The organism is Nocardia niwae NBRC 108934 = DSM 45340 (genome assembly GCF_001613465.1).
In the GTDB taxonomy this organism is placed as follows: domain Bacteria; phylum Actinomycetota; class Actinomycetes; order Mycobacteriales; family Mycobacteriaceae; genus Nocardia; species Nocardia niwae.
In genome coordinates, this window is sequence record NZ_BDCK01000015.1 from 1 (window position 1) to 56,709 (window position 56,709).

Consider the following 56,709-nt stretch of genomic DNA (forward strand, 5'->3'; position numbering starts at 1 on the left):
AGGGCGGCGCGGCTCCGCGCGCCTCCGGACCCGCGGGCGCGGCCGGGGTAGCGTCCGGAGCGGCCAGGACCGCCGGCCGGATCGGCGCGGCGCGCGCCGCGAGCGGCGGGCTGAACCGGGCCGACCAAGCCATGGGTGACGTCGCGGGCGACCGCTGGACGAACCGTTCACCCGACCTCGGGAGGAGCACCATTCCGCGATGACACTCACCGACACCTACGAGCGACGCTCGTACGGGTTATGGCAGAAGCCGCGCAGCGCAGGTCTTTTCGGCCTGCGCTGGGAGGAAACCGTGCTCGGCTTCGCGGTCGTGATCACGGCGTTGATCACCGCGATGGTGGGCGGCTTCCAGTGGGGTGCGATCGTCGGCGGCGTCGGTGTCGTCGTGATGGTCCCGCTGGTATGGCGGACCGGAGGTCGTTCGGGCTACGAGACGGGATTGATGATGTTCAACTGGATGCGCTCGCGCAGTCGTGGCGAGCACGTGTACCGCGGTGGCCGCTTCTCCCGGATTCCCGGCGGCGTGACCCGCCTGCCCGGGTTGCTCGCGCCCTCCAAGCTGTACGAGGGCATCGATGCGGGTGGCTACAGCTTCGGCATGATCCACCTGCCCCAGTTCGCCCAGTACACCGTGGTGCTGCGCGCCTGGCCGCAAGGCCACGAGGCGGTGGACCAGCCGGTGATCGATCGGTGGGTCTCGGCGTGGGGGACCTTCCTCGCCTCGGTCGGCCAGACCAGTGACATCGTGGCCGTGGTGCCGGTGATCGACACCGTGCCGGAGACCGGAAACCGCTTGCTCACCGAAGTTTCCACGATCACCAGGCCGGAGGCGCCGGAGCTGGCCCAGCAGGTGATGTACGAGCTGGCCACCGAGCTGCCGCAGGAGCGGGTGCAGTTGCTGCCGCGGGTGGCGATCACGTTCAAGGCCACCACCGCCGAACGTCGCAAGAACCCGGCGGAAGAGGCCGTCGAGATCGGCCGTCGCCTGCCGGGCATCTGCGCCGCGCTGGCCGAAGCCGGGGTGCGCGCCCAGCCGATGTCGGCCGACGAGGTGATCGCGTTCATCCGCCGCAGTTACGATCCCGCCTCGCAGGCCGACCTGGAAGTGGCCGCTGGCGAACCCGAGGGGCACGGCCTGGACTGGGCGGACGCGGGCCCGGTATCCCACGACGAGAAGTGGGATCACCTGGTGCACGACGGCGGCCGGTCGGTGACCTGGGAGATGGATGCCGCTCCGGAGGGCGCGGTCGACGAGCGGGTGCTGCAGCGGCTGCTCGCGCCGAATCCCGAAGTACCGCGCAAACGTATCGCGATCGTGTACCGTCCGCACTCAGCCGCCGACGCCGCCGAAATCGTCGACGACGATTTCAAGAACGCGTTGGTGGCTCAACAGAGCGAACGCGGGGTCGTGTCCGCGGCGGCGACGCTGCGAGTGGGCGCGACTCAGCAGGCCCGCGAGGAGCAGGCCAGGGGTCACGGTGTGACCCGCTTCGGGGCGCTGGTGACCATCACCGAGCCCCTGCGCGGTGACCTGCCGCGTATCGAAGCCATCACGCGCGACCTGTCGACGCAGGCGCGCCTGAAGATTCGGCGGTGCTACCGCTACCAGGCGGCGGCCTTCGCGGCCTCCCTCGGTTGCGGGGTGATCCTGCCGGAACACGCGACTATTCCGAAGGCACTGGCGGGGTGAGCGATTCATGGCACGGGACTACGAGCCACCCGTACGGGAACGGGACGAGGACGCGCGCCGCAGGCGGCTCGAGCAGTCCGGCCGGGACGAGTGGGGGCAGCGGCCGGAGCGCCGCCGCCCCGCACGGGATTCGGCGCGGGTGAACAGCGACGACCGGCACGGCGTCGACACGCCCGACCGGCGCGCGGCCGAGCGGCGTGGGCGACCGGGCGGGGGCCGGTCCGACAGCGTGCGCGCCGACCGTGGGCACGCCGAACGCCCCCGCGGCGAGCGGAACCCGCGCATGTCCCGGGACGCGGTCACCGAGCGCATCGCCGCGCGGCCGGATCGCAACGGCGCCAAGAACGGTCGCGTGGCCCGGCCCGCGAAGGTCGATTACACCGCCGACCGCGCGATGGGTGCCCCGTACACGGACAAGGCGGCCCGCCGCGCGAAGGCGAAAGCGGATCGGCGCAAGCAGTCCGGGCCGTCCCTGCTCGACGACGCCACCCGCGCCAAGCTGGAGATGATCGCCCGCGAGGGCAGTGGCCTGCGGGCGGCGTTCGCGCAGTTCCGGGTCCGCACCGACGACATCCGCCGCCGCAACTACGCGGCGCGTGCGGAGCAGACGATCGAGGACGGATTCGACCGCAGTACAGCGCAACTCACCGACCGTGGCTACGCGGGGCCCGGTGGCGGCCGGATGAACGTGGTCGGCCGCCCGGTCGAGTACCGTGCCACCACCGCCCAGGTCGCCGGCCTGTGGCCTTGGTCGGTCGGCGCGGGCGCGCCGCTGATCGGCACGCCCCTCGGTTCGCACCTGCACACCGGTGCGCCGGTCTGCTTCGACCCGATGAACTGGTTCATGCGCGGCAGTTTCATCACCGCGCCCAGCCTGTTCGTGCTCGGCCTCAACGGTTTCGGCAAGTCCTCACTGGTCCGCCGGATCGTGCTGGGCGGTATCGCGCAGGGGATCACGCCGTTGATCCTGGCCGACGTCAAGCCCGACTACCGGAAGATGGTCGAGCTGGTCGGCGGCCAGGTGATCGACCTGGGGTACGGGCACGGCAAGCTCAACCCGCTCGCGGCGGGCGTGCTCGGCGCAGTGGTCCCGCGGCTGGAGGAGTTCCCGGCCTTGCAACTGCAGGTGCTGCAGGACTTGCGAGCCCGGCAGGTGACTCTGATCGCGGGCCTGGTCGAACTGGTGCGCGGCGACCGGGTGCGCGACTACGAGGAGACGCTGATCTCCACCGCGCTGCGCATCCTGTACCGGCCGGGCAGCGGATACACGCCGGACAAACCGCCGATCATGGAGAACCTGCTCGAAGTGATCGTCGGCGGTGGCGAGGAATTGATGCTGGACGCCGGGGCGGACGACATCACGGAATACCAGGAGGCGATCAAGGGGCTGCGCCGCTCCCTACGCGCGCTCACCCAGGGCCCGTTCGGCGCGGTCTTCAACGGTCAGACCACGGTGCCGATCGACACCAGCGCGGTCGCGGTGTGCATGGACGTCTCGCACATCCCGACCGGCGACAAGAAGCTCAAGGCAGCGGTCATGCTGGCCTGCTGGGCCGACGGTTCGCCTCGGTCGAGGCCGCGCACGTGCTCGCCGACGCGAAGCTGGGCCCGCAGCGTTATTTCCAGGTGGTGATGGACGAGCTGTGGCAGGTGCTCGGCCTCGGTGATTTCATGGTCGACCGCGTCGACGAACTCACCCGGTTGCAGCGCGGCATCGCGACCGCGCTGATCATGATCAGCCACACCATCAAGGACCTGCAGGCGCTCGGATCGGAAGCCGCCATCGCGAAGGCGCTCGGTTTCCTCGAGCGGGCGCGCGCCAAGATCTTCGGCGCGCTCCCGGCCGAGGAGATCAAACGGCTGGACAGCACGGTTCCGTTCACATCGGCCGAGGAGGAGATGGTGACCGGATGGTCCGCACCGCAAGCGCTGACCGGTGAGGCGCTCAAGCCGGGACAGCAGCGGCCGTCACCGCCGGGCACCGGCAAGTTCCTGCTGAAGATCGGTGAGGATCGCCGCCCCGGCATCCCGTTCCACATGGAATTCACCCTGTCGGAGAAGGAAAGCGGGATCCACGACACCAACCAGCGGTTCAGCGAGTTCACCGAATCGACGTCGCGCGGAACGGATTCACCGGGGAGCGCCGCATGATGCCGCACCGGTCCTACCGCCGCGTCTCTCCGGAGGTGCGCCAAGCGGCGGTCGAACAGGTCATCGCGCTGACCGGCAAGCTGCGCAGTGAATCGGAGGCCTGCCGCGTGGTCGCCGAGCAGATCGGTGTGCACACGAACTCGGTGCGGAATTGGGTGCGCGCGGCCGAAGGCCCCGGGCTGGAGCGGATGGACGCGACCGCGTTGCGGCGCAAAGTCGCACTGCTGCAGCAGCAATTGGCGGCCGCCGCCGAGATGAACCGCACATTGGCCGACACCCTCAACGAAGCCCGGCGCCGGACGTGAAGCACGGCTGCGCGCGGCACGATGCCGGAGTGCGGCGATGAGCGGCAAATCGGTGTTGTGGACGGCGCTGGGCGCGGTGCTCGGCCTGATGACCATCGTGCTGGTCATCGTCATGCCCGCCGTGGACGACGCCTGCGAGGGCGGGTCCGTACTCGGTTCGCAGTCCGTGCTCCCGCCGCTGGGCGGCTACCCGCCGGGTGATCGGCGCGCTGCCGCGACCGCCGGTCCCAGCGCGACCCAGTCCAACCCGGCCGCCACCGCCACCCCTTCGCTCGCCGCGGGAGCCGGCCCGCTGCGCCGTACCTTGCCGATGGCCACCGGAACCTTCACCGTGTCGGACACCTTCGGCGCGCGAGGCGGCGCGCACAGGGGCGTCGACCTGGCCGCACCCGACGGCACACCCATCTTCTCGGTATCCGACGGCCGCGTGGTCGCCGCCGGTCCGGCGTCCGGCTTCGGCAACTGGATCGTCGTCGATTCCGTGGACACCAACGGTCGTTCGTACTCGGCGGTCTACGGCCACATGTGGGACTCCGGCGTGCTCGTCCGCGCGGGCGACACGGTGACCGCGGGCCAGCACATCGGCGCGGTCGGTTCGGCCGGGGAATCCAGCGGCCCCCATCTGCATTTCGAGATCGTCCCGGGCGGCCGGTTCACCGGTGGGCGCCAGATCGACCCGCTGCCGTGGCTGGACGGCGCCCCGACCCCGGACGTCGGCGGTGCGCGCGCCTACTCGGGCGATCCGCGCTGCAGCCTCGGTTTCGGCACCGCCGGTGGCGCGCTGGCCGCGGGCAAGGTGCCGCAGGAACTGGAGATCTGGTATCGCCGCGCGGGTTCCATCTGCCCGCAGATCACGCCCTCGCTGCTGGCCGCGCAGGGCAGGCAGGAATCCGGATTCCGGCGCGGTGCGACCTCCCCGGCCGGGGCGCAGGGCCTGGCACAGTTCCTGCCCACCACGGCGGTGAGCATCAATCCCGACGACGGTCGTCCCTACGTGATCGACGCCGACGGCAACGGCGTCGCCAGCGTGTGGGACGACGGCGACGCGATCATCGGTCAAGGACGCTATATGTGCGCGATCGCGCACAAGATTCAGCGGTGGCAGACCGAAGGCAGGGTGCAGGGCGACATCGTCGCGCTGACACTCGCGGCCTACAACGCGGGTGAGGGCGCGGTGCTGGCCTCCGGCGGCATGCCGAACCAGGTTGCCGCGCACTACGCCGAGACCCAGCCGTACGTGCGCAACATCCTGACGATGGAAGCGCAGTACCGGGCGCCGGGTTCGGTCGGCCGGTTCACCCCGGGGCAGGGGACCGCGGGCGATCAGATCGTCGAAGCCGCGCACGAATGGCTCGGCACACCCTACGTCTGGGGCGGTGGCGGCCCGCAGGGCCCGAGCGGCGGCGGGCTGGACGGACCGGGCCTGACCGCGGCGGCGGTGTTCGCCGCGTCCTCCGGCGAGGTGACGTTGCCGCGCACGGCCGAACAGCAGTGGGAGGCGGGCGCGGAAGTACCGATGCGCAAGGCGCAACCGGGTGATCTGGTGTTCAGCTCGTTCGGTCCGCGTGGACCCGCGCAGGTCGGCGTCTACGCGGGCAACGGGCGGATGATCCAGTCCGTGCCCGGAGCGGATGCCCGATCCGCCGGTGGCGTTTCGGAAGTCGCGGTTCCGGGGGATGGACGTGCGAGGAGGGTGCTGTGAGTGGTGAGGGGCCCGAACACGCGGCGGCGGGACTGCCGCGACGCCCCCGTGTGCGGTTAGCCTGGATGGATAGAGCGAATGCACGGGCGAAACTGGTGGTGATGCTGGTGGTGAGCGTCGCGGTGCTCGGTGCGGCCTGCGGCCGTGCGGACCGCGCGGACGCAGGATCCGATGCGGCGCACCCGGCTACGTCCACACCCCGTTTGCTGGAGGGCGTGCCCGCTCCCGACCCGGTGACGCCCGACGGCGTCGCGGTCGCGGCGCTGCGCGAGATCTACAGCTGGCAACCGGCCTCCGAGACGCAGGGTGCTTCCCTGAGCCGAGCGCGAAAGTTTCTCGGCCCCAGCTTGATTCGTATGCTGGATGCGGCGCCGACCGCGGAGGAGACACCGAAGTCGACGCTGCAGTGGGCGGATTGGGCAAGGGAGGGGGCGCGCGTGGAAGCGTTCACGTTCGCGTCCGGGGAGAAAGCTCCGCCCCTCAGCGACCCGAACGTCCAGCAGTTCAAGATCGGGATCGAGCAGACCGTCGTCTATCCGAACGGACGCAAGGAGCCGCTGCCGCCCGCGACGGTGATCGCCACCGTCGTGCGCACACCCGACGGCTGGCGGCTCGACGCATTCCGCTGACCACCCGCTTTCCGTACCGGACGGCCGACCCAGGAGGCACACATGGCGAAGAAGAAAAAGGTGACGGATCCGGCCATACCCGGACCCGACGTCAGCCTGTTACTGACCTACGCCGGCTTCGCGATCTTCGGAACCCTCTGGCTCGCGCTGCATCTGGGCAACATGCTCGAGGGCAGCCCGCAGAACGTCCCGTTCAATCCGATCGCCATCGCGGCGGATCTGGCGCGGGGCAAGCTGCGCTGGCCCGGCGCGGCCACGGCGATCGTCTTGCTGGTCGTCCTGAGCGTGGTCGCGTATCTGGTGATCCGCAAGGAGTTGCAGAAGCGCCGGAGCAAGGGGAGGTTGCCGGTCGACGACAAAGCCGACGTGATGGGCAACGGCGGCGCGATCTCGATGCTCACCGAGGCAGGTGTCCGGGAGAAGGCCGAGCAGTTGGGCGTCAGACTCGGCTACGACGACGCGCCCGGCGTACCGATCGGCGTCGGTGTGGCCGACGGGGTGATGCTCTACGGGTCGTACGAGGATCTGCACCTGGACATCTGGGGCCCGCGCCAGGGTAAATCGACCTCGCGGGTGATCCCGGCGATCCTCACCGCGATCGGCCCGGTGCTGGCCACCTCGAACAAGCGCGATGTGGTTGACGCGACCCGGGACGTGCGGGAGTCCAAGGGAAGTCCCACCTTCGTCTTCGATCCGCAGGGCGTCGCGGGTGAAGAGCCGACCTGGTTCTGGGATCCGCTGTCCTGGGTGGACGCCAAACGTGAAGGTTGCGAGATGCGCGCGGCGCGGCTGGCGGGACATTTCGCCGACGGCGACGACGGCCGCGACAGCAAGTCCGACGCGTTCTTCGATCCCGAAGCCGAGGACCTGCTGGCCGGGTTGTTCCTCGCCGCCGCCGTCGGCGACCGCAACGGCAGCAGGCCGATCGTGCAGGTGTGGGAGTGGGTGACCAACCCGCAGGACACCGAGCCCATCGAGTTGCTGCGCGCCGCCCGTCACCACTACACGGCCTCGGGCCTGTCTTCGCAGTACAACACCGATCCGCGCACGCGCAGCGGCATCTTCGGCACCGCGAAGAAGATGATCCGGTGCTTGAAACTGTCGAATGTGCATCCGTGGATCACCCGCGGCGGCGACCGCAGGGAGTTCGACGAGCTGGAATTCCTGGAGAACAACGGAACGCTCTACAGCCTGTCGCTGGAAGGCCGCGGATCGGCCGCGCCGCTGGTGAGCGCGCTCACCGAGGCGGTGGTGGACGTGGCGATGCGCAAGGCGTCGCAGTCGGCCGGTGGGCGTCTGGCGATCCCGATGCTCGCGGTGCTCGACGAAGCCGCCAACGTGGTGCGCTGGAAGGATCTGCCCAAGCAGTACAGCCACTTCGGCTCGCGGGGCATCGTCGTGATGACGGTGCTGCAGTCCTGGGCCCAGGGCGCCCGCTGCTGGGGTGAGAGCGGTATGAACGCGTTGTGGTCGGCCGCGAACATCAAAGTGCTGGGCAGCGGCGTGGACGACACCAAGTTCCTGCAAGAGCGTTCGGACGTGCTCGGTGAGTACGACGCGATCTCGCAGTCGGTCTCGGAATCCAAGGGCGGCAAGAGCTATTCGCGCTCCCTCGGCTCGTCCAAGACGTTCTCGGTCAACGGTTTGGCGACGCTGCCCCGGGGGCGGGCCATCCTGTTCCCGTCCGGTGCGCCGCCGGTGCTCATCCGAACCGTGCCGTGGTGGGAGGGTGAGTACGCTGCCGATGTGAAGAAGTCCATCTCGCGTCACGACCCGCAGCGCAAGACGGAGATCACCGACCTGATCGGCGCGCCCTCGCTCAGCAAGTCGACGCCGCCGCCGGAGTACGGACAAGTCGAGGAGGTTCGTCCGCTGTGACCGAGCAGCAGCAACAACCGATGATCTACGCGAGCGTGGTGGAGTTCGTCGAGAACTACCTCAGCTTGGTCTACCGGCGGCAGGTCACCGACCTCAGCGACACCGTGTGGTGCCCGGAGTGGTGGCAGCACGCCGAGGCCGTCGCCCGGCTGGACGCGCTGTGGCGGGCTTGGGAGCACTACCGGCTGGACGGGCGAACCGGACTGAGCGTCTGGTTCCTCGATCACGCGGACCCGCACATGGCAAAGCTGTTCGACCCCAAGGGGCCGTTCAAATATTGCAGTGTGCGCAACGGCCACAAGGACATGCTCAGCCCGCTGCCGTTGAAATCGCCGCAGCACGGTATGTTCGGCGATCCCACGGTGGGCGACTTCCGCACGTAACAGAGTGCGCCGCAGCGGTTCTCGCGATGGCACCGCGACGACGAACGCCCGCCGGAATCCGGCGGGCGTTCGTTCGTTCGGCTACCTCGTGCGTTCCAGGCCGCGGGATTCCTGCTCCCTGGCCCTGGTGACCGACGGCGCCTGGTCGGGGCGGGAGCGTACGGCCTCGCCCGGCGGTTGCGCCTGCCCCACTTCGATCAGCATCCGCACCGCGGCGAGCTCCGGCGCCACACCCATTTTCGCGAGATGGGCCGCGATCGCCATGCGCCGTTCCTGGGAGTCGTATTGCAGAGCGGGCTTGGCGGCGGCGTTGGCCGCCATGCGGGATGCCTCGGCCTGCGCGGAGAAGCGGTCTTTCTCCAGCGACACACCCTTTTCCGGGATCGGCTTCTCGATCAGCCGGGCCAGCTCGGTGTTGCGCGGATCCTTGGCCTTCGCGTCGCGCGCCTCCCGCAACTGCAATTCCTTGGCCTCTTTGATCCGGGCCTCGGTGAGCTTGACGCGCGCTTCGGCTTCCTTCTGACCACGCTCGCGGGTCCGCAAGGCGACGAGCGTCGCAAGCTGCAACATTGTCCTCATCATGGCCGCAGTTTCCCGGCCGATGTCGTCCAGTTCCTCGGACATGGCTGCTCCCCGATGCTGCAGTGATCACTATGGATGATGGTGGTGCTTCGTTACGGACGCCGCCACGCGAACTGTAGTCCCGTGCAGCGGGTCCCGCCTGCAAACGTGGACACCCGGAGAACTTGTGGCGGGGCACTTCCTGTCCGGGGGATCGCCCGGTCGAGGCCGCGCTACGCTGCAAGAACTCCTTGTTTCGAGGTTACCTGACAAAGGCTGGCACAATCGAACGAGCGTGCTGCTTTATCAGCATATATCGCACATTTCCGGCGTGTCTCCGGGCGCGCCGGATGATCTTCGGGCCGAGGGCATCCTAACCGAAGAAAGGGTCGGCTAGCCTCACTTCGGCCGTACGGGGGTAGACATGGCTCGGGCCCGCTGCCGACAGGTCGGCAGCGGGCCCGAGCGCGCGCGTCAGCGGTCGATACGCACCGATTGGATCGTGACCGGCTGCTTGGGCTTGCCGTCACCTGGGCCGTTGGAGTCGTCCTGACCCAGTGCGGCGATCTTGTCGAGCGTGGCGAGGCTGTTGTCGTCCACCGTGCCGAAGATCGTGTACTGCGGCGGGAGCTGCGAATCCGAGTAGACGATGAAGAATTGGCTGCCGTTGGTGCCGGGGCCCGCGTTGGCCATGGCCAGCACGCCGCGCTTGTATGCGACCGGCTCGGACGACGCCGCGGGGTCGTTCGGAGCATACTGATCGGTCGGATATTCGTTGTCGAATTCGTAACCCGGCCCACCCATTCCGGTGCCGGTGGGGTCACCGCACTGCAGGACCTTCAGGCCCTCACCCGCGGTCATGCGGTGGCAGCTGGTGCCGTCGAAGTAGTTCTGTGCCGCCAGGCTGACGAAGCTGTTCACCGTGCACGGCGACTCGGCGTTGTTCAGGGTGAGCCCGATGGGGCCCTGGCTGGTCTCCATGCTGACGCTGACCTCGGCGTCGACGCCGGTGGTGGGAATGCCGTCGGCCTTCGGCTTGCTCGCAGGCTTGTCCGCGGGCTTGGCGCTGTCACGGTAGGTGCAGTCGACCGTCGCGGGCTTGGCCTTGGCGGAGGGCGGCGCGGCCGCGGCGGGCGTGCTGGACAGCGAAGCGTCGGCGGCGTCGGAGCTGCTGTTGTCGTCGCCGCGAGTCAAGAAGTACACCCCGGTCACCGCGGCGACCACCACGACGACACCGAGTACCGATCCGGCGATGGTGAGTTGCTTGCGCTTGCGCGCTCGCTCGGCCCGGTTGGCGAGCTGACGTTCCAGCTTGCGTTTCGCCGCTGCTCGTCGCTGTTCGTTGCTCGGCACTACCACGTTCCTCCCGTATCCGGTTACATCGGGATAAGAGTGTGCCATTTCTACCTGAGACTGCTCCGCAACCTTCCTGAGAGGCGGTTCGGCGAACCGGTTGGACTTGCGGGGCCGTAGTGGTGGAAACTGGAGCATCGTGACCAAGACCAGCAGCTTCTCCGCCCCGAAGGGGGTACCGGACTATGTGCCGCCCGGCTCGGCCGAGTTCGTCGCGGTGCGCGACGGCCTGCTCCGCGCCGCCCGACTGGCCGGGTACGGGCATATCGAGCTGCCGGTCTTCGAGGACACGGGCCTGTTCGCCCGTGGTGTCGGCGAGTCCACCGACGTCGTCACCAAGGAGATGTACACCTTCCCCGACCGCGGCGATCGCAGCGTCACGCTGCGTCCGGAGGGCACCGCGGGGGTGATGCGCGCGGTCATCGAGCACGGCCTCGACCGCGGCCAGCTTCCGGTGAAGTTGTCCTACGCCGGTCCCTTCTTCCGGTACGAACGGCCGCAGGCCGGACGGTACCGGCAGTTGCAGCAGGTGGGCATCGAGGCGATCGGCGTCGACGATCCGGCGTTGGACGCCGAGGTCATCGCGATCGCCGATGCCGGATTCCGCGGGCTGGGCCTGGATGGTTTCCGGCTCGAAGTCACTTCCCTGGGTGACGAGACGTGCCGTCCGCAGTACCGCGAGCTGCTGCAGGATTTCCTGTTCGGGCTGCCGCTGGACGAGGAGACGAAGCGGCGCGCCGAGCTCAACCCGCTGCGTGTGCTGGACGACAAGCGGCCTCAGGTGCGCGAGATGACCGCGAACGCGCCCCTGATGATCGATCACCTCTCGGAGTCGGCCAAGGCGCACTTCGAGCAGGTGCTCGGTCACCTGGACGCGCTGGGCGTGCCGTATGTGGTGAACCCGCGCATGGTGCGCGGCCTGGACTACTACACCAAGACCACGTTCGAGTTCGTGCACGACGGTCTCGGCGCGCAGTCCGGCATCGGCGGCGGCGGCCGCTACGACGGTCTCATGGCCGAACTCGGAGGCCAGCCGCTGTCGGGTATCGGGTTCGGCCTCGGGGTCGACCGCACCATGTTGGCGTTGGCGGCCGAGGGCAAGTCGGCGGGTGACGAGGCGCGCTGCGAAGTCTTCGGCGTGCCGCTGGGCGATGCCGCCAAGCAACGGCTGGTGGTGGTGGCCGCGCAGTTGCGCGCGGCAGGCATCCGGGTCGATCTGGCCTACGGCGGGCGCGGTGTGAAGGGCGCGATGAAGGCGGCTGACCGCTCCGGGGCGAAGTTCACCCTCGTTCTCGGCGACCGCGACATGGCGGAGAACACCATCGGACTCAAGGACATGGCGACCGGCGACCAGCGGCAGATTCCCCTGCCCGAGGTGGTCGGCGTGATCCGGGAGTCGCTGGCCGGGTAGCGAGGTGGCGGGGCGCCCGGCGGCGTCGGGTTTCCCGACGCAACCGCCGGGCGCGCGGTACTGTGCGTCGAACCCGTCGCCGTCCGAGCGGCGGGGGCGGTTACGTGACCGGCGCGCACAGCACCGCAGCCGGAGTCGCGAGAGGGCGGAGTAGTGTCCACGAATTCTGATGACCAGCAGTCGCTCGCGCCGGTCGGGCTCGATCTGGTCGCGCCGGAACTGTACGCGCCGATGCTGCGCCGCCTCGCGCTGGCCGCGTCGGGCATCGGCCTCGGCGCCGCGCTGCTGGCCGCGACCGTGGTGAGCTGGCCGATCGCGGCGGCCATCGGCGTCGTCGTCGGCGCGCCGACGGTCCTGTACGCCGTCGCGCTGCGACGACGGCGAATGTGGATGACGGGCAACATGATCCATGCCCGGAGGCTGTTCGGGGAACGACAAGTGCAGCTGTCGGCGGCGACGGGGGTCGAGATCCTCGTGTTCCCGGCCCGGTTGAGCCGGATCGCCCTTCGGGTCACCGCGGGGGAGGTCTCCCAGATGATTCCGCTGGCCATGTACACCGATGCGGGCAGCGGTCGCGAATTGCACCTGCTCGGGTTGCGCAGGCTCGCGGATGCGCTCGCGGCCAGTCGATTGGCCGCGGCTGTAGCGGTTTCCGAGGTGCTGGTGCATCAGTTGCGGGCCGAGGCGCGTGATGCCGGGCTCGAGGAACGGCCGCTGTATCGCGCCGTGCGGCTCGCGCGGGCGAAGGACGTGGTGTCGCCGATCGTGCTGACCGACACCGAGGTCGCCACTCTCGCCTGACCCGGCGCTCCCACTGACCCGGTTACTGGTCACTGTCATGTGGCTCACCGTGGGGCTTCGGAGACGGTGAGAGTGGCTAGGGTGGGCAGCAGGAATTCGCCGATCGCAAGGAGTTCGCCGTGAGCACCCCCGCTGGGACCGTGACCGTCACCGTGACCGGAGCCGCGGGCCAGATCGCCTACGGCATGCTGTTCCGGATCGCCTCCGGTGCGATGCTCGGCCCGGACACGCCGGTGCGACTGCGGCTGCTGGAAATCCCCGCCGCGGTGGCGTCGCTGGAGGGCGTCGCGATGGAACTGGAGGACGGCGCGTTCCCACTGCTGGAGTCCATCGACATCAGCGACGACCCGTGGATCGGCTTCGCAGGCGCCGACATCGCCCTGCTCGTCGGCGCACGGCCGCGCACCGCCGGGATGGAACGCTCGGACCTGCTCGCCGCCAACGGCGCGATATTCACCGAGCAGGGCGCCGCGATCAACGCCAGCGCCGCGGACGACGTGAAGGTGCTCGTCATCGGCAACCCGGCCAACACCAACGCCTTCATCGCCATGAGCAACGCGCCGGACGTACCCGCCGAGCGTTTCACCGCCATGACCCGGCTGGACCACAACCGCGCCATCGCGCAACTGGCCAAGAAGACCGGTGCGCCCGCCGCCGGCATCGCGCGGGTGGCGATCTGGGGCAATCACTCGGCGACGCAGTACCCCGATCTCGCGCACGCCACCGTCACGGGACGCCCCGCCCTCGATCTGATCGGCGATCCGGCGTGGCTCACCGAGACGTTCGTGCCGACCGTGCAGCAACGCGGCACCGCCATCATCCAGGCGCGCGGCGCGTCCTCGGCGGCGAGCGCGGCCAGCGCCGCGATCGATCACATCCACGATTGGGTGCTCGGCACCCGGGACGGCGACTGGGTGTCCATGGCGGTGCCCTCGGACGGCTCCTACGGCGTGCCCGCGGGGCTGATCAGCTCGTTCCCGGTCACCTGTGCGGACGGCGAGTACACGATCGTGCCGGATCTGGCGATCGACGAACTCGCCCGTCCCCGGATCGACGCCTCGGTCGCCGAGTTGGAGCAGGAGCGCGACGCCGTCATCGACCTCGGTTTCGCCAAGCGCGCCTGACCGCTACGCGGACGGCCGCCGTCCCGCGCGGCCTGCACCTGCTCGGCCGTTCATCCGACCGTCCAGGTCTCCGGCCCGGTGAGCAGGGACTGGAGCGAGTCCGGACCGACCGGCTTCTGCTCGCGCGCCGTCTCGGTCTGGTAGCGCACCGCATCGTCGTAGGTCGGTCGAGAGACACTGCGGAAGATGCCGGTGACGACATGCTCGAGTCCCTGGTCGGACAGCCGCGACAGCGCGTAGGCGTACTCCGGGTCGTCGGCGTAGGCGTCGTGCACCACGATGTCGGACAGCGCGACGCTGTCGGCGCGGGCGACCGTCAGCCCGAAACCCCGCCGTACGACGGCCATTTCGCCCTCGGCGCCGAAACGGATCGGTTCGGCATGACGCAGCGGGATGAGATGGTCGGCGGCGTTCTCCCGGCGCAGCACGTCGAACGAGCCGTCGTTGAAGATGGGGCAGTCCTGCAGGATCTCCACGAACGACGTGCCGCGATGCTCGGCGGCGGCGCGCAGCACCTCGGTGAGTCCCGCGCGATCGGAGTCGAGCGCGCGGGCGGCGAAGGTCGCTTCCGCGCCGAGCGCCACCGACAGGGTGTTGAACGGGTGGTCCACCGAACCCATCGGGGTCGACTTGGTGACCTTGCCCTGCTCGGAGGTCGGCGAGTACTGGCCCTTGGTCAAACCGTAGATCCGATTGTTGAACAGCAGGATCGTCATGTTCACATTGCGGCGCAACGCGTGGATGAGGTGATTGCCGCCGATGGACAGGGCGTCGCCGTCTCCGGTCACCACCCAGACCGACAGGTCCGGCCTGCTGACCGCCAACCCGGTCGCGATCGCGGGCGCACGACCGTGGATGGAGTGGATGCCGTAGGCCTCCAGGTAGTACGGGAAGCGGCTGGAGCAGCCGATCCCCGACACGAACATCAGGTTCTCCCGGCGCAACCCGAGTTCGGCGAGGAAGCCGCGCACCGTCGCCAGGATCACGTAGTCGCCGCAGCCGGGGCACCAGCGCACCTCCTGATCGGAGGTGTAGTCCTTCACCTTCTGCGGTCCGTCCGCGGACGGCACCCCGGACACTCCGCTCAGTCCCAGATCGGTGCCGATCAGCGAGGTCTCCACGATGGTCATGCGTTACCCCCAGTCATGCGGTACGCGGCTGCCTCGCCTGCGCTCGGCTGTGGACGGACTTCGTCCGGCAGCGTTCGGTAAGCGGCCGCCGCCCGTGCGGCGAAGACCTTGTTCTGTTCCATCTCCTCGATCGACCCGTCCAGCGCCGCGTCGATGACCCCGACCAGTTCCTGCGCGGAGAACGCGGTGCCGGCGATCTTCGTCCACGGCCGCACGTCGACCAGGTACTTCGCCCGCAACAGCGTGGCCAGCTGGCCGCCGTTCATCTCCGGCGCGACCACGACGCGATAGCGGCGCAGCACCTCGCCGAGGTTGGCGGGCAACGGGTTCAGATGTCGTAGATGCGCCTGGGCGACCGGGACGCCGCGCCGCCGCGCGCGCCGGCATGCCTCGCCGATCGGGCCGTAGGAACTGCCCCAGCCGATCAGCAGCAGCTCGGCGGTGCCGTCCGGATCGTCGGCCACGAGATCGGGGACATCGATGCCGTCGATCTTGGCTTGGCGAAGACGGACCATGAGTTCGTGGTTGGCCGGGTCGTAGGAGATGTTGCCGCTGCCGTCGGCCTTTTCCAGACCGCCGATGCGGTGCGCGCGCCCCTTCGTGCCCGGGACGGCGAGCGGGCGGGCGAGGGTGTCGGGGTCGCGCGCGTACGGCTGGAACGCATCGGCGTCGTCGCCTTCCGGTTCGAAGGCCGGGTCGATCGGCTCCATCTCGTCGACACGCGGAATGGCCCATGGCTCCGAGCCGTTCGCGATCGCACCGTCGGACAGCAGCAGCACCGGAGTGCGGTAGGTGAGTGCGATCCGGGCGGCCTCCACCGCGGTGGCGAAGCAGTCGGCGGGAGAGCGCGGGGCGAGCACCGCCACCGGTGATTCGCCGTTGCGACCGTAGAGCGCCTGCAACAGGTCGGCCTGCTCGGTCTTGGTCGGCAGCCCGGTCGACGGTCCGCCGCGCTGCACGTCGATCACGACCAGCGGCAGCTCCGTCATCACCGCCAGGCCGATGGTCTCGCTCTTGAGCGCGAGTCCGGGGCCGGACGTGCTGGTGACGCCCAGCGCGCCGCCGAGCGAGGCGCCCAGCGCCGCCCCGATCCCGGCGATCTCGTCCTCGGCCTGGAAGGTCGTGACGCCGAAGTTCTTGTGCTTGCTCAGCTCGTGCAGGATGTCCGAGGCCGGCGTGATGGGGTAGGTGCCGAGGAAGACCGGTAAGCCCGCGAGCCGGCCCGCGGTGATCAGGCCGTAGGCGAGCGCGGTGTTGCCGGTGATCTGGCGATAGGTGCCCGGCGGCAGCTTGGCGGGCGCGATCTCGTAGGTGGTGGCGAAGCTCTCGGTGGTTTCGCCGTAGTTCCAGCCCGCCCGGAATGCCAGGATATTGGCCTCCGCGATGTCCGGCTTGGTCGCGAACTTCTCTCGCATGAACTGTTCGGTGCCGCCGATCGGACGCCCGTACATCCAGGACAGCAGACCGAGGGCGAACATGTTCTTCGCGCGCTGCGCGTCCTTCTTGCCGACACCGGTCGATTCGGTGGCGCCGAGGGTGAGCGAGGTCATCGGGACGCGGTGCACCACGAAGTCCGACAGCGTGTCGTCGGCCAGCGGATCGGCGGAATAGCCGACCTTGGCGAGGGCGCGCTTGGTGAACTCGTCGGTGTTGACGATGACCGTGGCCCCGCGCGGGAGATCCTCCAGGTTCGCCTTGAGCGCGGCCGGGTTCATCGCGACCAGCACGTCGGGCTGGTCGCCCGCGGTGAGGATGTCGTAGTCGGCGATCTGGATCTGGAAGGACGAGACGCCGGGCAGCGTGCCCTGGGGCGCTCGGATCTCGGCGGGAAAGCTGGGCTGGGTCGCCAGGTCGTTGCCGAAGGCGGCGGCCTCATGGGTGAAGCGATCGCCGGTCAGCTGCATTCCGTCGCCGGAGTCCCCGGCGAACCGAATGACAACCTTTTCCAATTTCGCTGTGCCGACATCGTTTTGGTGTGAAACCATATGCCTGCTTCACTTCCTCGTCGCTGAGAGGTGCCATCGCCAAACTACTCCGTCGAACGCGGTGTGCGCCTCCGAAGCGCGCGGACCGGCGAGATCCGGCGAGGATGGCGTCAGGCGAACAATGCCAGCTGCGCACCGGTCGTGTGCGCGGTTTCGAGTCGTGTCTCCGGTTCGGCTTGTCCATGCCCCGTCAAACCGTGCTCCGCCAGCAGCGGAGCGACCCGCCCGCGCAGCCAGGCGGAGTACTCCGGCGTGACGTAGGCCCCGCGGCGGTACAGCTGGCGGTACCGCCGCAGCAACGCCGGATGGTGCTCGGCCAGCCAGGACAGGAACCAGCCCCTGGTGCTGCCGCGTAGATGCATCGGGAACGCGACGGCCGAGTCCGCCCCTGCCTCGGCGATCGCGCCGAAGAGCGCGTCCAAGTGGGCCCGGCCGTCGGTGAGACAGGGGATCACCGGCGCGACCAGGACGTTGACCGCGAAACCCGCGTCGGCGAGCGCGCGCACCAGCTCCAGCCGGGCCCGCGGTGACGGCGTGCCGGGCTCCAGGCTCCGGTGCAGATCCTGATCGAGGATCGCGATGGAGACCGCGAGACTCACCCGCACCTCGCGGGCGGCCGCCGTGAGCAGCGGCAAATCGCGGCGCAGCAGGGTGCCCTTGGTGAGGATGGAGAAGGGGGTGCCGGATTCGGCCAGTGCGCGAATGATGCCGGGCATCAACCGATATCGCCCCTCGGCGCGCTGATAGGGATCGGTGTTGGTGCCCAGCGCCACCGGTTCGCGGCGCCAGGACCGCCTGCCGAGTTCTTTGCGCAGCACCGCCGCGACGTTCGTCTTCACCACGATCTGCGAGTCGAAGTCCCGGCCCGCGTCCAAGTCCAGGTACTCGTGTGTGCTGCGCGCGAAACAGTAGCGGCACGCGTGCGAACAACCCCGCATCGGATTGACCGTCCAGTGGAACGGAACGTTCGCACCCTCGGGCACCCGGTTCAGCGCACTTTTGCACAGCACCTCGTGGAACGTGATGCCCTCGAACTCCGGTGTCTGCACGGTGCGCACCAGACCGGCCCGGGAGAGCCCGGGCAAGGCGCCGTCCTCGGCGTCCAGGGTCTGGCTTTGCCACCGCACCCACTCAGTCGAACATGTGTTCTATCGACTGTCAAGCGATCTGCCGGGTGTCCGGCGGGGCGAACCGGGCCGGGTCGGCGAAGAATGCGACCAGGTCGCGCACCGTGTCGTCGAGCGGGCGCGGCTGGTAGCCGAGCTCGTCCGCGGCCTTGCCGTGGTCGACGACGGGGGCGGAGATCAACGCGCCCAGCGCCGCCTTGGAGACGATGTCGGAGTTGAACAGTTTGCCGAGCGGAGCGAGCATCGGGATGGCGCCGGACACGAGTTTGGGGGATATGGCGAACTTCGGGCCCCGCTTGCCGCCGTGGGTCGCCGCGACGCGGCACAGCTCGAGCATCGAGATCATCGACCCGCCGAGCAGGTAGTTCTCGCCGGTCCGGCCGCGTTCGCCGGCCAGCACCAGGCCCTCGGCCACGTCGCGCACATCCACGAGATCGAATCCCCCGCCGATCATGGCGGGTACGCGCCCGAGCGCCGCGTCCTTGAGCGTCCGGTTGATGCGTGACAGCGGCTTGCTGTAGTCCAGCGGGCCGAAGACGCCGGTGGGGTTGCACAGCACGGCGTCCAGGCCCTGGTCGATCACCTTGCGCAGCGCGACCTCGCCCGCCCACTTGGACCGGTCGTAGACCGGCAGCGCGGGGTCGGTCGAGCGTGGCGCGTTCTCATCGATCCGGCCGCCGCAGCTGTACTGGTCGAACGCGTGGATGGAGCTGGCGTGCACCATCCGCCGCGCGCCGACGGCCAGCGCCGCTTCGGCGACCACGCGCACGCCCTCGGTGTTCACCCGCCAGGCCAGATCGTTCTTCTCGGCCAGGGTGATGACCGCGACCAGGTGGTAGACCACCTCGGCGCCGTCCAGTGCGGCGCGCATCGACGCCGGGTCGAGTACGTCCCCGCGCACCCAGGTGAGGCCGGGCGTTGCCGCCGCTGCGGGGACCGCCCGATCGATGGCCGTGACCTGGTGGCCGCGCTCGGTGAGGAGGCGGAGCAGATTCGTGCCAAGGTATCCGGCTGCGCCGGTTACTGCGACCTTCATGGAACAGAGAATATAGAACTTGTTCTAATTTGCAACACGTTCCAATTCTGCCTCCGTCGTCCCGGCCGCACGGTGCGTCGGGGCTCGAAACTTGCCGGTGAGGTCGGCTATATTGAGCGCAACCGTAGCGGCCCTTGCCGATTCGGCAGGGAGCAGCGGAGCACAACTGCAGGACGCGGATTCGTACGACGATGTGGGGGGCAACTCGATGATCGATCTCTCGGTGGAGACCGAAGCGGTACGGGCGTTCGCCGCCACGAACGCCGGTATCGCCGGTGATCTCGCGGGGGCGGGCAATTTCGACGCGGTGCAGAACGTTGCCGCGCTCGTTCCGGTGTTCGGCCTGATCGGGGCCGACTACCTGGCGATGTTCGCCGCAGCGCAGGTTTTACAGGCCAAGGACATCAACGATCTGTCGGCCAAGTACGCCAAGCTCTCGGACTCGGCGTTCAGCGCCGCCGCGGCCTACGACGCGGTCGACTGGTCCAACGCGGGCGCGCTCGGATCGATCGCGGGCCAGATCGGGGGCGCGGTATGAGACCGCTCGACAGTGGGGTCATCGCCCCGGAGAACCACGCCGTCGCGCACGCGGCCGAGCAGAACGTCGCCGTCGGCCAGCAGTCCGTGCTCGACGCACTGCAGAACGCGCCGGTCAACGGGGTGCCGGACGTGTCGTTGCCGCAGCTGCCCGAGGATTTGCCGCCCATCGAGCCGCCCGCGTTCGTGCTGTCGCGCAAAATCTCCGACGAACAGCAGTCGGCCGGCGCCATGCCCGGGGGGCTGCCCGGGCTGAACGGCACCCCGGACGCCGAGGACGTACCCGGCATTCCGCACGAGGTGTCCGCGCTGCTCGGTGACACGAGTACCGCGGTGAACCAGGTCGCGGCGCCCGCGGTCGAGTCGGCGCTCGATCAAGCGCACGGTGTGCTGAACGGAGCACTCTCCGACGCGCCGAGCGCGATCGCCAGCACGGTGAACCAAGCCGCGGCGGCGGCCGGAGCGCTGCCCGCTCTGCCCGCCGACCCGGTGTCGGCGCTGCTGCAAGGTGTCGCGGTGCCCGCGCTGCCCGGGGTCGACGTCCTGATGAAACCGATCCTGGACCTGCTGAGCAGTTTCGGCACCGGTGTCATCGGCGCGTTCGACCCCACCGCCATCCTCAGCCAGTCCTCCAAGGTCATCGAGATGGCCATGCAGGTCGGCAAGGGCAGCATGAGCACGGTCGAGCAGTTGTGGCAGAGCCAGGCCGCCCGCAACGCCCAGGCCGCGAGCCAGCAGGCGAACGTGGAGGGGCAGCAGACCAGCCAGCGGGGCATCGACATCTCCGAGCTCACCCAGCGCGCCGCCGCGGTGGTGCAGCAGGGCAACGCGCAGCTGCTGGGCATCGCGTCGTCGTTCGCCACCCAGGCGACCGCGCTGGCGCCGGTGATCCTGACCCCGCCCGCCCAGGCGACGCTGATCGCCTCGGCCACCGAACACCTCGGCCACGCAGTCAGCGTGGCCAACGCCACCCGCGGTGATCTGGCCGGCAAGACCGCCGAACTCAGCGGCATGGTGCAGCAGTTGGTGGCGCCGGGCGGCGGTCCGGCCCCGCAGGAGGTCGCGCAGGCGCTGGCGGAGAACGTCGGGCAACCGATCCTGGAGCAGGCACAGTCGACCGCGTCGGACACCGCGACGAAGGCGGCCGGCCTGGACTCCGCCACACCCGGGACATCGAGCCCAACGACCACGCCGTCGTCGGTGCACAACACCACGCACAGCCCGAGTAGCAGCCACGGTACGCCGAGCAGCCTGCTCGGCAGCAGCCCCGGCCGGCCGGGCAGCCCGAGCACGCCCTCGGTGCCCAAAGCCACCGGCCTGCCCGGCGCCACGATGCCGATCCGACCGGTCGCGGGCGTCCCGGGCGCTTCGCTCGGCACCGGAACACCCGCGGGTACCACCCCCGCCGGATCGAGCAGCTTCATGGGTGGCCCGGCCGCGGCGGGGCAGCGCAGCAACGACGAGGAGCACTCGCGCACGGTGCAGCCGTACTCGAGCCCGACGGGTAACGACGACCTCACCGGTCCGCTGGGCGAGTCCACGCCGGATGTGATCGGCGCGACGCACTCGGACGAGATCATCAGTTCGGACTACGAGCAGGACCTGTTCTGACCCGACGCGGGAAGAGAACCCACCGCACCCGGTCCGAACGAACGGCGGTTCGGGCCGGGTGACCAGCCGGTGTGTGTCAGTCCTGCACGAACGAGTCGAGCAATTTCCGGTAGAGGTCGGCGAAGCGTTTGCGGGCGGCCTGCTGCTCGGCGCCGAGCCCGTCGGTCGTTTCCGGCGAGTACACCACCAGATGGACGTCGTCCGCGGCCGACTGTGGCATGAAGTCGATGATCCGGCTGCTCTGGTCCGTGGCGTTCGGCACGCCGAGGTCCACTGTGGCGAGCGCTTTGGTCTCCGTCAGCGCAGCGCTCAGCACGTCGGAGGGGATATGGCCGTCGATCCGCTTCGGGGGAGTCTCGGGGCGCCGATCGGCGGCCACGGCATCGGGACTGCTGACCGCGCGACCGTCGGCGAAGATCTCCAGCTGCGGGCGTAGATCCGTCCGGGTCTGCCAGCCGTCCGGAATGGTGGTCAGCGTGAACAGCGCCAGCGGCGCGGCGATCGGCGGTAGCGCACTGGGGTGGTCCACGACCGGGTCGGCCGTGGCGGCGCCCGAGCCCGCCGCGACGATCAGCATCACAACCAGCAGAACGGCTTTCGTTACTCGCATCGATCCCATCTTCCGGTGCTGTCCGTGTCCGCCTGCGGCGCAGGCGAACTGCCGTAGATCATGACAGCGCGCCGGGCCCGGACGGGACTCGGCGCGCTGTATCGATCGATCCGGCGCTACCGCAGACCGGATGGATTGTTCAGGTCCGGCGCAGAATAGGTGTCGCAAGCCTGGACCTGACCGGCCTTGTAGCCGGTGAGGAACCACTTCTGCCGCTGCTCGGAAGAACCGTGCGTCCACGCCTCGGGATTCACTCGGCCTTGCGCGGCGCGCTGGATGCGGTCGTCGCCGACCGCTGCGGCTGCCGACAGCGCGTCGTCGACATCCTTGTCCGACAGCGGTCGCAGGAACGGCTGATCGCGGCCGGGTGCGGGCGTTTTGTCGGCGAAGTGCGCCCAGATGCCCGCGTAGCAGTCGGCCTGCAATTCGGTGCGCACCGCCCCGGACTCCGGTCCGCGGGGATCGCGTTGTGCCCGGCCGAGGTCGCCGAGCTGGTTCTGGATGTGATGGCCGAATTCGTGCGCCACCACGTACTCCTGCGCGAGCGGACCGCCGCTGGCGCCGAAACGATTCACCAGGTCCTGGAAGAAGCTGATGTCGAAGTACGCGGTCGTATCGGCCGGGCAGTAGAACGGGCCGACCGCGCTGGTCGCATTGCCGCAGCCGGTCGAGACCGCGCCCGAGAACGGCCGCACGGCCGGCTGCGCATACCGCTTGCCGGTCTGCTTCGGCAGTTCGCTGTTCCACACCGCGTCCAGGCTCTGTACCGTGAGCGCGACGCGGCAGTCGACGTACTTGTTGGCAGCTCCGCTCTCCTTGCAATGCTCCGGCAGACTCCCGGGCTGCGGCTGCACCTGACTGGTCTGGGCGCCGGTGAGGTCGCCGAGTAGCGACCCCGGGTCGCCGCCCAGCAGCAGCGCCAATACCAGCAGGATGAGGCCACCCGCGCCACCGCCCAGCGCGATCTTGCCGCCCCTGCCCCCGCCCCACGAAACTCGGTCCGGGTCGATCTGCATGCCCTCGTTGAAGGTCATCGTCGTCGCTCTCTATGTCCTCGGTCGCGCGGCTGGAACGGTACTCCTGAGACGCATACCCCGGTAAGCATCAAGTGCAACACGGGGCGGGGTCGGGTCCTGACCAGCCGAGCTGACGGTCTGTCTTTTCCTAGCTTGGCATGGTCGGTCGGATCTGCATTTCCGCCCGGCGTACGTCCCGTCCCGGGAACCGCTTCCACCGCTGCCCGGATGATCCGTGGGCCATCTCCGGCGTGCGGATCCGCTTGTCGCCGACGGCGGACGGGAAGCGCAGCGCGGATGTCGTTGCCCGACAGCGGCTTCGGAAGCGGCCGGACCGCACCGGTGCGGTCCGGGTCGACGTGAACTCTTGTGCCTGCTCCGCGAGATCTGATAATGTTTCGCGAGTATCAAGGGGGTTTTATAGAAGATTGCTTTCGAATTCTGCGAATTGTGGAGAACTTCTATTCTCGGGGGATCGAGTACAAATGACTTTCAACGACAGTGTCTATGCTGAGCCTTGTCGAGTTCAGGTTTCCGGTTGGACCTGTACTCCTACGTCGATCGACGGCGAGAGGAAGGGGGAGACATGGTGCCGCCACGACACGGGCGAATGCTATGGCAGGCCGTGCTGCAGTATCCCGAAACCTATTGCCAGCTCTGCTGGTTTCGCCCCCGCTGAATCCGACAACATTTCCGCGTTCGCTTTGGTGGCGATCTTGACGGTATTTCTTGTTCGCCGTTCGGTCGGAAAGATCTGGTATTCCACCGGCATATCCGAGTTGATGAGTATGCGTAGATCGATGTGACGTTGAGACGCCGACGCTCGCGCCGGACACCATGATCGTTTCTCGCGGATCGGCCGGGTCCGGCGCGGGTGTCGTCGTCGAAGCCGCAGAGCTGATCGGAATTATGGCCGCTCGCCGGTATAGCACTGGTGTCTTGTCGCTATGTCGGTGGGGCCTGTACGAGGTTGCGGACACCCCCTGGGCCTCATTTCCCAGGCAACAGTGCGCGGGTTCGCTCGGCGACGTGTCCGGACCCTGCTGTGCGCGGCTCGGCCTGGAAGACGGATATCGGTTTCCGGCGGTGGATGCGCCTCACTACGATGGCGAACGCACCGAGTGGTCCGCCGGTGCTGGAATCGTCGAAAGGAACCCCGTGCTGCGCACCCACTTGGCTGGTTCGCTGCGAAGCGAGCATGCCGGTCAGACCGTCACCCTCACCGGCTGGGTGGCCCGGCGGCGTGACCACGGTGGGGTGATCTTCATCGATCTGCGCGACGCGTCCGGCGTCGCCCAAGCGGTGTTCCGCGAGGGCGACCCCGCCGAGCAGGCGCACCGGCTGCGCGCGGAGTACTGCGTACGCGTCACCGGCACGGTGGAGCCGCGGCCCAGCGGTAACGAGAACCCGGAACTGCCGACCGGCGCCATCGAAGTGAACGTCACCGAACTCGAGGTGCTCAACGAGAGCGCCCCGCTGCCGTTCCAGCTCGACGAGCAGCCCGGTGAGGAAGCGCGCCTGAAGCACCGCTACCTGGACCTGCGCCGCGAGGGCCCGGCGCACGCCATCCGGCTGCGGTCCAAGGTCAACACGGCCGCCCGCGAGGTGCTCGCCCGCCACGAGTTCATCGAGGTCGAGACTCCGACGCTGACCCGGTCCACCCCCGAGGGCGCCCGCGACTTCCTGGTGCCCGCGCGACTGCAGCCCGGCAGTTTCTACGCCTTGCCGCAGAGCCCGCAGCTGTTCAAGCAGCTGCTGATGGTCGGCGGCATCGAACGCTACTTCCAGATCGCGCGGTGCTATCGGGACGAGGACTTCCGGGCCGACCGACAGCCGGAGTTCACCCAGCTCGACATCGAGATGAGCTTCGTGCGCCAGGAGGACGTGATCCTGCTGGCGGAGGAGATCCTGGTCGCGCTGTGGAAGCTGGTGGGCTACGAGATCCAGACGCCGATTCCGCACATGACCTATGCAGAGGCCATGCGCCGGTTCGGTAGCGACAAGCCGGACCTGCGTTTCGGTGTGGAGATCACCGAGTGCACCGAGTATTTCAAGGAGACCCCGTTCCGGGTGTTCCAGGCGCCCTACGTCGGCGCGGTGGTCATGCCGGGCGGCGCGAGCCAGCCGCGGCGTCAGCTCGACGCCTGGCAGGAATGGGCCAAGCAGCGCGGCGCCAAGGGGCTGGCGTACATCCTGGTGAACGAGGACGGCACGTTGGGCGGCCCGGTCGCCAAGAACCTCAGCGACGCCGAGCGCGAGGGCCTCGCCAAGCACGTCGGCGCGGTCCCGGGCGACTGCGTGTTCTTCGCCGCGGGCGCGGCGAAGGCACAGCGTGCGCTGCTGGGCGCGGCACGCGTCGAAATCGCTCGCAAGGTCGGCCTCATCGATGAGGACGCCTGGTCGTTCGTGTGGATCGTGGACGCGCCGCTGTTCGAGCCGACCGTCGAGGCGACGGCGAGCGGCGATGTGGCCGTGGGTCATTCCGCTTGGACCGCGGTGCATCACGCGTTCACCTCACCGAAGCCGGAGTCGCTGGACACCTTCGACACCGACCCGGGTTCGGCGCTGGCCTACGCCTACGACATCGTCTGCAACGGCAACGAGATCGGCGGTGGGTCGATTCGTATCCACCGCCGTGACGTGCAGGAACGCGTCTTCGAGGTGATGGGCATCACCCACGAGGAGGCGCAGGAGAAGTTCGGCTTCCTGCTGGACGCCTTCGCCTTCGGCGCGCCGCCGCACGGCGGCATCGCCTTCGGCTGGGACCGGGTCACCGCTCTGCTGGCGGGGGAGGACTCGATCCGCGAGGTCATCGCGTTCCCGAAGACCGGCGGCGGCGTCGACCCGCTGACCGACGCGCCCGCGCCGATCACCGCGCAGCAGCGCAAAGAGGCGGGGCTGGACGCCAAGCCCGAGCAGAAGAAGGGTGCGCACCCCGAGACCGCGTCGTAGCGGCCGCCGTGCGGACGGTACCTTTCCGGTCAGCCGTGTCTCCGCCAGCCGCCCACGAGGAATTCCGTTGCTGCACTTGCGCATGATCAGCCCGCCGGAGAGCACCGACGCGGTGCTCGCGGTGCTCGCCGCCGATCCCGGAGTCACCCACGTGACCCTGGCGCGCGGCGCCGCGCTGGAGCCCGAGGGCGATCTCGTGCAGGCGGACGTGGCTCGCGAGGCCGCCAACGACGTGCTCGACGACCTGACCGCGCTGGGCATCTGCCGGTCCGGCGGCATGACGCTCACACCGGTCGAGACGGTGCTGTCGGACGCCGGCGAGCGCGCGGTGCACGAGGCGCCCGGTGACCCCAGCGACGCGGTCGTGTGGGAGGAACTGCTCGCGCAGACACACGAGGAGTCGAGCCTCAACGCGACGTTCCTCGCGTTCTTGACCATTGCCTGCCTGCTCGCCGCTGTGGGCGTCGCGACCGATTCGCCGGTGACAATCGTCGGTGCGATGGTCGTCGGCCCCGAGTTCGGCCCGCTGGCCGCGTTCGCGGTCGCGCTGGCGCGCAGGGACTTCCGGCTCGCCCGCCGCTCGGCGGTCGCGCTCGCAGTCGGTTTTCCGGTGGCGATGGTGGTCACCCTGCTGGCGACGCTGGTCTGGGAGCAGGTCGGCTGGTTCACCATCGACGGCGTGGGTGGTATCCACGAAGTCGACTTCATCTATCAGGTCGGCCCGTTCTCCCTGGTCGTCGCACTCCTGGCCGGCGCTGCGGGCATGCTGTCCCTCATAACCGCGAAATCGGCCGCGCTGGTCGGGGTGTTCATCTCGGTGACGACGGTGCCCGCGGCCGGATTCGCCGTGGTCGCGGCGACTCTGGGGGAGTGGCGCGTGGCGTTCCTGTCCGCGGGGCAGCTGGCCGTGAACATGGGGGGCATAGTGGTGGCCGGGATCGTCGTGCTCGCGCTGCGGCCCCGCGCGGGCAGCGAGGCCGGTCCGGTAGGACGACTCAGGCGCTGGATCGGCCGGCGCTCACCGATCGCGAAATGAGGCACACCTCACGCCGCGGCGACCGTACCGCCGGTGAGCACCCGGTAGGCGTAGGTGACCGCGATGACGGCGACCGGGCCCGCGATCAGCAGGCCGACCCCGCACAGCAGTAGCCCGAGGAAGGTGACCACCAGCACTGCCAGTGCGAGCAGCAGCACCTGCCAGGCGTTGGCGGCCACCAGCGTGAAGCTGGATTTCAGGGCTTCGAACGGCCCCTGGTCCTGGTCGACGACGAAATGCAATGAGAACATGCACAGCCAGCCGGCGATCAGTCCGGGAAGCAGGCAGATCGCCGAGCCGAGGAAGGTCAGCGTGAACGCGAGCAGTGCGGTGAGCAGCACGTTGCCCGCATTCACGAACCGGAAGTAGGCACCGAAATGCGGTGGGGTGCCATCGGTTTCGAACAGCGCCCCGCGCACCATCGCCGCTTGCAGCAGCCATATCCCGGCCATGACCCCCAGGAAGATGAGCAGGAGCGGCAGCATCGTCGTCGGGTCGACGAGCTGGACGACGAGCAGGAAAGCCAGGTATATGACCAGACCCACCGCGGTCACCCCGGCCCACGGACCGGGATTGGATCGGAACTTCGCCCAGCCGTAGCTGAGCGCCTGACCTACGTCCAGTGTGGCCGGGCCCGCGGGCACCTGCTGGTAGCCGTAGATCGGCTCCTGGACGGGCGCGGGGCCGGACGGCGCCCAACCCGGTCCGGTGCCCGGCGGGCCGTAGCTCGGGTGCGCCGCGCCCACGGGCGGGGGCGGCTCCAGCGGTCCGCTGCCGTAGTGCGCCGCGCCGGGGCCCTCGGACTGCGGGTATCCTGATGAATCGGCCATCTCGTGACGGACGTGACCGGTCCCGGCGGCCGGAACTTGTGGATTCGGGCTCTCGTGCTGCCCCGGCCGCCCCGCGTAGCGTTCGTCGTCGTGCGGGGAGGATGCGCCGCCTGCTGATTGTTTGGGTGCGGGAGGCGGGGTTTCGGTCATGCGTGGACCTTTCCACTCAACTGGTTTGCGGTGTGGCGCACGGCAGTTGACGATGAGAAAACCTGACGGCCGCACCGGTGTCAAGCGACCGGCGGTGGCTCTCCGGCCGTGCCGGAGACACGCCGAGCGACGCGGAAAGGTTGTGTAACCGCTCGCTAGAAGTGACCCCATGCGAGTACTTTGAGAGGCGATGACCGCACTATTGGCCGAACGCGCCGCCGAAGTCGTGTCCGCAGCGCAACAGTTGCTCACAAAGCGAATGGGTGCTCCGGTAAAGCTGAGCGATCCGATCGAACTCAGCGGTAGTGGTAGGACGACGGTTCTACGTGTGCGTGTGGCGGAGAACGCCTTCTCGTTACCCCGAACCCTGATCGTCAAGCAGGTCCGTGGCGCCGCCCAGGATCGCCGGACCGGTGGTCTGGCCCCAGGGGTGGCCAGCATAGATTCCGCATTCCTTCGCGAGACGGTGTCCTATCAGTTCACCACCGCGCTGAGCCGGGAACAGCGCCCCGGCGCGTACCTGATCGCGCACAGCCTTCCCGACCGGCTGCTGATTCTGAGCGACCTCGGGGAGAACTCGCTGCTCACCGCCGTGCTCCAGTCCGGCGCCGAGCCGGCCACCCGCAACGCCCTGATGGCGTTCGCCCAGACGCTGGGCCGGATGCATGCCGCCACCGTCGGGCGCGAGGCGGACTTCGTCGCGTTGCTGCGCCGGGTCGACGTGGTGCACCGGGTGGACGGCATCGCCCAGCAGGCCGAGTCGGCGATCGCCGAGGTGCCCGGACTGCTCCAGCGCGAACTGGGCATCGAAGTGCCCGGTGAGATCGCCGAGCGGATCGTGCGCGGGAATCGGCTGTATTCCGCGGGCCGCTTCCGGGCGTTCAGCCCGTCGGACCTGTGCCCGGACAATGTGATCTTGAACGAGGAGGGCGCTCGCTTCCTCGACTACGAGTGGGGCGGGTTCCGCGACGCGACCCTCGACATCGCCTACGCGCTGGTGTCCTTCCCGGGCTGCCTGTGCGACCTCGAGCTCTCGCGCGAGCGCGCCGCGCAGATGGTGGAGGCTTGGCGCGCCGAGGTCGTGGGCGTGTGGCCGGCGTTGGCCGACGACGACCAGCTGGCCGAGCGCATCCTGGAAGCCCGGCTGATCTGGGTCTGGCTGTCCACTTACTGGTTCCTGCCCGCCGACCACTCGCGGATCGCGGCCGCCAGGGAACACGGGCTGTCGGTGCCGCGCTCGGCGGCGCTGATCAACCGCTGGGCCGCCCTCGCCGAGGACGCGCGGTGCACGGGGGACGATATCGTGGGTGATTTCGCCGAGGACGTGTCGGCGCGGCTGGAAGAGCGCTGGTCGGAGTAGCTCGCCTCCACACTCCACCGAGCTTCGAGACGAGTCAGCGCGTCCGCTGCATGGTCGCGTTGCGGCCGTGGACCTGCCAAGGCCGGACGGTACCGTCGTCGTACTCCCGCCCGCTGGGCGTGGTGTCCACGCCGTTGCCCTGACACTGCGACCGAGCCGACTCACGGTCCGGCCTGTGCCAGTCGCCGGTCCGGCGCCACTGGGACCGGTCATGCACCGGACAACCGTGGTGTTGCGCTTCCCCCGATGGCCGCCTCGAACATTCGGGTGCGAATCAGCTTGCAGGGCAGGCACAATGACAGGTTCGGAGCGCTCGGCTCCAGGGCGGGCGCGGGGAAGAGGAGTGCCGGGTGGGTTACCTACTGCTCGTATTGCTGATGATCGTTCTCGCCGCCGCCCCGCTCGCCGTGGCGATCCTGCGACGTAACAGGGCCCGCGGCGGCGGCGACGCGACGGCGCGTGCCCGCGCGGCCGGAGCAGAGCTCAGCAAGCAGGCTCGAGCCCGGCGGTGGCGCGACGGGCCACACAGCCGGCCGGACAACTCCAGCAACCTCGGCGGAGGGTGCGGCGGCGGGTGCGCGGGCGGGGAGTGATCGCCGCGACGGTCAGCCGAGCGGGACCTGCCGCGGCTCGATCCGGCCCCCGGAGCGGACGGCGTACGAGGCGCCGTGCCGCGCACCGGAATTCGGGTCGGATACGTCCAGCAGGTAATACCAGTCCATCTGTGCCTGGTCGGCGGTGATCTCCAAGACGCCGTAGCCGTGCGCGTCCAGGTCCACATAGCGCAGATGCCGGTTGACCGTCTTGATCGATTCGGCGATCGGCGCGGAGTTCGCCCGCAGCATGTCGCCGATGCTGGTCGAGGTCACCGACGGCACGACGAACTCGGCGCCGGCCGTCGCGCCGCCCGGGTAGTTCGCCGCGTCCAGCGGCAGATCCGCAGCCCACGACGAGTGGATGTCGCCGGTCAGGAACAGCACGTCGGAGACCTGCTGGTCGACGATGGCGCGGAACAGGCGGGTGCGGTCGGCGGTGTAGCCGTCCCACTGGTCGCTGTTCAGCGACAGGCCGGACTGCGGGACGCCCACAGTGCTGGTGATCGCCGCGGTGGTGGCCGGTTCCAGCGCCGGGAAGACCAGCGGGGCGATCATCACCGAATTGCCGACCAGTTTCCACCGCACGGGCGCCGAGGCCAAGCCCGCGGTCAGCCACTCCATTTGCGCCTTCCCGGTGATGGTGCGCGCCGGATCGTCCGCCGCGCGCCAGCCCGCCCCCGGCTTGGCCTCTTGGTCGCGGTAGCTGCGCAGATCCAGCATGGCCAGTTCGGCCAGGGTGCCGAAGCGCAACCTGCGGTAGATCCGCACGTCGCCGCCGGAGCCGGACGCGCGGACCGGCATCCATTCCAGGTAGGCCCGTGCGGAAGCGGCGCGCCGGTCCGCCCAGTCGCCCTCCGTGGCGGGATCGTGGTTGTGCGCGCCGCCGGACCAGGAGTTGTCCGCGGATTCGTGGTCGTCCCAGGTGCAGATGAACGGCAGCATGGCGTGCAGGCCGAGCAGATCCGGGTCGGTCTTGTACTGGGCGTGCCGGATGCGGTAGTCCGCCAGGCTGACGATTTCGTTGGCCGGGTCGTGTGGACGCACGGTGCCGTTGCGGCCGCCGTACTTGCCGCGGCCGTACTCGTAGATGTAGTCGCCCAGGTGCACGATCGCATCCAGGTCGGTGCGGGCGGCCAGATGGCGGTAGGCGCCGAAGTAGCCCGCCTCCCAGTTCGAACAGGAGACCACGCCGAATCGGAGGCGGTCGGGCGCGTCCTGCGTGTCCGGGGCGGTCTTGGTGCGGCCGACGGGGGACGTCTGGCCGAGGGCGGTGAAGCGATAGAAGTACGCCACGCCCGGCGCGAGGCCGGAGACGTCGACCTTGACGGTGTGATCGGAGTCCGCCGCGGCCGTCACCGCGCCGGAGGCGGCGATCGAGGCGAACCGTTCGTCCGCGGCGATCTCCCACCGCACGGTCGCGGGGTCGCCCAGGCCCGAGCCCGGCGCCGCCTCGTCGGAGACGGTGACGCGGGTCCAGAGGATCACGCCGTCGGGCAGCGGGTCGCCCGAGGCGACGCCGTGCCGGAAAACCGGTGTCGCGGCGGCCGCGCGTCCTGCGGCGAGCACCGTGGTGGCGGTGGCGGCGGCCGCGGTGCCCTTCAGGAGGGTGCGCCGGGCCAGGCGCGCAGCGGTCGAGGGATCTGAAACGAGCTCGTTTTCAGTCACGGGTACCGATCCCATCCGAAGGATCGGCGACACGCAACTCGGGTTGCCTCCGGGCAGGTCGGGAGCGGGCCGTGGCGGCGGAAAGCGCGCCGGGGAACGGCATGTCGTGCTGTCGGTGCGGCTCGGTAACGTTCCTGTTGTGAGCGATGGTTTGTTCGACGTGCCCGGTGCCGCCGTGCCCCCGGAGCATTCGATCGACGCCGTGGTGCGCCGGGACGCGGGTGCGCCGCTGGCTGTGCGCATGCGTCCGGCCGGCCTGGAGGAAGTGGTCGGTCAGCAGCACCTGCTCGGTCCCGGCTCCCCGCTGCGCAGGCTGATCGAGGGTTCGGGCGCCGCATCGGTGCTGCTGTACGGGCCGCCCGGTACCGGCAAGACGACCCTCGCCTCGCTCATCTCCCAGGCCACCGGCCGCCGGTTCGAGGCGCTGTCGGCGCTGTCCGCCGGCGTCAAAGAGGTGCGCGCGGTCATCGACATGGCGCGGCGCAGGCTGTCGGCGGGCGAGCAGACCGTGCTGTTCATCGACGAGGTGCACCGCTTCTCCAAGACCCAGCAGGACGCCCTGCTGGCCGCGGTGGAGAACCGCATCGTCCTGCTCGTGGGCGCGACCACGGAGAACCCGTCGTTCTCGGTGGTGTCGCCGCTGTTGTCGCGGTCGCTGGTGCTGCAACTGCGGTCGTTGACCGAGGCCGACATTCGTCAGGTGCTCGAGCGCGCGATCTCCGACCCGCGTGGGCTCGGCGGCGAGTACACCGTCACCGATGCCGCGCTCGAGCACATCGTCCGGATCGCGGGCGGTGACGCTCGCCGCGCGCTGACGGCGCTGGAAGCGTCCGCCGAATCCGCGCCCGACGGCACCGTCGACGTGGACCTGGTCGAGGCCAGCGTCGACAAGGCCGCGGTGCGCTACGACCGCGCGGGCGACCAGCACTACGACGTGATCAGCGCGTTCATCAAGTCCATCCGCGGCTCGGACGTCGACGCCGCGCTGCACTACCTCGCGCGCATGCTCAGCGCGGGCGAGGATCCCCGCTTCATCGCCCGCAGGCTGATGATCCACGCGAGCGAGGACATCGGGATGGCCGACCCGATGGCGTTGCAGACGGCGACCGCCGCCGCGCAGGTGGTGCAACTGGTCGGTCTGCCCGAAGGCCGCCTCGCGCTCGCCCAGGCCACGATCCATCTGGCGACCGCACCGAAGTCCGGCGCGGTCGTCGCCGCGATCGGAGCGGCCATGGCCGATGTCGCCGCGGGCAAGGCGGGCCCGGTTCCGCCGCACCTGCGCGACGGCCACTACCCCGGGGCGGCGGCACTCGGCCACGCGCAGGGCTACAAATACCCGCACGACGACAAGGACGGCGTCCTCCCGCAGCAGTACCCACCCGACGAGCTGGTCGGCGTGGACTACTACCAGCCCACCGATCACGGACACGAACGGGAGATCGGTCCCCGGGTCGACAAGCTGCGCCGCATCGTCCGAGGCTGACCCGCCCCGGGCCGGGTCGCCGGGACGCACCGGGGCCACTGGTCGATGAATATTCGCGTGCGCGGCACCGGTAGGCTGGGTATTCGTGCAGACCCACGAGATTCGACGGCGTTTCCTGGACCATTTCCTCCGTGCCGGCCATACCGAGGTGCCTAGTGCCTCGCTGATCCTGGCCGACCCGAACCTGCTGTTCGTCAACGCAGGCATGGTCCAGTTCAAGCCGTACTTCCTGGGTCAGGAAGCGCCGCCCTACCCGCGGGCCACCAGCGTGCAGAAATGCGTGCGGACCGGCGACATCGAAGAGGTCGGCGTCACCACGCGGCACAACACGTTCTTCCAGATGGCGGGGAATTTCTCCTTCGGTGACTACTTCAAGGAGGGGGCGATCACCCTCGCCTGGGAGCTGATTTCCAAGCCGCAGGACGAGGGCGGTTACGGCTTCGATCCCGAACGCATCTGGGTGACCGTGTACCAGGACGACCCCGACGCCGCCGAGATCTGGAAGCGGGTCGCGGGCATCCCCGAGGAGCGCATCCAGTTCCGCGACGGCAAGGACAACTACTGGGACATGGGCGTGCCGGGCCCCGGCGGACCCTGCTCGGAGATCTACTACGACCGCGGCCCCGAGCACGGCCGCGACGGCGGGCCGGTCGCCGACGAGGACCGCTACCTCGAGATCTGGAATCTCGTGTTCATGCAGGACGTGCGCGGTGAGCTGAGCCCGAAGCTGGGGCATCCGCCGGTCGGCTCGCTGCCGAAGAAGAACATCGACACCGGCATGGGTGTCGAGCGGATCGCGCTGCTGCTGCAGGGCGTGGACAACGTCTACGAGACCGACCTGCTGCGCCCGATCATCGGCAAGGCCGAGGAGCTCACCGGACGCTCCTACGGCGTCCAGCACGAGGACGACGTCCGCTTCCGCGTGATCGCCGACCACGCCCGCACCGCCGCCATGCTGATCGCGGACGGCGTGAACCCGGGCAACGACGGCCGCGGATACGTGCTGCGTCGCCTGCTGCGCCGCATTGTGCGTTCGGCTCGCCTGCTCGGCGCCGAGAAGCCGGTGATGAGTGAGTTCATGAAGGTCGTCAGTGACCTGATGGCCCCGTCCTACCCCGAACTGGCGACCGACTTCCGCCGCATCGAGACCGTGGCGGTCGGGGAGGAGACGGCGTTCCTGAAGACGCTGAACACCGGCTCCACGCTGTTCGACAACACCGCCGCCGCGGTCAAGGCCGAGGGCGGCACCACGATCGCCGGGACGGATGCGTTCACCCTGCACGACACTTACGGCTTCCCCATCGATCTCACCTTGGAGATGGCCGCCGAGGCCGGGCTCTCGGTCGACGAGGAGGGCTTCCGCTCGCTCATGGCCGAGCAGCGCAAGCGGGCCAAGGAGGACGCGCAGGCGCGCAAGCACGCCCATGCCGACCTGACGATCTACAAGGAGCTGGTCGACCGCGGCGCCACCGAGTTCACCGGCTTCGACGAACTCACCTCCGAGGCCACCGTGCTCGCCCTGATCGCCGACGGCGTGCGGGTGCCGACCGCGACCGTGGGTCAGGACGTCGAGGTCATCCTCGATCGCAGCCCGCTCTACGCGGAGTCCGGCGGTCAGATCGCCGACCGCGGCTCCATCACCGCCTCCTCGGGGCTGAAGCTGCGTGTGAACGACGTGCAGAAGATCGCCAAGAAGCTCTGGGTGCACAAGACCACGGTGGAACACGGCCAGATCACCGAAGGCGACATCGTGCTGGCCCAGGCCGACCCGGCGTGGCGACGCGGCGCGACGCAGGGTCATTCCGGCACGCATATGGTGCACGCCGCGCTCCGGCAGGTGCTCGGCCCGAACGCCGTGCAGGCCGGTTCACTGAACAAGCCGGGTTACCTGCGCTTCGACTTCAACTGGCAGGGACAGTTGTCCGAGCAGCAGAAGGCCGACATCGAGGCCGTGTCCAACGACGCGGTCGGCGCCGACTTCCCGGTGAACACCTTCGTGACAGATCTGCCGAAGGCCAAGCAGATGGGCGCGTTGGCCCTGTTCGGCGAAAACTACGGCAACGAGGTACGCGTGGTCGAGATCGGCGGCCCGTTCTCGATGGAGCTGTGCGGTGGCACGCACGTGCAGCATTCCTCGCAGATCGGCCCGATCACGGTGCTCGGCGAGTCGTCCGTCGGCTCCGGTGTGCGGCGCGTGGAGGCGTTCGTCGGCCTGGACTCCTACCAGTACCTGGCCAAGGAGCGGGCGCTGCTGGCCGGTGTCGCCTCCGCCCTGAAAGTGCCGTCCGAAGAGGTGCCGGGGCGCGTCGAACAGCTGGTGGAGCGGCTCAAGGTGGCGGAGAAAGAGCTGGAACGTACCAAGATGGCCGCCGTGCTCTCCTCCGCGGGGAAATTCGTCGAGGAGGCCGAACGGATCGGCCGCCTGCTGCTGGTCGCGGTGGCCGCGCCGGAAGGCATCCAGGCCGGTGATCTGCGTACCCTTGCCACCGACATCCGCGGCCGGTTCGGCAGTGAGCCCGCCGTGGTGGTGCTGCTCGGCAATGCCGACGGCAAGGTGCCGTTCGTGGTTGCGGTGAACAAACCCGCCCAGGAGCTCGGCGTGAAGGCGGGCGACCTGGTCGGCAGCTTCGGTCCGAGCATCTCGGGACGCGGCGGCGGCAAGCCGGAGATGGCCCAGGGCGCGGGTTCGGACCCGTCCGGCATTCCGGCGGGCCTGGCCGCGGTCCGTGCGCGGGTGGCCGAACTCGCCGGGTGATGGGCGACCCCGCGGAATCCGAGAGGTCGGCGCAGCGCGGCGCCGACCGGCCGCACCCCGCCACCGATCCCGGCCGGGGCAGACGGATCGGAGTAGACGTCGGCAGTGTCCGGATCGGGGTCGCCGCGAGCGATCCCGACGGCGTTCTCGCCACCCCGGTGGAGACCGTGCCGCGCGCGAAACAATCGCGACGCTCGGCGCCCGCACCCGATATCGAAAGAATTGCCGAGATTGTGCGGGAGTACGAGGCAGTCGAGGTAATCGTCGGATTCCCGCGAACATTACGCGGGGAGAAGGGCACTGCGGCTACGCTGGCCAGCGCATTCGCTGAGCGATTGCGAGCTGCTGTTGCGCCGGTGCCGGTCCGGCTTTCCGACGAACGTTTGACTACGGTGTCAGCTGCACGTGCATTGCGGGACAGTGGAGTTCGCGCGCGTGGCCAGCGGCAGGTGATCGATCAGGCGGCGGCCGTGTCGATCCTGCAAGGATGGTTGGACGAACGGAGTGCGGTGTTGAGGTCGGTGGAAGCGGGACGTCCTGCGTCGTCCGGGGACGATGCATGACGGATCGGTGGGCGCGGGCCGAGGAACTGTTCCGACAGCGCGAAGCTGATCGGCGTTATCGGAGAGACGACCGGGCCTGGGGCGAGTACGAGGGCGACGAGTACGACCGGTACGACGACTACGACGACGACACGACCGTCATCCCCCGCTACGTCGACGACGAGGACGAGGAGCCGCCTGCGCCGCCTCCGCCGGCTCCTCGACGCGGCGGACAGCGCCCGAGGGCTACGCAGGAGGAGGCGCCGCGCCGCTCGAAGCGCGCCCAGTCCAAGCGCGCCCAGCCCGAGCGTTCCGGCCGAGCGCAGCGGGGCAAGCGATCCCGGGTCGCCTCGCGCAAAGCCGCCGAGCGCAAGAAGCGCCGCCGTAACCTATGGTTCGTCGCCGGCGTCTTCATCCTGCTCTTCACCGGCGCCGTGGTCTTCGCGGGGATGAAGCTGATCGGCGGCCTGACTCCGCCGAAGGACTACGCGGGGCCGGGAGGGCCTCTCGTGGTGGTCCAGGTGCACCCGGGTGACACCTCGCAGCAGATCGCCTCGACGATGGTCGACCGCGGTGTCGTCGCGAGCACGGGCGCGTTCTTCCAAGCGGCTGTGCGCAATTCGAACATGAGCACGGTGCAGCCGGGCTTCTACGCGATTCCCAGCCAGAGTCCCGCCGCCGAGGCGGTGTCGGCGCTGGTGAGCAAATCTTCGCGGGTCGGCAACCTCGTCGTCTCCGAGGGGCGGCTGCTGCACGACCAACATGACATGAGCACCGGCGGGCGCTATGACGGCATCTACCGCAAGATCGCGGAGGCCAGCTGCATCGGCACCGGTGCCAACCAGAAGTGCGTGACCTACGAACAGCTCGATGCCGCGGGCGCGGGCCTGGACCTGGCCGCGCTCGGGGTCCCCGCGTGGGCGATGCAGGGCGTCAAGGACTGCCCCGACCGCACGAGGCAGCTGGAGGGCCTGATCGCGGCCGGCACTTGGGATTTCGATCCGAGCGGGACGCCGGAGCAGATTCTGCGGCAATTGGTGAGCGCGAGCGCGCAGAGCTATGAGTCCACCGGACTGCTGCAGTCCGGCGCCGACACGAAACTGACGCCGTATCAAACGCTGGTCGCCGCCTCGCTGGTGGAGCGTGAAGCGAAACCCCAAGACATGGGGAAGGTGGCGCGGGTGATCGTGAACCGGCTGCGGGCCGATCAGATGCTGCAGTTCGACTCGACGGTGAACTACACCCTGGATCGCACCGAGGTGGCGACCACCGACGGCGACCGCGCCCAGGAAACCGCCTGGAACACCTACGCGATGCGCGGCCTGCCCAAGACCCCGATCGCCGCGCCCTCGTTGAACGCGTTGCGTGCCATGGAGAATCCGGAAGTGGGCCCGTGGCTGTACTTCGTCACCGTCGACAAACAGGGCACCACGCTGTTCACCGACGATTACCAGGAGCATCTGCGCCTGATCGCGCGGGCCCAGCGCAGCGGCATCCTCGACAGTTCCAAGGACAGCGGTGGCCGGTAGTCGCAAGGCGGCGGTGCTCGGCAAGCCGATCGCGCACTCGCGATCGCCGCAACTGCACATGGCCGCGTATCGCGCGCTCGGGTTGGACTGGAGCTACGAGCGCATCGAATGCTCCGCGGAGCAGTTGCCCGGGCTGGTCGACGGGCTCGGACCCGAATGGGTCGGGCTCTCGGTGACCATGCCCGGCAAGGAAGCCGCGCTGGCCTGCGCGGACGAGCGCACCGACCGGGCCGTGCTGGTCGGCTCGGCCAACACTCTGGTCCGCACCGACGCGGGCTGGCTGGCCGACTGCACCGACGTGGACGGTGTGCTCGGCGCGCTGCGCGGCGGCGGTGTCACCGACGTGACCGAGGGCGTGGTGCTGGGTGCGGGTGGCACCGCGCGGCCCGCGCTGCTGGCGTTGTCGGAGCTGGGCGCGAAGTCGGTGACCGTGGTCGCGCGCGACGCCGGGCGGGCGCGCGGCGCATTGGAACTGGCCGAGCGGCTGGGGATGATCGCGTCGCTGGCCGGGTTCGATGCCGGGGCGCTGCGCGGGATCTGCGCGGCGGCCGACGCCGTGGTGAGCACGATCCCCGCCCCGGCGGCCGCGGTCGTCGCGCCTGCGGTAGCCGAGGCCCCGGTGGTGCTCGACGCGATCTACAACCCCTGGCCGACCCCGCTGGCCGAGGCGGTGGCGCGCGCTGGGCACGCGGTGGTCAGCGGTCTGCAGATGCTGCTGAACCAGGCATACGGGCAGGTCGAGCTGTTCACCGGGCAGCAGGCGCCGCGCGCGGAGATGGCGGCGGCGCTGAACGAGCATCCACCCGGAAGCTGACACCGGTTCTGCTCGCGGCCATGACGCTCTTCCCGTGTCGCGACTGCCGTATTATTGTGCTGTTCAAGGCTTTTCAAAGGGAGGGGAATTTCGTGTTCGTTCGAATCGGGGTCACCGCCGCGATGGCCATCGCCGCGTCTGCCTTCATCCTCGGCGGACAACCGACGGCCAAGGCCGACGGTTGCGCGTCGAAGCAGCCGACCTGGGGATTCCAATGCCTGGCTTCGGCGTCGAATGTCTCGTACGCAAGCTGCAAGAAGGACGCGCCGCTCTGGAACGATCGGGCACAGTGCGTCCAGCGGGATGACGGTAGCGGTAGGTACGACGTCTGGGTTCCGTCCAACTGAGACGTCGGTGCCAGCCCTGCGCAACCGGTCGGGCGCGCGGGTGCTCCCGCCGTCTGTGTGATCCGACGACAGTGCGTGCCATAGGGCCGTACAGCGATCTCCTCCGAGGGCGCCCGAGGACCGGCACCATTCGAATCGGGTGGCGACATCCCTGGTGTCCGGCTGAACCGTCTTTCGAGCGAAGCGAGACCGAGCACGCGCGCCGTTCGCGGCCCGGCTCATGTCCAGCTGATCACGCGTGTACGCGAGGGAGAGGCAAGTCCGGGCACGAGCCGCAGAGGGGCCGCGAGCACGCGACGCCGTAGGCGCGGCCGGGAAACACCGCTATGGTGTTTCGCATGAATGCTTGGTTGTTGCGGGCTGTCGTGCTCGGTGCGCTGGTGGTGGCGTTGCGTGCCGCGCTCGGGTTCGCGATGGTGTACTGGCCGACGCACGGGGCGGTGATGCGCATCCTGTGCCTGGTCGCGCTGGTCGCGGCCATCGTGTCCTGGGGTGTGCTGGACGGGCGCCGGGACCGTATCGCCAGCGGAGACGCGGAGCGCGGCGCCGATCTGACCATGATGTGGTTGAAGGCCGCCGTCGTGGGAGGTGTGGGCAGCGGTCTGGTGGCCTGGCTCCTGGACCTGGTACCCCGCTTCGATCTCGGTGACAACGGCCTGCTGTTCGAAGTCACGGCGGGTGCGGCGTTCATCATCCTGCTGATCTTCGTGCCCGCGCTGATCGGCGTCGGCGTCGGCCGGATGCTGGCCGAGCGGTCGAACGGCAAGGGGCGTTCCACCCCGCCGTCGACCTTTTCCGCCGCGGGAAGCGCGATCTGATTCGACGCACGAACGGCGCGCCCGCTATGGGGCGCGCCGTTGTCGTATCCGGTGCGGGTTACAGCAGGACCGCACCGCCGCTCGGGCTGTCCTCCCGGGCGATCGCCGAGTAGGCGGCGGCCAATAGCGCCGGGTCGGGTCCTTCCAGGCGTCCGGGCTTGGCCAGACCGTCGAGCACCACGAAGCGCAGCACGCCGGAGCGGGTCTTCTTGTCCGTTTGCATGGCGTCCAGCAGTTGCGGCAGCGCGTCGGCGTCATAGCTGGTCGGCAACCCGACGGCGGACAGGATCGCACGGTGACGGTCGGCCGTGGCATCGTCCAGACGGCCCGCGAGGCGACCGAGTTCGGCGGCGAACACCAGACCGACGGAGACCGCCGCACCGTGGCGCCACCGGTAGCGCTCCCGCCGCTCGATGGCGTGCCCGAGGGTGTGACCGTAATTGAGAATCTCGCGGAGACTGGACTCCTTCAGATCGGCGGCCACGACGTCGGCCTTCACTTGGATCGCCCGGCGGATCAGCTCCGGCAGCACTTCGCCGGATGGATCGAGGGCGGCCTCCGGGTCGCGCTCCACCAGATCGAGGATCACCGGATCGGCGATGAAACCGGCCTTGATGATCTCGGCCATGCCCGCGACGATCTCGTTGCGCGGCACGGTCTCCAGCGTGGCCAGGTCGACCAGCACGGCGGCGGGTTCGTGGAAGCAGCCGACCAGGTTCTTGCCCGCCTCGGTGTTGATCCCGGTCTTGCCGCCGACCGCCGCGTCGACCATCGCCAGCAGCGTGGTGGGCACGTGCACGATGCGCACGCCGCGCATCCAGGTGGCGGCGACGAAACCGGCGAGGTCGGTGGCCGCGCCGCCGCCGAGGCTCACCACGACGTCGTTGCGGGTCAGCCCGATGCGCCCGAGTACTTCCCAGCAGAATCCGGCGACGGCCAGGTCTTTGCCCGCCTCGGCGTCCGGGATCTCGACCCGGTGGGCGTCGACGCCGATGTCGGCCAGTGCCTTTCGCACCACCTCGGCCGTCTCGGCCAGCGGCGGCTGATGGAAGATGGCCACCGTACGCACGCCTTTGGTCGCGCCGTTGACCGACTCGACGAGTTCGCCGAGCAACCCGCGGCCGATGATCACCGGGTACGGGTCGGCGGTCCGGACTTCGAGACGACTCGGCTCTGTCACGTGGCTTGCTCCGATTCTGTTGGTGCTGTTGTCGACTGCTGCCGTGCCCGGGAGCGGGCACGGCGTGCACGGGTGCGCCGGGAACGGCTGCCTGTCGCCGTCTCACCGCTGCCCGCTCCGTTCGCGGCGTCGGGTTCGCTCGTGATGCTTCGGCGGCTGCGCCGGGACCGAACGGTGGCCGTTACCGCCGATTCCGCACCGGCGCCGGTGTCGCCGGTCTCGTCTTGATCCGCGGCCTTGCGCCGGGCCGCGGCTCTGGCTCGGGCGCGTCGCCGGGCCCGGGATCGGCTGCTGCCCTGCGGGATTCCGCTGGGCCGCGGCCGCGGATCCGCTTCGGCGTGCTCGGCCGGCTCCATCCCGAGCTTGGTCATGATCATCCGCACCACCCGGCCCGGGCTCCGGCCGTCGGTGCGCACTCGGACGGTCGCCACTTCCCGGTACAGCGGCCTGCGGATACGCATCAGCTCGCGGTACTTCGCACCGGGGTCGGCGCCGTTGAGCAGGGGCCGCTGGGTGCTCGCACCGGTGCGCCGAAGGCCCTCGGCCACGCTGATCTCCAGATAGACCACGGTGCGGCCGTGCAGAAGGGCCCTGGTATCGGCGGACAGCACGGCACCCCCGCCGAGAGAGACCACACCGCGCTCGGCGAGGACGGCGCGGCGCACCACCCGCTCCTCGATCCGGCGGAATTCCGGCTCACCTTCTTCGGCGAAAATCTCGGGGATCGTGCGACCGGTCTCCCGCTCGATGCCGGCATCGGTGTCGTACAGCTCGACGCCGAGTTCCCGGGCGAGCTTGCGGCCGATCGTCGATTTCCCCGCCCCCGGCGGTCCGACCAGCACCACGCGCGGGGCGCGCGGATCGGTCTGCACGATCATTGCGGCCGACTGTCCGCGGACACGTGGGGGCGAGTGCTGATGCGCTTGATGTAGCTGGTGATGTTCTCGGCCGTCTCGGTGAGCGAGTCACCGCCGAACTTCTCCAGCGCGGCTTGCGCGACGACCAGCGCCACCATGGATTCGGCGACCACGCCGGCGGCGGGCACGGCGCACACGTCCGAACGCTGGTGGATGGCGACGGCCTCGTCGCCCGTGGTCATGTCCACGGTGGACAGCGCGCGCGGCACCGTGGAGATCGGCTTCATCGCGGCGCGCACGCGCAGGGCCTCGCCGTTGGTCATGCCGCCTTCCAGGCCGCCCGCGCGGTTGGTGGAGCGCAGTACGCCGTCGGGGCCGGGCCGCATCTCGTCGTGCGCCTGGCTGCCGCGGCGGCGCGCGGTCTCGAACCCATCGCCGACTTCGACGCCCTTGATGGCCTGGATGCCCATGAGGGCGGCCGCGAGCCGTGCGTCCAGCCGGTTCTCGCCGCTGGTGAACGAGCCGAGACCGACCGGAAGTCCCTCCACGACCACCTCGACCACGCCGCCGAGGGTGTCGCCGTCCTTCTTGGCCGCCTCGATCTCGGCGATCATCGCGGCTTCGGCGTCCTTGTCGAACGCCCGTACCGGGCTCTCGTCCACCGCCGCGAGGTCGGCGGCGGTGGGCACGATGCCGGAGGTGTTCTGCGCCGCGCCGATGGATACGACATGCGACACCACCTCCGCGCCGAACGCCTGGCGCAGGAAGTTGCGCGCGACGGTGCCCGCCGCGACACGCGCGGCTGTCTCCCGGGCGCTGGCCCGCTCGAGCACGTTGCGGGCGTCGTCGAAGTTGTACTTGAGCATGCCGGAGTAGTCGGCGTGCCCGGGCCGGGGCCGGGTCAGCGGTGCGTTACGGGCCAGGTCGGCGAGTTCGGCCGGATCGACCGGGTCGGCAGACATCACCGTGGTCCACTTCGGCCACTCGGAGTTGGCCACCTCGATGGCCACCGGACCGCCCATCGTGCGTCCGTGGCGCACACCGCCGACGACGGTGACCTTGTCGGCCTCGAACTTCATCCGCGCGCCGCGGCCGTAGCCGAGCCTGCGGCGCGCCAGCTGCGTGGAGATCTCCTCGGACGTCACCTCGACGCCTGCCACCATCCCCTCGAGGATGGCGACGAGAGCGGGACCATGGGATTCTCCGGCAGTTATCCAACGCAGCACGTCGTTCATCTTCCCATGTCGACGCCGCTGCTCCGGAATGTGGCCCGCCGTGACGACGCGCACGTCGGGGGAGTGCCGGCTACCGCAGGCCCAGGCGCTCAGCGGGCGATGACGATGGGCCGATCCACCGACCGCAGCAACGCGTCACTCACCGAGCCGAACAGCAGCCGTCCCAAGGCTCCTCGGCCCCGGTTACCCACCACCAGCAACTGTCCGTCGCGCGAGCGTTCGAGTAGCCGCCGCTCCGGGCGGTCGCGGACGACCTCGCGCCGGATGGTCAGCTCCGGGTACTGCTCCTGCCAGCCGGCCAGACTGGTGGCGAGCAACGCTTCCTCGGTCCGGCGCAGCGCCGCCCAGTCGGTTCCGATCGCGGCCAGCGGCTCCACTTCGCCCCAGGTGTGCACGGCCACCAAGTCCACCCCGCGCAGCGAAGCCTCGGTCGCCGCCACCTCGATGGCGGTTTGCTCGACGGTGGACCCGTCCACCCCGACGATCACCGGGCTCCTGTTCGTCCGGTCCCACAACGGCGTGTCGGCGGGCACCACCGCCACGGGGCAGTCGGCGTCCCGGGCGACGGCGGTACTGACCGAGCCGAGGAGGACGCGCTGCACGCGGCCGATACCTCGGGTGCCGACCACCAGCATCGCCGCGCTGCGGGACCGCTCGATCAAAGCGCCGGCGATATGCGCGGTGCGGACCTCGGTGCCGATGGCGATGTCGCGCACGGTGTGCGCGGCCGCTACGGCGGCGTTCGCGGCGCGCTCGATCGCCTCGTCCGCTTCGCGCACCCGCAGCAACGCGGCCGGACGCGGCGGATCGTCGTCGTCGGAACCGAGCGATGACTCGACGACGAGCGAGATGTGTAAGGGAGCGTCGTGCAGCGCGGCGGTCTGCGCCGCCCAGCGGACCGCCGTGATCGAGGGATCGGAACCGTCGGTTCCCACGACGATCGGTCTCCGCGACGGATGCACTGGGCGGCTCCTTCTGGACGCTGCTTCTCCTGTCCTTGCGCATGCGAGGGGCGACTCGCCGATGTTCCGCACCTCGAGCGCTGCTGCCGCGGCCGCTCGGGAAAGTCGTTGCCCGCGATTGATGCTACCGATGAATTGCGGTGAATTTGCTGGCTTCGCGTCCGTTGGGCAGCTCCGGCGCGGGAGGGCGGGCTCAGGTCGAGCTCAGGGCCGCCGACGACAACGCCAGCGAGGTGGTCAGACACATGGAGGGACCGTGCGGCACGGTGATCGGGGAGGGGTAGGGGTCGTCGGCGCGGGAGCCGGATACGCCCCGGCCGGCCAGGGCACCGAGCGCGACGCACGCGGTGAGCGCCGGTGCTCCGAGCGCAGCCCACACCCACGGTCGTGCGCCGCCGAGGGCGGCCGCCCCGCCCAGCATCACCGCGAGTTTGACGTCTCCCGCACCCAGTGCGGCCGGGGCGGCGAGGTGCACCAGCAGGTACGGCGCCGACAGTAGCGCTGCACCCAGCAGTGCGGCGATGAATTGCCCTGTGTGCAGGGCATATCCGAGAACCATCAGTGCGCCCGAACCGGTCAGTCCGTTCGGTAGGCGCCGTTCACGCAGGTCGAACACCGTCAGAGCCGCGCACCACACGGTGAGCACGGCACACGCGAGGGGAGTCATGTCTCCACTGTCGCCGGGTTCCGGCGCGCAGCAGCCGTGCCGGAGCGGAATGTGCACAACCCGGGCGAATGTGAACAGGTTATGGGTCACCAGTGGCGCGGTGTGGCGAACTCCTTGCGTGGCAACACCTTTCGTGCCAGACGCGGTGCACCGGCCACGCCGGGCGGAATGCCGAGCACGTGTTGACTGTCGGCTCGCGGTGTGTCAGCGGTAGTTTTGACTCATGTGTGCTGATCACCCGGGTCATGTGCCGGACTACGCGGCGCGGCGTGGCGCTCTGCGCAGCCTGCTGGTGGAGAACGGGGTGGACGCCCTGCTCGTCACCGATCTGGTGAATATCAGATATCTGACCGGGTTCACCGGCTCCAACGCGGCGTTGCTCGTGCACTCCTGGGACACGCGCGCCGCCGAGGAACGGACCGTGATCGGCACCGACGGCCGGTATCGCACCCAGGTCACCGAGCAGGTGCCCGATCTGCGGGCGGAGATCGCCCGCGCCACCGCTCGGCGAATCGTGCAGCTGGCCGGGGAGTGGCAGGTCGGCCGGGTGGGTTTCGAAAGCCACGTCGTCACCGTCGAGCAGCATCGCGGTTTCCTCGAACAGCGCACCGGCCTGGAATTCGTCGCCTCGCCCGGCCTGGTCGAGCAATTGCGCATGGTCAAGGACGCCTACGAGGTGGAACAGCTGCGAGCGGCCTGCGCGGCGGGCGACGCCGGTCTGGCCGCGCTGCTGGAGCGCGGCGGACTTCGCCCCGGGCGCACCGAGCGTCAGGTGGCCAGGGACCTGGAATGGGCCATGTTCGAGCACGGCGCCGAAGCGGTGTCGTTCGAGACCATCGTGGCCACCGGAGCCAACTCGGCTGTGCCGCATCATCGCCCGACCGGCGCCGTGCTGGCGGCGGGCGATTTCGTCAAACTGGACTTCGGCGCGGTCGTCGGCGGCTACCACTCCGACATGACCCGCACCTTCGTGCTCGGCGCGCCGACCGACTGGCAGCGCGAGGTGTACGCGCTGGTCGCCGACGCCCAGCGGGCCGGATGCGAAGCGCTGCGGCCGGGGATTCCGGTGGCCGACGTGGATGCCGCGTCGCGAGCGGTGATCGAGGCCGCGGGTCACGGCAAGTTGTTCGTGCACGGCCTGGGCCACGGGGTCGGGTTGCAGATCCACGAAGCGCCCGGAATCGCGAAAACCGGAACCGGTACACTTCTGACTGGCGTGGCGGTGACCGTCGAACCAGGTGTGTACTTTCCCGGCCGCGGCGGGGTCCGGATCGAGGACACGCTCGTGGTGCGCGAAGGGGGCCCGGAGCTGCTCACCCACACCAGCAAAGACCTGACCGTCGTCGACTGACGCCGGTCCTGCCCGAGACCAAGCGGTAGAACGAGGAGATCCGAAGACAGTGGCGGACACCAGCGACTTCAAGAACGGCCTTGTGCTGAAGATCGACGGTCAGCTCCAGCAGATCATCGAGTTCCAGCACGTCAAGCCGGGCAAGGGCCCCGCGTTCGTGCGGACCAAGCTGAAGAACGTCGTGTCCGGCAAGGTGGTCGACAAGACCTTCAACGCCGGCGTGAAGGTGGAGACCGCCAACGTCGACCGCCGCGACATGACCTACCTCTACCACGACGGCACCGACTACGTCTTCATGGACGGCGAGACCTTCGACCAGATCTCGATCTCCGAGGAGACCATCGGCGACGGCGCCCGTTTCCTGCTGGAGAACATGACCGTGCAGGTCGCCACGCATGAGGGCGCGCCGCTGTACGTCGAACTGCCGGTCTCGATCGAGCTGGTGGTCCAGCACACCGACATCGGCCTGCAGGGCGACCGCTCCACCGGCGGCACCAAGCCCGCCACTCTGGAGACCGGCGCCGAGGTGCAGGTTCCGCTGTTCATCAACACCGGCGACAAGCTGCGCATCGACTCGCGCGACGGCAGCTACCTCGGCCGGGTCAACGCCTGATCGCCAGCCGGCAAATCCGGGAAGATGTGACCGTGGCTGAACAGCCCGTGGACAAGAAGTCCACGTACAAGAAGCTCGGCGCGCGGCACAAAGCCCGCCGCCGTGCGGTCGACCTGCTGTTCGAGGCGGAGGCCAGGGACGTCGACGCCGCCGATCTGCTCGACGAGCGCGCCGAACTCGCCGCCCGCGATCAGTCGGTCGCGCCGGTGCACCCCTACACCCGCACCTTGGTCGGGGGCGTCGCCGACGACCTCGACCGGGTGGACGGCACCATCGAGTCCTACCTGCAGGACTGGACCCTGGCGCGTCTCCCGGCCGTGGATCGCGCGATCCTGCGCATCGCGGTCTGGGAGCTGTTCCACGCGAGCGACGTCCCGCCGGTCGTCGCCGTGGACGAAGCGGTGGAGCTGGCCAAGGAGTTGTCCACCGATGACTCCCCGTCCTTCCTCAACGGCGTGCTGGGGCAGGTTGTCCTGGTAGCGCCGCAGGTGCGTGCCGCGGCGGCCGCGACTCGGGCCCCGCGCCCGGAGCCCGAGCCGTGAACAAGTACCTCGTCCTGGCGATGCGCACTCCGCGTTTCGACAACGCCGTGATCGAACCGCACCGGCAGTTCCTGCGGTCTCTGCAAGACCGCGGGCAATTACAGGAGAGCGGCCGCTTCACCGACGGCACCGGCGGCGCGTACGTGATCTACGCCGAGAGTCTGGACGCCGCCCGGGAAATCGCGTTCACCGATCCCGTGCACACCACCGGCTCCTCGGAACTCACCATCTACGAGTGGGAAATCGCGGCGCCGAACTGACGTCGGCTCCAGCTCTCGTCCGCAGGGTGTTCTCGCCCGGCTCGGCTGTCCTGGGTGACGGTCGGCGCGGGCGAGTGGCCTTGTGATGGCGTCGCCAGCGTGGCTCCGGTGATCGGAGGTGCGCATGGCTCCCGCCGGCGGGTGTACGGATGACCAGCGGGAGCACGACGGGAACCGGTGGTTCCGCGCAGGAGATCGAACCTCGACGTGCGTCTCGATCCGGCCCCCGAGAGCATCCTCGTACCTCGACCGCACTCGAGGTCAAGGGATGCGCTGGGTCGCCCGTGCTCTCGCCGGCTAGCCCGTGACCATCAGCGCGGCGACGGCTCCCGCGGTGGCGATCACGGCGAGGACGGCACCGGTCACGACGAAACGCCGCATGGGGACCCGGACGGCGTGCCTGCGGCAGAACTCCAAGCACAGCAGAGTGGCGAGGGAGCCCCACGGCGTGACGATCGGGCCGATATTGGTGCCGATCAGCAACGCAAGGAGCTGATCGCCGTTCCGGGCGGGAATCACCGCCTCGCCGGCGGTGTAAGCGGGCAGGTTGTTCGCGACATTGGACAGAGCTGCACCCGCCGCCGCCGCACGGAAAGCGCCGGCCGCCCCCGCGTCGGTGCCGATCAAGGCGTGCATCAAGTCACCGAGGCCGAGCCGGCTCAGCGTGGGTACCACCAGAAACAGGCCGACCACGAAGACGAACAGCTGCCACGGGATCAGCGACCATCGCAAGGCGCCGCGGTCGAAGACGGCGAACGCTGCCACCGCAATCAGTGCCGCCAGTGCCGCCGCGACACCGATCCGATCGCCGACGAGGGGAATCGCGACGATGAACAACAGACAGGCCCCCGCAGTCGTGCAGAACAGCCAGCGCTCCTGGGGGTTCGCGGGCCGGATCGGCTCCGGCGGCAGATAGCGGTCGGTTTCCCGGCGTCCACGCCGCCAGTACCACACCCACAGGCACACCGTCGTCGCCGCGATCGAAACCAGTTGTGGCGCCCACATCCTCGCCGCGAATCCGGTCGCGGTCAGTGCCACCCGGTCGGCGGCGAGCAGATTCGTGAGGTTGGAGACCGGTAGCAGCAGACTCGCCGTGTTGGCCAGCCACAGGGTGGTCATGGCCAGCGGCAGTGGCGGAATGCGGGCAGGCGCCGCGAGGGCCAGCATGACCGGGGCGATGAGTACGGCCGTGGTGTCGAGGTTGAGCAGGATCGTCGTGGCGGAGGCGAACAGGACGCAGAGGCCGAACAGCGCGGGGTAGTGGCCGCGTCCGAGGATCGCGAGCCGATGGGCGATGGCATCGAAGACCTTGGCTTGCCTGGTGAGTTCGGCCAGCACGATGACGCCGGCGAGAAACAGCAGCAGCGGGCCGATGCGCCGCATGTTCGCGGCGGCTTCGTCGCGGGGCAGCAACCCGGTGAGCACGCACAGCACACCGGCCGCCAGCAAGGCGAGGCGGACCCGGTCCAGGACGCTCAGCCGGGGCCCGGACGTGGTCGGGGGCGGCTTTCGCGCGGAGGTATCGACCAGTTCGGGCACGACTGCCATCATGGCAGCCTTTCGTCCGCGCCCCTCCCCGGCCTGGGTGGGCGAGGCCGACTCCTTTACCCATTGAACGTACCGTTAGACGATGGTACGTTATTCGGGTCACAAAGAGGTCGGGTGGACCGGCCCATTCGTCGGGTGGAAACCGTTGTGTCCGAGGCAGTCTCGGTTTCGTCCGCCGCCGAGTCAAGGATGTATTGCCCATGAGCATCGTCATCGGACTGGTATTTTTGTTCATCCTGGTCGGAGGCAGTCTACGGTCGGCCGAGGCCGGCTGCCAGAACACGCTGATGAACCACATGAAGAACATGTGGCTGTGCGCGGTGATCTCGTATGCCGTTGCGCTGACCGGCTTTTCGATCTTCCTCGCGCTCTCGTCGAAGACGCCCTGGCCGACGCTCGACAACGTGCGGAACATGCCATGGTGGGCGCCGTTCGGCGGCCTGCTCGGCGGCGCCGCGGTGATGGGGATGATCGCCGTCGCCCGTTACGTCGGCGTGGCGACGTTCAGTGCGCTGGTGATCGTCGGCGAGATGGTGGTCGCCGTGATCATGGACCACTTCGGACTCATGGGATTCGACGAGCGAACCGCCAGCTTTCCGCGTCTGGTGGCATGCGGGTTGATCACGCTCGCGATCTACCTGATGGCCGACGAACCCGCGACCGGTGAGCCCAGGGTCAGCGTCACCTGACAGCAGAACGCGCACCGCTGCCGGCCGATCAACCCTCCGCATCCTCCCTAGGACTTCCGATGACGGTTCAGACCGCCGAAAAGACTCGCCCCGCGCTGCCCCGCGCCACGATGGCACTCATCTTCGCGTTCATCCTGGTCGGCGGCGCACTGCGCTCCGTCGAAGCCGGGTGTCAGAACTCGCTGAAGCTGGCATTGAAGAATGTCTGGTTGTGCGGCGTGATCTCCTACGCCGTGGCATTCACCGGCTTCGCGATCTTTCTCACGGTGGCGCTGCTGGTTTCCCGCAACCGGCCCTGGCCGACGAAGGCCGACATCCGGAGCATGCCCCGGTGGGCGCCGTTCGGCGGCCTGCTCGGCGGGGCCGCGATCCTGGCGATGATCTCCGTGGCCTCCGACGTGGGCGCAGGCACCTTCAACGCCCTGATCATCGCGGGACAGATGTTCGGTGCGCTCGCGATCGACCATTTCGGGCTGATGGGATTCCCCCGGCGCGCGGTGAGCTCGAAACGTGTCGTCGCCTGCGTCATGATCATCGCCGGGATTTACCTCATGGCGAGCTACTGAGCCCGGCGCGGGGCACATCGGGACCTGGTCGAACGCCGCGTCCTGAGAGATGGATAGGGTATCTATCGCACCGTTGCCTCGCTGAGGGAAGTAGGAGACATGGCCGCGAACGAACCGACCGTGACGGACGTCCGTACCGCCCAGGAGGGGTGGACCCTGTTCGACCGCCTTCCCGCGGCGCGGGTCGAGGAGATCACGACGGGGCGCTGGCGTGGCGAGGAACTGGACACCGGTCATCCGATGGACGGCGTGCTGGTGGCTTCGGGCTGGTACGGCAAGCAGTTCGACGGCCCCGACAGCGTGCATCCGCTGCTGTTCGCCGCTGGCGGCACGGTCTTTCCCGTCGATCCGCGCCGCGTCCCGGTCGCATTGGCCGGGCGGGTACCGCTGCCCGGTGTTCGCGCGGTGCGCAAGGCGCTGCCGGTCCTGCGTCCCGCGTTGCGCACCGGCAAGTACACCGCGCGTCTGCGTGAGATCGAATACCGCGGCGTGACCAGTGCCGCGATGGTCTACGACCACCTGCCGATCATCGACCACTTCCGGCGCGCCGACGAGCACACCCTGCTCGGTGTGATGGATCTGCGCGGTATGACCGAACCATATTTCTTCGTCCTGCACCGGGACCTCGGCTGAGGCGGCGCTCGATCCGGTCGGCCGCGGCCGATCCGGGTCCGGCCGTATGCCCGCCGCACTAGGATTTGCGCAAACAGGCGACACCTTGCGGGCGATGGTGACCGAGGGAGGCACAGTCGATGGAACGCACGACATGCCTGGTGGTCGGCGGGGGACCGGCCGGAATGATTCTCGGGCTGTTGCTCGCACGGGGCGGTGTCGAGGTCACGGTGCTGGAGAAGCACAAGGACTTCCTCCGCGACTTTCGCGGTGACACCGTGCATCCCACGACCCTCGACCTCCTCGATGAACTGGGACTCGGCGCCGAATTCGCGAAACTCCCCGCGCGCAAGGTGGATCAGGTGCAACTGCCGATCGCGGGCGGCTTGCAGACACTCGCCACCCTGACGAACCTTCCGGGCAAGCACAAGTACGTCGCCATGGTGCCGCAATGGGATCTGCTGAATCTGCTCGCGCGCGCGGCCGAGGCCGAGCCCACCTTCCGGTTGTGGATGAACACCGAGGCCACGGACTTGATCTGGATCGACGGCAGGGTCGGCGGCGTGACCTACCGGACCGCCGACGGTTCGACCGGCTCGATCGAATCCGACCTGACCGTGGCCTGCGACGGCCGCCGTTCGCTGCTGCGGGCGGCCGCGGGGCTGCCGACCCGCACCTGGTCGACACCGATGGATGTCTGGTGGTTCCGCTTGCCGCGCACCGAGATCGATCCCGCGGGCGCGCTGCCGATCGTCAGCGGCCGGCGCGTAGCGGTTCTGCTCGACCGCGGCGACTACTGGCAGTGCGCGACGTTGATCGCCAAGGGCGCCGACGAGTCCGCCCGCCGGGGCCCGGTCGAGGACATCATGCGCGGTCTGGCCGAGGCCGCGCCCTGGCTCTCCGACCGGGTCGATGCCTTGGCCTGCTGGGATGAGGTCCAATTGCTGGAAGTGAAACTCGACCGGCTGACCCAGTGGTACACCAACGGCCTGCTCTGCCTCGGGGACGCCGCCCACGCCATGTCTCCGGCCGGTGGCGTCGGCATCAACCTCGCCGTGCAGGACGCCGTGGCGGCAGCCGAAATCCTTGCTCCGCGACTGCTTTCCGGGACACTCGGGACCAGGGATCTGGCGAAGGTGCAGCGGCGGCGGAAACTCCCGACCGTCGTGACACAGGGCATGCAGCGACTCCTGCACGCCTTCGCGATCGCTCCCGCCCTCGAGGGACGCATCGACATCGCCCGTGCCTCTCGCGCGCCGCTGCCTGTTCGCATCCTGCGCCGCATTCCCGTACTACGCAGCGTGCCACCCTATTTGCTCGCTCGCGGCGTCCGTCCGGAGCACGCGCCTTACTTCGCACGCCGATAGCGGTCCGTGCGGGCGTCTCAGACCGCGGCGTCGGGAGATGTCGTGGGCGGAGTGGCTATCCACCCGGCGACGACCGCCAGCCCGGACGGGCGATGCACGGCGAGAAAGCCGAAAGGCCGGTCGAATGCCACCGAGACGACGGGTGCGTGGTTGTGCCGAAGTGGCGCGGCCACGGCGCGTAACGCGAAGGTCGTCACGGCGGCGGCCTCGAAACCGTCGTGACCGAATCGGGCGAGGACCTCTTGCGCTCCCTGGCCGACACAGAGCGGGAACGACGAGATCGCCGGAAAATGGCCGTGGGTGCAGTCGGTCGCGGCGGCGAGGCCGAACAAGCCGGATGCGGCGAGCAGATCGTGGGTGGACCGGACTTCGAAAGGCGGAAGCCGGATTCGCAGCTGTGCGCTGCCGGTCAGCACCGGCTCGCTCCGCACGCTGAGCCCCGGCCCCTCGCTGCCGACCGGTAGGCCGGAGCGGATCGGCACGGCGCCCGACAATGCCGCCAAGCCCGTTTCGAGGACGACGCCGGGAGCCCCCGTGCCGGTCAGGAGGTGGACGTCGAGATCGGCGACTCCTTCGACGACCACGCGGGTGACCGGGTCCGGCGCGTCCAGGATCGCGGCGTTCGCCGGGTCGCCGCTCACCCGGGACAGACCGGGGCCGCGATGTCCCTGCCAGGGGCCGTCTTCCGGGGTCAGCGTCCCGACCTCGAACGGCGCCCGCCATCGCGTCTTCGCGACCAGCGCGGTGGCGAGCACCAGCAGCGCGCCGGGATCTACCGTGACGGGGAACCGCTCGATGAGCCCGTCGGTGTGCCGGGCGGCCCAGCTGTCGAGTTCGGCCTGTCCGGCCAGCCGGGCGAGGACTCCCTCAGGCAGCGCCCGCGGCCATGACTCGTGCAGCGGGAGATCGGGGCCCACCCACATGCCGAGTGCCGCCGACACCGCCTCCGAGCGCCGGAGGTCGCGCAGCAACCGGAGCGCTTCGTCTCGGCCGTTCGCCGCGGGCACTCCGGCCGCCGTCGCCAGCTCCTCTCGCGCCGGACCGTCCGCCGCGGAGGCGAGCAAGGCCAGCAGCGGCCAGACCCCGGGGCCCGAGACCACGAAGTCTTGCTCACCCGCCGCCGCGCACCACCGTGCCGTGAGGGCGTTGGTGGCGCCGACATGGGATTCGAGAGAGGTCCGCACACGACCACCCTAGCCACGGCCGCGCGGGCGTCGAGTCGCTCAGGACACGGCGGATCCCGGCCGCAGCACGATCTTGCCCAGCGGCGCCCGACCTTCCAGCAGCCGGTGGGCGTGGCTCGCCTGGTCCAGCGGCAGCACCGCCTCGACCAGCGGATCGAGTCCACCCGCCGCCGCGCGGGTCAGCACGGTGTCGCGCGCCTGGGCGACGCGATGCAGCCATTCGGGTCCCGCGCACCCGGTGAAGGTCAGGCCGCGCATGATCAGGTCGGCCGCCGACACCTGGGCGGGCGCGCCGGACAACCAGCCGTAGCCCAGCATTCGGCCGCGCAGGGGTGTCATCAGATCCAGCAACTCCGCTGCGCTCCCGCCGCCGATCGAATCGAACACCACATCCACCGTTGCGCCGCCGAGTGTTTCGCGCAGCCGGGTGATCCACGCCGGATCGTTGTGATCGACCACCTCGTCGGCTCCGAGTTCGCGGGCCCGGGCCACCTTCTGCGCGCCTCCGGCGGTGCCGATGACACGAACCGCACCGAACTCCTTGGCCAACTGCGTCAGGGCGCTGCCGACGCCCGTGGCGGCGGCCTCGATCAGGACGGTTTCGGCACCGGTCAGCGCGGCGGTCTCCAGCAGGGGAATCGCCACCGATCCGTTCATCAGCACCGCCGCGGCGTCCGCGGTGGACAGGCCGTCCGGAATGGGCGCCACGGAATCCGCCGGGGCGGCGACGAATTCGGCGTAGGCGCCGAAACCTCTGGTCGCTACCACGACCCGCTGTCCGATCAGCGCCGGATCGACTTGCGCGCCGACCTCCGTGACGACTCCCGCGGCCTGGAAACCGAAGACCAGCGGTAGCGGCGCGTCGATCGGGAACTCGCCGGAGCGCAGTTTGGTCTCCGGGAACAGCACCGGGATCGCCTCGGCGCGGATGACCACCTCGTCGGCGGCCGCCCGCGGCGCCGGTACCTCCGTGGCCACCAGCACGTCCGGGCTTCCCGTCGCCGTCATTACGATTGCCTGCATCATGAACTCCATAAGTTGACTGACGGTCCAATTGCTCGCTCGATGATATGGACCGTCGGTCAACTTGTCTAGAAAGCGGGTGCGATGGGCGACGAACGGCCCAGGGAACGGGCGGACGCGGCGCGCAATCGGCGGGCGATCCTGGACGCCACCTTCGCCCTGCTCGCCGAGCACGGCGCCGAGGCCATCACCATGGACCGCGTCGCCGCCGCCGCCGGAGTGGGCAAGGGCACGATCTTCCATCGTTTCGGCAACCGCGCCGGGCTCTTGCACGAGATGGTGGCGCAGAGCGCGGTCGCGCTGATGGACGCGATCATCAGCGGGCCACCGCCCCTCGGGCCCGGCGCGCCCGCCGACGCCCGCCTGGTCGCCTACTTCGACGCCATGGCGCGGCTGGTGATCGAGAATTCCGAGCTGATGGTCGCCTATCGCACCGAACCGCCGCATCCGAGGACCGCCGAGTTCCACGCGTTCTGGGACAACCACGTCACCACGTTGCTGCGCGATGCCCGTCCGGACCTGGATGCGGAAGTGGTTGGGCGGTTGTTGCTGGGCGCGCTGAGCGCGGAGCTGGTGCCCGCCATGGTCCGGGCGGGCGAGACCGATCGGTTGCTGGCGGCGGTGCGGGAGCTTGTCGAGTCGGTGTTACGCAGCCCGTGACGAGCCGGTGGCGCGGCGGTCAGTCCCGCGACAGAATGGCCTCGAACCGCTCGTCGGCCCGGTCCAGCTGATCGAGAATGTGCTGCCGGACGTGGTCGGCCAGCGGCGTATCCGGCCGGGTGACCAGGTCGCGGTAGACGTCGGTGAGCGGGCGATATTTGGCGGCCAGTTTCGCCATCGCGGGGCCGGTGGCGTAGAGGATGCCGACGCCGTTGTCGGTGAAGTCGGAGAGCTTGATGACGCGGGCCCACGGGTCCCGGTCCAGATTCATCGCGACATGCTCGCGATACTGCGCCTGCCGGTCGCGCGCCGGATCCGGCTCGGGATTGGTCACCGCGGCGACGAGATCCGCCACGCGTGCACCGAAACGATCGGTGAGCGCGCCGAGCGCGGCGTCGACGGGCGGCCCCGGTCGATCGGCGGCCAGCTCGGCGGCGTGGTCCTCGACCGAGTCGTGCAGCAGCCCCGCCGCGACCACGTCGGGGTCCCGGACCTCGTAGTGGCTGATGATCCGAATCGACACGCGCAGTAGATGACTCAGGTACGGCTCGCGCCCGTACCGATCGTCTCGATGCAGGTCGGCCGCGAGATCCAGCGCCGCGGCCAAGCGCGGCGTATCCGGCAGTTCGGCGATCTCCAGCAGTAGTCTTGCCCGCAGCCCGGCCTCGCCGTAGACCTCGCTGATCGTGTGCAGCGGCATCACGGCCAAGACCCCCGCCCCTGGATTGCTCATGGTGCCAGGCTAACCGGCGCGGGGGACACATGACGGACGACGATTACGCGGCCTTCGGTACCAAGGTGTTCTGCCGGGCGGCGACGTGCCAGCGCCCGCCCTCCTGCACGAAGACGTACAGCGCGATCATGGCGTGATCGTGTTCGATGAGTTCACCGTCCGGCGTGGTCGCCCACGCGCGTTTGTGCGCGATCGCGACGTCCGGGCGCAGGAATGTGATGTCCGCGATCTCGTAGCGGGCGTACTGGTCGTGCAGAAACCCGGCCAACCCTCTGCGGCTGGAGTCGAGTAGCGCGTCGAATCCGGTGATCAGCGTGCCCATCGCGTTGACGACGGCCGCGTTGGCGGTGAAATCCGCCGATAGCAGGTCGGCGTCATTGGTGTTGAAACCGGTCTCCGCGTTGGCGACGATTTGCCGGATCGCCGCGATGTCGTCGGAGTGGTCGACCGTCGTGTCCTCGACCAGCGGGGGTGTGGATGCTGTCGTGTTCATGCCGATGAGCTTCCAACCTCAACGTCGGTTCAGGTCAAGTCGTGCGCATCGGGCCCGCGCGCGGTCAGCGAACGCCGCGCGGCCGGTACTGGATGCTGATCCGCGGACCGGTGGGTTTGCGCGTCTTCGGCACGGCGTGCTCCCAGGTGCGCTGGCAGGATCCGCCCATGACCAGCAGATCGCCGTGTCCCACAACGTATCTGATGCTCGGGCCACCGCCGCGTGGGCGGAGCAGTAGCGCCCGCGGCGC

Annotated in this window: 52 protein-coding genes and 3 pseudogenes (1 of these 55 only partly in view); 33 read left to right on the plus strand and 22 right to left on the minus strand. The window is 69.3% G+C overall.

The annotated features are described in order from the left end of the window. From NNI01S_RS35195 to NNI01S_RS03900, 8 genes and pseudogenes are all read left to right on the plus strand, one after another. Positions 1 to 203, plus strand: a pseudogene (locus NNI01S_RS35195) (hypothetical protein); the annotation flags it as partial. Beyond that, entirely contained in the window at positions 200 to 1,690 is a 1,491-nt protein-coding gene (locus NNI01S_RS03870) for an SCO6880 family protein (RefSeq protein ID WP_063017581.1), read from the plus strand. The pseudogene NNI01S_RS35195 and the gene NNI01S_RS03870, both read left to right, overlap by 4 nt. 7 nt (positions 1,691 to 1,697) lie before the next feature. After that, positions 1,698 to 3,841 (plus strand): annotated as a pseudogene (locus NNI01S_RS03875) (putative type IV secretion/conjugal transfer ATPase). Then, positions 3,838 to 4,146, plus strand: coding sequence for a transposase (locus tag NNI01S_RS03880; RefSeq protein ID WP_040867646.1), 309 nt, complete (start codon positions 3,838 to 3,840; stop codon positions 4,144 to 4,146). Before NNI01S_RS03875 ends, NNI01S_RS03880 begins: the two are co-directional and overlap by 4 nt. Positions 4,147 to 4,183: 37 nt before the next feature. Then, on the plus strand, positions 4,184 to 5,848 hold the full coding sequence (locus NNI01S_RS03885; RefSeq protein WP_063017582.1) for a peptidoglycan DD-metalloendopeptidase family protein: 1,665 nt from the start codon (positions 4,184 to 4,186) through the stop codon (positions 5,846 to 5,848). 65 nt (positions 5,849 to 5,913) lie between these two features. Further along, positions 5,914 to 6,477 carry a hypothetical protein gene (locus tag NNI01S_RS03890; RefSeq protein WP_063017583.1) on the plus strand — a complete coding sequence of 188 codons (564 nt, stop codon included), beginning with the start codon at positions 5,914 to 5,916 and terminating at the stop codon, positions 6,475 to 6,477. A 42-nt stretch (positions 6,478 to 6,519) separates the two neighbouring features. Further along, a complete protein-coding gene (locus tag NNI01S_RS03895; protein WP_063017587.1) occupies positions 6,520 to 8,355 on the plus strand; it encodes a type IV secretory system conjugative DNA transfer family protein in 1,836 nt (611 codons plus the stop codon). Continuing rightward, on the plus strand, positions 8,352 to 8,738 hold the full coding sequence (locus tag NNI01S_RS03900; RefSeq protein ID WP_233060934.1) for a DUF4913 domain-containing protein: 387 nt from the start codon (positions 8,352 to 8,354) through the stop codon (positions 8,736 to 8,738). Before NNI01S_RS03895 ends, NNI01S_RS03900 begins: the two co-directional genes overlap by 4 nt. 81 nt (positions 8,739 to 8,819) lie before the next feature. On the opposite strand, the gene NNI01S_RS03905 is transcribed toward NNI01S_RS03900, so the two are convergent. After that, complete coding sequence (locus NNI01S_RS03905; RefSeq protein WP_063017590.1) at positions 8,820 to 9,362, minus strand: hypothetical protein; 543 nt, start codon at positions 9,360 to 9,362, stop codon at positions 8,820 to 8,822. Between the two features lie 411 nt (positions 9,363 to 9,773). Further along, positions 9,774 to 10,652, minus strand: coding sequence for a peptidylprolyl isomerase (locus NNI01S_RS03910; RefSeq protein WP_063017592.1), 879 nt, complete (start codon positions 10,650 to 10,652; stop codon positions 9,774 to 9,776). 139 nt (positions 10,653 to 10,791) lie between these two features. Here NNI01S_RS03910 and hisS point away from each other — a divergent pair, with 139 nt between their 5' ends. From hisS to NNI01S_RS03925, 3 genes are all read left to right on the plus strand, one after another. Then, entirely contained in the window at positions 10,792 to 12,063 is a 1,272-nt protein-coding gene (hisS, locus tag NNI01S_RS03915) for a histidine--tRNA ligase (protein ID WP_063017594.1), read from the plus strand. A gap of 153 nt (positions 12,064 to 12,216) precedes the next feature. Continuing rightward, entirely contained in the window at positions 12,217 to 12,864 is a 648-nt protein-coding gene (locus NNI01S_RS03920; RefSeq protein WP_063017596.1) for a hypothetical protein, read from the plus strand. A gap of 119 nt (positions 12,865 to 12,983) precedes the next feature. After that, positions 12,984 to 13,988, plus strand: coding sequence for a malate dehydrogenase (locus tag NNI01S_RS03925; protein WP_063017597.1), 1,005 nt, complete (start codon positions 12,984 to 12,986; stop codon positions 13,986 to 13,988). A gap of 50 nt (positions 13,989 to 14,038) precedes the next feature. Here NNI01S_RS03925 and NNI01S_RS03930 read toward each other — a convergent pair whose 3' ends face one another. The 4 genes from NNI01S_RS03930 to NNI01S_RS03945 all read right to left on the minus strand — a co-directional run bounded on the left by NNI01S_RS03930 (position 14,039) and on the right by NNI01S_RS03945 (position 19,266). Beyond that, positions 14,039 to 15,118 (minus strand): 2-oxoacid:ferredoxin oxidoreductase subunit beta, encoded by a 1,080-nt coding sequence (locus tag NNI01S_RS03930; protein ID WP_063017598.1) that lies wholly within the window; start codon positions 15,116 to 15,118, stop codon positions 14,039 to 14,041. Continuing rightward, positions 15,115 to 17,103: a 2-oxoacid:acceptor oxidoreductase subunit alpha gene (locus tag NNI01S_RS03935; RefSeq protein ID WP_063017600.1), complete on the minus strand. Its 1,989-nt coding sequence runs from the start codon at positions 17,101 to 17,103 to the stop codon at positions 15,115 to 15,117. The genes NNI01S_RS03930 and NNI01S_RS03935 overlap by 4 nt, the downstream gene beginning before the upstream one ends. A 110-nt stretch (positions 17,104 to 17,213) precedes the next feature. Further along, positions 17,214 to 18,230 carry an Rv2578c family radical SAM protein gene (locus NNI01S_RS03940; protein WP_063017602.1) on the minus strand — a complete coding sequence of 339 codons (1,017 nt, stop codon included), beginning with the start codon at positions 18,228 to 18,230 and terminating at the stop codon, positions 17,214 to 17,216. Between the two features lie 31 nt (positions 18,231 to 18,261). Beyond that, entirely contained in the window at positions 18,262 to 19,266 is a 1,005-nt protein-coding gene (locus tag NNI01S_RS03945; protein ID WP_063017604.1) for an NAD-dependent epimerase/dehydratase family protein, read from the minus strand. A gap of 112 nt (positions 19,267 to 19,378) precedes the next feature. On the opposite strand from NNI01S_RS03945, the gene NNI01S_RS03950 reads away from it, so the two are divergent. Together NNI01S_RS03950 and NNI01S_RS03955 are read left to right on the plus strand one after the other, a co-directional pair. Beyond that, entirely contained in the window at positions 19,379 to 19,804 is a 426-nt protein-coding gene (locus tag NNI01S_RS03950; protein ID WP_245675962.1) for a type VII secretion target, read from the plus strand. Next, the gene (locus NNI01S_RS03955) at positions 19,801 to 21,414 is read left to right on the plus strand and encodes a hypothetical protein (RefSeq protein WP_063017606.1); all 1,614 of its coding nucleotides are present in this window, start codon (positions 19,801 to 19,803) and stop codon (positions 21,412 to 21,414) included. Before NNI01S_RS03950 ends, NNI01S_RS03955 begins: the two co-directional genes overlap by 4 nt. Before the next feature lie 76 nt (positions 21,415 to 21,490). On the opposite strand, the gene NNI01S_RS03960 is transcribed toward NNI01S_RS03955, so the two are convergent. The 3 genes from NNI01S_RS03960 to NNI01S_RS34240 all read right to left on the minus strand — a co-directional run bounded on the left by NNI01S_RS03960 (position 21,491) and on the right by NNI01S_RS34240 (position 23,806). Further along, the gene (locus tag NNI01S_RS03960) at positions 21,491 to 22,024 is read right to left on the minus strand and encodes a hypothetical protein (protein ID WP_063018646.1); all 534 of its coding nucleotides are present in this window, start codon (positions 22,022 to 22,024) and stop codon (positions 21,491 to 21,493) included. 116 nt (positions 22,025 to 22,140) lie between these two features. Further along, positions 22,141 to 23,058 carry a KPN_02809 family neutral zinc metallopeptidase gene (ypfJ, locus tag NNI01S_RS03965; RefSeq protein WP_063017607.1) on the minus strand — a complete coding sequence of 306 codons (918 nt, stop codon included), beginning with the start codon at positions 23,056 to 23,058 and terminating at the stop codon, positions 22,141 to 22,143. Positions 23,059 to 23,653: 595 nt separating this feature from the next. Further along, on the minus strand, positions 23,654 to 23,806 hold the full coding sequence (locus NNI01S_RS34240) for a hypothetical protein (RefSeq protein ID WP_157114585.1): 153 nt from the start codon (positions 23,804 to 23,806) through the stop codon (positions 23,654 to 23,656). 392 nt (positions 23,807 to 24,198) lie between these two features. Here NNI01S_RS34240 and aspS point away from each other — a divergent pair, with 392 nt between their 5' ends. Then, positions 24,199 to 25,992 carry an aspartate--tRNA ligase gene (gene aspS, locus NNI01S_RS03970; protein WP_063018648.1) on the plus strand — a complete coding sequence of 598 codons (1,794 nt, stop codon included), beginning with the start codon at positions 24,199 to 24,201 and terminating at the stop codon, positions 25,990 to 25,992. Between the two features lie 67 nt (positions 25,993 to 26,059). Continuing rightward, positions 26,060 to 27,028: a DUF389 domain-containing protein gene (locus NNI01S_RS03975; protein ID WP_063017609.1), complete on the plus strand. Its 969-nt coding sequence runs from the start codon at positions 26,060 to 26,062 to the stop codon at positions 27,026 to 27,028. An 8-nt stretch (positions 27,029 to 27,036) separates the two neighbouring features. Here the strand turns inward: NNI01S_RS03975 and NNI01S_RS03980 are convergent, their stop codons facing one another. Next, positions 27,037 to 28,008, minus strand: a complete 972-nt coding sequence (locus tag NNI01S_RS03980) for a hypothetical protein (RefSeq protein ID WP_063017611.1) — start codon at positions 28,006 to 28,008, stop codon at positions 27,037 to 27,039. A gap of 190 nt (positions 28,009 to 28,198) precedes the next feature. On the opposite strand from NNI01S_RS03980, the gene NNI01S_RS03985 reads away from it, so the two are divergent. Both NNI01S_RS03985 and NNI01S_RS34245 read left to right on the plus strand, forming a co-directional pair. Continuing rightward, on the plus strand, positions 28,199 to 29,368 hold the full coding sequence (locus NNI01S_RS03985) for a phosphotransferase family protein (protein WP_063017612.1): 1,170 nt from the start codon (positions 28,199 to 28,201) through the stop codon (positions 29,366 to 29,368). 350 nt (positions 29,369 to 29,718) lie between these two features. Next, a complete protein-coding gene (locus NNI01S_RS34245) occupies positions 29,719 to 29,961 on the plus strand; it encodes a hypothetical protein (protein WP_157114586.1) in 243 nt (80 codons plus the stop codon). Between the two features lie 12 nt (positions 29,962 to 29,973). Here NNI01S_RS34245 and NNI01S_RS03995 read toward each other — a convergent pair whose 3' ends face one another. Beyond that, a complete protein-coding gene (locus NNI01S_RS03995) occupies positions 29,974 to 31,644 on the minus strand; it encodes an alkaline phosphatase D family protein (RefSeq protein ID WP_063017616.1) in 1,671 nt (556 codons plus the stop codon). A gap of 124 nt (positions 31,645 to 31,768) precedes the next feature. Between NNI01S_RS03995 and NNI01S_RS04000 the strand changes: the two genes are divergently transcribed. From NNI01S_RS04000 to NNI01S_RS04025, 7 genes are all read left to right on the plus strand, one after another. Continuing rightward, positions 31,769 to 33,112, plus strand: a complete 1,344-nt coding sequence (locus tag NNI01S_RS04000) for a replication-associated recombination protein A (protein ID WP_157114587.1) — start codon at positions 31,769 to 31,771, stop codon at positions 33,110 to 33,112. An 85-nt stretch (positions 33,113 to 33,197) separates the two neighbouring features. Next, positions 33,198 to 35,867: an alanine--tRNA ligase gene (alaS, locus tag NNI01S_RS04005; RefSeq protein WP_063017618.1), complete on the plus strand. Its 2,670-nt coding sequence runs from the start codon at positions 33,198 to 33,200 to the stop codon at positions 35,865 to 35,867. Further along, positions 35,867 to 36,430 carry a Holliday junction resolvase RuvX gene (gene ruvX / locus NNI01S_RS33240; protein WP_084488448.1) on the plus strand — a complete coding sequence of 188 codons (564 nt, stop codon included), beginning with the start codon at positions 35,867 to 35,869 and terminating at the stop codon, positions 36,428 to 36,430. Before alaS ends, ruvX begins: the two co-directional genes overlap by 1 nt. Beyond that, on the plus strand, positions 36,427 to 37,938 hold the full coding sequence (locus NNI01S_RS04010) for an endolytic transglycosylase MltG (RefSeq protein ID WP_063017620.1): 1,512 nt from the start codon (positions 36,427 to 36,429) through the stop codon (positions 37,936 to 37,938). Before ruvX ends, NNI01S_RS04010 begins: the two co-directional genes overlap by 4 nt. Then, complete coding sequence (locus NNI01S_RS04015; protein WP_063017622.1) at positions 37,928 to 38,752, plus strand: shikimate dehydrogenase; 825 nt, start codon at positions 37,928 to 37,930, stop codon at positions 38,750 to 38,752. The genes NNI01S_RS04010 and NNI01S_RS04015 overlap by 11 nt, the downstream gene beginning before the upstream one ends. 20 nt (positions 38,753 to 38,772) lie before the next feature. Continuing rightward, positions 38,773 to 39,099, plus strand: coding sequence for a hypothetical protein (locus NNI01S_RS04020; RefSeq protein ID WP_245675963.1), 327 nt, complete (start codon positions 38,773 to 38,775; stop codon positions 39,097 to 39,099). A 338-nt stretch (positions 39,100 to 39,437) separates the two neighbouring features. Then, positions 39,438 to 39,917, plus strand: a complete 480-nt coding sequence (locus NNI01S_RS04025) for a B-4DMT family transporter (RefSeq protein WP_245675964.1) — start codon at positions 39,438 to 39,440, stop codon at positions 39,915 to 39,917. A gap of 58 nt (positions 39,918 to 39,975) precedes the next feature. On the opposite strand, the gene aroB is transcribed toward NNI01S_RS04025, so the two are convergent. From aroB to NNI01S_RS04050, 5 genes and pseudogenes are all read right to left on the minus strand, one after another. Beyond that, entirely contained in the window at positions 39,976 to 41,097 is a 1,122-nt protein-coding gene (gene aroB, locus NNI01S_RS04030) for a 3-dehydroquinate synthase (RefSeq protein ID WP_063017626.1), read from the minus strand. Positions 41,098 to 41,456: 359 nt separating this feature from the next. Then, positions 41,457 to 41,975, minus strand: a pseudogene (locus NNI01S_RS35850) (shikimate kinase); the annotation flags it as partial. Then, on the minus strand, positions 41,972 to 43,180 hold the full coding sequence (gene aroC, locus NNI01S_RS04040; RefSeq protein WP_063018654.1) for a chorismate synthase: 1,209 nt from the start codon (positions 43,178 to 43,180) through the stop codon (positions 41,972 to 41,974). The gene aroC and the pseudogene NNI01S_RS35850, both read right to left, overlap by 4 nt. A gap of 98 nt (positions 43,181 to 43,278) precedes the next feature. Further along, positions 43,279 to 44,124, minus strand: coding sequence for a universal stress protein (locus NNI01S_RS04045; protein ID WP_157114588.1), 846 nt, complete (start codon positions 44,122 to 44,124; stop codon positions 43,279 to 43,281). Between the two features lie 220 nt (positions 44,125 to 44,344). After that, complete coding sequence (locus NNI01S_RS04050; RefSeq protein WP_063018656.1) at positions 44,345 to 44,818, minus strand: prepilin peptidase; 474 nt, start codon at positions 44,816 to 44,818, stop codon at positions 44,345 to 44,347. A 223-nt stretch (positions 44,819 to 45,041) separates the two neighbouring features. On the opposite strand from NNI01S_RS04050, the gene NNI01S_RS04055 reads away from it, so the two are divergent. From NNI01S_RS04055 to NNI01S_RS04070, 4 genes are read left to right on the plus strand one after another with little or no spacing between them, the layout of a single operon-like run. Next, positions 45,042 to 46,169, plus strand: a complete 1,128-nt coding sequence (locus tag NNI01S_RS04055; protein ID WP_245675965.1) for a M24 family metallopeptidase — start codon at positions 45,042 to 45,044, stop codon at positions 46,167 to 46,169. 49 nt (positions 46,170 to 46,218) lie between these two features. Beyond that, positions 46,219 to 46,782 (plus strand): elongation factor P, encoded by a 564-nt coding sequence (efp, locus tag NNI01S_RS04060; protein WP_063017634.1) that lies wholly within the window; start codon positions 46,219 to 46,221, stop codon positions 46,780 to 46,782. Positions 46,783 to 46,814: 32 nt separating this feature from the next. After that, complete coding sequence (gene nusB / locus NNI01S_RS04065) at positions 46,815 to 47,324, plus strand: transcription antitermination factor NusB (protein WP_063018658.1); 510 nt, start codon at positions 46,815 to 46,817, stop codon at positions 47,322 to 47,324. Next, complete coding sequence (locus NNI01S_RS04070; RefSeq protein ID WP_174554363.1) at positions 47,321 to 47,584, plus strand: YciI family protein; 264 nt, start codon at positions 47,321 to 47,323, stop codon at positions 47,582 to 47,584. The genes nusB and NNI01S_RS04070 overlap by 4 nt, the downstream gene beginning before the upstream one ends. Positions 47,585 to 47,881: 297 nt before the next feature. Here NNI01S_RS04070 and NNI01S_RS04075 read toward each other — a convergent pair whose 3' ends face one another. Further along, on the minus strand, positions 47,882 to 49,132 hold the full coding sequence (locus tag NNI01S_RS04075) for an ArsB/NhaD family transporter (RefSeq protein ID WP_084488452.1): 1,251 nt from the start codon (positions 49,130 to 49,132) through the stop codon (positions 47,882 to 47,884). Positions 49,133 to 49,332: 200 nt separating this feature from the next. Here NNI01S_RS04075 and NNI01S_RS04080 point away from each other — a divergent pair, with 200 nt between their 5' ends. From NNI01S_RS04080 to NNI01S_RS04095, 4 genes are all read left to right on the plus strand, one after another. Next, complete coding sequence (locus NNI01S_RS04080; RefSeq protein WP_063017636.1) at positions 49,333 to 49,821, plus strand: DMT family transporter; 489 nt, start codon at positions 49,333 to 49,335, stop codon at positions 49,819 to 49,821. A gap of 59 nt (positions 49,822 to 49,880) precedes the next feature. Then, positions 49,881 to 50,387, plus strand: a complete 507-nt coding sequence (locus tag NNI01S_RS04085; RefSeq protein WP_063017638.1) for a DMT family transporter — start codon at positions 49,881 to 49,883, stop codon at positions 50,385 to 50,387. Between the two features lie 99 nt (positions 50,388 to 50,486). Continuing rightward, positions 50,487 to 51,020 carry a DUF4334 domain-containing protein gene (locus tag NNI01S_RS04090; RefSeq protein WP_063017640.1) on the plus strand — a complete coding sequence of 178 codons (534 nt, stop codon included), beginning with the start codon at positions 50,487 to 50,489 and terminating at the stop codon, positions 51,018 to 51,020. A 119-nt stretch (positions 51,021 to 51,139) separates the two neighbouring features. Continuing rightward, a complete protein-coding gene (locus tag NNI01S_RS04095; RefSeq protein WP_084488454.1) occupies positions 51,140 to 52,366 on the plus strand; it encodes an FAD-dependent oxidoreductase in 1,227 nt (408 codons plus the stop codon). Positions 52,367 to 52,383: 17 nt separating this feature from the next. Here the strand turns inward: NNI01S_RS04095 and NNI01S_RS04100 are convergent, their stop codons facing one another. After that, positions 52,384 to 53,550, minus strand: coding sequence for a serpin family protein (locus NNI01S_RS04100; protein WP_063017644.1), 1,167 nt, complete (start codon positions 53,548 to 53,550; stop codon positions 52,384 to 52,386). 39 nt (positions 53,551 to 53,589) lie between these two features. Next, a complete protein-coding gene (locus NNI01S_RS04105; RefSeq protein ID WP_063018664.1) occupies positions 53,590 to 54,573 on the minus strand; it encodes a quinone oxidoreductase family protein in 984 nt (327 codons plus the stop codon). An 84-nt stretch (positions 54,574 to 54,657) separates the two neighbouring features. Between NNI01S_RS04105 and NNI01S_RS04110 the strand changes: the two genes are divergently transcribed. Next, positions 54,658 to 55,233: a TetR/AcrR family transcriptional regulator gene (locus NNI01S_RS04110; RefSeq protein ID WP_063017646.1), complete on the plus strand. Its 576-nt coding sequence runs from the start codon at positions 54,658 to 54,660 to the stop codon at positions 55,231 to 55,233. Positions 55,234 to 55,252: 19 nt separating this feature from the next. Here NNI01S_RS04110 and NNI01S_RS04115 read toward each other — a convergent pair whose 3' ends face one another. From NNI01S_RS04115 to NNI01S_RS04125, 3 genes are all read right to left on the minus strand, one after another. Beyond that, the gene (locus tag NNI01S_RS04115; protein WP_063017648.1) at positions 55,253 to 55,966 is read right to left on the minus strand and encodes an HD domain-containing protein; all 714 of its coding nucleotides are present in this window, start codon (positions 55,964 to 55,966) and stop codon (positions 55,253 to 55,255) included. A gap of 43 nt (positions 55,967 to 56,009) precedes the next feature. Beyond that, positions 56,010 to 56,459 (minus strand): SgcJ/EcaC family oxidoreductase, encoded by a 450-nt coding sequence (locus NNI01S_RS04120; RefSeq protein WP_063017650.1) that lies wholly within the window; start codon positions 56,457 to 56,459, stop codon positions 56,010 to 56,012. Between the two features lie 64 nt (positions 56,460 to 56,523). Next, positions 56,524 to 56,709 carry the end of an alpha-ketoglutarate-dependent dioxygenase AlkB gene (locus NNI01S_RS04125; protein ID WP_063017652.1) on the minus strand. The gene runs 441 nt beyond the window's last position, so 186 of the gene's 627 nt are visible here — the last part of the coding sequence; its start codon lies off the right edge, out of view — the gene reads right to left on this strand; its stop codon occupies positions 56,524 to 56,526.

Excerpts from the sequence above, each read along its gene's own strand:
- ruvX (WP_084488448.1), top strand. The coding sequence starts at position 35,867 with ATGGGCGACCCCGCGGAATCCGAGAGGTCGGCGCAGCGCGGCGCCGAC.
- NNI01S_RS03995 (WP_063017616.1), bottom strand. The coding sequence starts at position 31,644 with ATGGGATCGGTACCCGTGACTGAAAACGAGCTCGTTTCAGATCCCTCG.
- NNI01S_RS04085 (WP_063017638.1), top strand. The coding sequence starts at position 49,881 with ATGACGGTTCAGACCGCCGAAAAGACTCGCCCCGCGCTGCCCCGCGCC.
- NNI01S_RS03955 (WP_063017606.1), top strand. The coding sequence starts at position 19,801 with ATGAGACCGCTCGACAGTGGGGTCATCGCCCCGGAGAACCACGCCGTC.
- NNI01S_RS03985 (WP_063017612.1), top strand. The coding sequence starts at position 28,199 with ATGACCGCACTATTGGCCGAACGCGCCGCCGAAGTCGTGTCCGCAGCG.
- NNI01S_RS03895 (WP_063017587.1), top strand. The coding sequence starts at position 6,520 with ATGGCGAAGAAGAAAAAGGTGACGGATCCGGCCATACCCGGACCCGAC.
- NNI01S_RS04090 (WP_063017640.1), top strand. The coding sequence starts at position 50,487 with ATGGCCGCGAACGAACCGACCGTGACGGACGTCCGTACCGCCCAGGAG.
- NNI01S_RS04010 (WP_063017620.1), top strand. The coding sequence starts at position 36,427 with ATGACGGATCGGTGGGCGCGGGCCGAGGAACTGTTCCGACAGCGCGAA.
- NNI01S_RS04020 (WP_245675963.1), top strand. The coding sequence starts at position 38,773 with ATGACGCTCTTCCCGTGTCGCGACTGCCGTATTATTGTGCTGTTCAAG.
- NNI01S_RS04080 (WP_063017636.1), top strand. The coding sequence starts at position 49,333 with ATGAGCATCGTCATCGGACTGGTATTTTTGTTCATCCTGGTCGGAGGC.
- NNI01S_RS03930 (WP_063017598.1), bottom strand. The coding sequence starts at position 15,118 with ATGACCATCGTGGAGACCTCGCTGATCGGCACCGATCTGGGACTGAGC.
- NNI01S_RS04025 (WP_245675964.1), top strand. The coding sequence starts at position 39,438 with ATGAATGCTTGGTTGTTGCGGGCTGTCGTGCTCGGTGCGCTGGTGGTG.
- NNI01S_RS04075 (WP_084488452.1), bottom strand. The coding sequence starts at position 49,132 with ATGGCAGTCGTGCCCGAACTGGTCGATACCTCCGCGCGAAAGCCGCCC.
- NNI01S_RS03905 (WP_063017590.1), bottom strand. The coding sequence starts at position 9,362 with ATGTCCGAGGAACTGGACGACATCGGCCGGGAAACTGCGGCCATGATG.
- NNI01S_RS03885 (WP_063017582.1), top strand. The coding sequence starts at position 4,184 with ATGAGCGGCAAATCGGTGTTGTGGACGGCGCTGGGCGCGGTGCTCGGC.
- NNI01S_RS04105 (WP_063018664.1), bottom strand. The coding sequence starts at position 54,573 with ATGCAGGCAATCGTAATGACGGCGACGGGAAGCCCGGACGTGCTGGTG.
- ypfJ (WP_063017607.1), bottom strand. The coding sequence starts at position 23,058 with ATGACCTTCAACGAGGGCATGCAGATCGACCCGGACCGAGTTTCGTGG.
- NNI01S_RS03870 (WP_063017581.1), top strand. The coding sequence starts at position 200 with ATGACACTCACCGACACCTACGAGCGACGCTCGTACGGGTTATGGCAG.
- NNI01S_RS04115 (WP_063017648.1), bottom strand. The coding sequence starts at position 55,966 with ATGAGCAATCCAGGGGCGGGGGTCTTGGCCGTGATGCCGCTGCACACG.
- NNI01S_RS03890 (WP_063017583.1), top strand. The coding sequence starts at position 5,914 with ATGGATAGAGCGAATGCACGGGCGAAACTGGTGGTGATGCTGGTGGTG.
- NNI01S_RS03935 (WP_063017600.1), bottom strand. The coding sequence starts at position 17,103 with ATGGTTTCACACCAAAACGATGTCGGCACAGCGAAATTGGAAAAGGTT.
- NNI01S_RS03880 (WP_040867646.1), top strand. The coding sequence starts at position 3,838 with ATGATGCCGCACCGGTCCTACCGCCGCGTCTCTCCGGAGGTGCGCCAA.
- NNI01S_RS03980 (WP_063017611.1), bottom strand. The coding sequence starts at position 28,008 with ATGACCGAAACCCCGCCTCCCGCACCCAAACAATCAGCAGGCGGCGCA.
- NNI01S_RS03945 (WP_063017604.1), bottom strand. The coding sequence starts at position 19,266 with ATGAAGGTCGCAGTAACCGGCGCAGCCGGATACCTTGGCACGAATCTG.
- NNI01S_RS03960 (WP_063018646.1), bottom strand. The coding sequence starts at position 22,024 with ATGCGAGTAACGAAAGCCGTTCTGCTGGTTGTGATGCTGATCGTCGCG.
- NNI01S_RS04110 (WP_063017646.1), top strand. The coding sequence starts at position 54,658 with ATGGGCGACGAACGGCCCAGGGAACGGGCGGACGCGGCGCGCAATCGG.
- NNI01S_RS04120 (WP_063017650.1), bottom strand. The coding sequence starts at position 56,459 with ATGAACACGACAGCATCCACACCCCCGCTGGTCGAGGACACGACGGTC.
- NNI01S_RS04050 (WP_063018656.1), bottom strand. The coding sequence starts at position 44,818 with ATGACTCCCCTCGCGTGTGCCGTGCTCACCGTGTGGTGCGCGGCTCTG.
- NNI01S_RS04095 (WP_084488454.1), top strand. The coding sequence starts at position 51,140 with ATGGAACGCACGACATGCCTGGTGGTCGGCGGGGGACCGGCCGGAATG.
- NNI01S_RS04055 (WP_245675965.1), top strand. The coding sequence starts at position 45,042 with ATGTGTGCTGATCACCCGGGTCATGTGCCGGACTACGCGGCGCGGCGT.